The sequence below is a fragment of the Candidatus Chloroploca asiatica genome, assembly GCF_002532075.1.
GTDB lineage: Bacteria > Chloroflexota > Chloroflexia > Chloroflexales > Chloroflexaceae > Chloroploca > Chloroploca asiatica.
On the sequence record NZ_LYXE01000015.1, the window covers coordinates 1 to 57,671 of the forward strand.

At 58.6% G+C, this 57,671-nt stretch carries 53 protein-coding genes (1 of these 53 running past the window's edge); 28 read left to right on the forward strand and 25 right to left on the reverse strand.

Going from position 1 to position 57,671, the window contains the following annotated elements; translation table 11 throughout:
- From A9Q02_RS01040 to A9Q02_RS01075, 8 genes are all read left to right on the forward strand, one after another.
- Positions 1-77, forward strand: a 77-nt coding sequence (locus tag A9Q02_RS01040; protein WP_141508654.1) for an EF-Tu C-terminal domain-related protein, incomplete at its 5' end; no start/stop codon positions are given.
- A 92-nt stretch (positions 78-169) separates the two neighbouring features.
- The gene (secE, locus tag A9Q02_RS01045) at positions 170-394 is read left to right on the forward strand and encodes a preprotein translocase subunit SecE (RefSeq protein WP_097650488.1); all 225 of its coding nucleotides are present in this window, start codon (positions 170-172) and stop codon (positions 392-394) included.
- 34 nt (positions 395-428) lie between these two features.
- The gene (gene nusG, locus A9Q02_RS01050) at positions 429-1,001 is read left to right on the forward strand and encodes a transcription termination/antitermination protein NusG (RefSeq protein ID WP_097650489.1); all 573 of its coding nucleotides are present in this window, start codon (positions 429-431) and stop codon (positions 999-1,001) included.
- A 122-nt stretch (positions 1,002-1,123) separates the two neighbouring features.
- Positions 1,124-1,549: a 50S ribosomal protein L11 gene (gene rplK, locus A9Q02_RS01055; protein ID WP_097650490.1), complete on the forward strand. Its 426-nt coding sequence runs from the start codon at positions 1,124-1,126 to the stop codon at positions 1,547-1,549.
- Positions 1,550-1,619: 70 nt separating this feature from the next.
- Complete coding sequence (gene rplA / locus A9Q02_RS01060; RefSeq protein ID WP_097650491.1) at positions 1,620-2,336, forward strand: 50S ribosomal protein L1; 717 nt, start codon at positions 1,620-1,622, stop codon at positions 2,334-2,336.
- A 210-nt stretch (positions 2,337-2,546) separates the two neighbouring features.
- Entirely contained in the window at positions 2,547-3,077 is a 531-nt protein-coding gene (rplJ, locus tag A9Q02_RS01065) for a 50S ribosomal protein L10 (RefSeq protein WP_097650492.1), read from the forward strand.
- Positions 3,078-3,146: 69 nt separating this feature from the next.
- Positions 3,147-3,548 carry a 50S ribosomal protein L7/L12 gene (gene rplL / locus A9Q02_RS01070; protein WP_097650493.1) on the forward strand — a complete coding sequence of 134 codons (402 nt, stop codon included), beginning with the start codon at positions 3,147-3,149 and terminating at the stop codon, positions 3,546-3,548.
- 149 nt (positions 3,549-3,697) lie between these two features.
- Entirely contained in the window at positions 3,698-4,963 is a 1,266-nt protein-coding gene (locus tag A9Q02_RS01075) for a glycosyltransferase family 4 protein (protein ID WP_097650608.1), read from the forward strand.
- Positions 4,964-5,072: 109 nt separating this feature from the next.
- Here the strand turns inward: A9Q02_RS01075 and A9Q02_RS01080 are convergent, their stop codons facing one another.
- From A9Q02_RS01080 to A9Q02_RS01100, 5 genes are all read right to left on the reverse strand, one after another.
- The gene (locus A9Q02_RS01080) at positions 5,073-5,573 is read right to left on the reverse strand and encodes a CvpA family protein (RefSeq protein ID WP_097650498.1); all 501 of its coding nucleotides are present in this window, start codon (positions 5,571-5,573) and stop codon (positions 5,073-5,075) included.
- A 738-nt stretch (positions 5,574-6,311) separates the two neighbouring features.
- On the reverse strand, positions 6,312-8,264 hold the full coding sequence (locus tag A9Q02_RS01085) for a DUF4838 domain-containing protein (protein WP_097650507.1): 1,953 nt from the start codon (positions 8,262-8,264) through the stop codon (positions 6,312-6,314).
- A 38-nt stretch (positions 8,265-8,302) separates the two neighbouring features.
- On the reverse strand, positions 8,303-9,208 hold the full coding sequence (locus A9Q02_RS01090) for a DMT family transporter (protein WP_097650526.1): 906 nt from the start codon (positions 9,206-9,208) through the stop codon (positions 8,303-8,305).
- A gap of 130 nt (positions 9,209-9,338) precedes the next feature.
- Entirely contained in the window at positions 9,339-9,554 is a 216-nt protein-coding gene (locus tag A9Q02_RS01095) for a hypothetical protein (protein ID WP_097650527.1), read from the reverse strand.
- Positions 9,555-9,799: 245 nt separating this feature from the next.
- Positions 9,800-11,131 carry a hypothetical protein gene (locus A9Q02_RS01100; protein ID WP_097650528.1) on the reverse strand — a complete coding sequence of 444 codons (1,332 nt, stop codon included), beginning with the start codon at positions 11,129-11,131 and terminating at the stop codon, positions 9,800-9,802.
- A 176-nt stretch (positions 11,132-11,307) separates the two neighbouring features.
- Between A9Q02_RS01100 and A9Q02_RS01105 the strand changes: the two genes are divergently transcribed.
- The 5 genes from A9Q02_RS01105 (at position 11,308) to A9Q02_RS01125 (ending at position 15,708) form a co-directional block, all read left to right on the forward strand.
- On the forward strand, positions 11,308-12,447 hold the full coding sequence (locus A9Q02_RS01105) for a 5-(carboxyamino)imidazole ribonucleotide synthase (protein WP_245860171.1): 1,140 nt from the start codon (positions 11,308-11,310) through the stop codon (positions 12,445-12,447).
- Positions 12,447-12,935 carry a 5-(carboxyamino)imidazole ribonucleotide mutase gene (gene purE, locus A9Q02_RS01110; protein ID WP_097650529.1) on the forward strand — a complete coding sequence of 163 codons (489 nt, stop codon included), beginning with the start codon at positions 12,447-12,449 and terminating at the stop codon, positions 12,933-12,935. Before A9Q02_RS01105 ends, purE begins: the two co-directional genes overlap by 1 nt.
- A gap of 26 nt (positions 12,936-12,961) precedes the next feature.
- Positions 12,962-13,981, forward strand: coding sequence for a dTDP-glucose 4,6-dehydratase (gene rfbB, locus A9Q02_RS01115; protein ID WP_097650530.1), 1,020 nt, complete (start codon positions 12,962-12,964; stop codon positions 13,979-13,981).
- Between the two features lie 225 nt (positions 13,982-14,206).
- On the forward strand, positions 14,207-15,133 hold the full coding sequence (locus A9Q02_RS01120; protein WP_097650531.1) for an AfsR/SARP family transcriptional regulator: 927 nt from the start codon (positions 14,207-14,209) through the stop codon (positions 15,131-15,133).
- Between the two features lie 122 nt (positions 15,134-15,255).
- Positions 15,256-15,708 carry an acyl-CoA thioesterase gene (locus A9Q02_RS01125; RefSeq protein WP_216361423.1) on the forward strand — a complete coding sequence of 151 codons (453 nt, stop codon included), beginning with the start codon at positions 15,256-15,258 and terminating at the stop codon, positions 15,706-15,708.
- A gap of 46 nt (positions 15,709-15,754) precedes the next feature.
- Here A9Q02_RS01125 and crcB (A9Q02_RS01130) read toward each other — a convergent pair whose 3' ends face one another.
- Genes crcB (A9Q02_RS01130) through A9Q02_RS01140 form a run of 3 tightly spaced genes read right to left on the reverse strand, consistent with a single transcriptional unit; the run spans position 15,755 to position 17,878 of the window.
- Positions 15,755-16,126: a fluoride efflux transporter CrcB gene (gene crcB / locus A9Q02_RS01130; RefSeq protein ID WP_097650533.1), complete on the reverse strand. Its 372-nt coding sequence runs from the start codon at positions 16,124-16,126 to the stop codon at positions 15,755-15,757.
- Positions 16,123-16,572, reverse strand: a complete 450-nt coding sequence (crcB, locus tag A9Q02_RS01135; RefSeq protein ID WP_172450472.1) for a fluoride efflux transporter CrcB — start codon at positions 16,570-16,572, stop codon at positions 16,123-16,125. Before crcB (A9Q02_RS01135) ends, crcB (A9Q02_RS01130) begins: the two co-directional genes overlap by 4 nt.
- A 10-nt stretch (positions 16,573-16,582) precedes the next feature.
- Positions 16,583-17,878, reverse strand: coding sequence for a DUF190 domain-containing protein (locus A9Q02_RS01140; RefSeq protein ID WP_097650535.1), 1,296 nt, complete (start codon positions 17,876-17,878; stop codon positions 16,583-16,585).
- A gap of 144 nt (positions 17,879-18,022) precedes the next feature.
- On the opposite strand from A9Q02_RS01140, the gene A9Q02_RS01145 reads away from it, so the two are divergent.
- The gene (locus A9Q02_RS01145) at positions 18,023-18,538 is read left to right on the forward strand and encodes a gamma carbonic anhydrase family protein (RefSeq protein WP_097650536.1); all 516 of its coding nucleotides are present in this window, start codon (positions 18,023-18,025) and stop codon (positions 18,536-18,538) included.
- A gap of 29 nt (positions 18,539-18,567) precedes the next feature.
- On the opposite strand, the gene A9Q02_RS01150 is transcribed toward A9Q02_RS01145, so the two are convergent.
- The 12 genes from A9Q02_RS01150 to A9Q02_RS01205 all read right to left on the reverse strand — a co-directional run bounded on the left by A9Q02_RS01150 (position 18,568) and on the right by A9Q02_RS01205 (position 34,815).
- Positions 18,568-19,104, reverse strand: coding sequence for an OsmC family protein (locus A9Q02_RS01150; protein WP_097650537.1), 537 nt, complete (start codon positions 19,102-19,104; stop codon positions 18,568-18,570).
- Positions 19,105-19,217: 113 nt separating this feature from the next.
- Positions 19,218-20,420 (reverse strand): tRNA (adenosine(37)-N6)-threonylcarbamoyltransferase complex transferase subunit TsaD, encoded by a 1,203-nt coding sequence (gene tsaD, locus A9Q02_RS01155; RefSeq protein WP_097650538.1) that lies wholly within the window; start codon positions 20,418-20,420, stop codon positions 19,218-19,220.
- Between the two features lie 65 nt (positions 20,421-20,485).
- Entirely contained in the window at positions 20,486-21,109 is a 624-nt protein-coding gene (locus tag A9Q02_RS01160; RefSeq protein WP_097650539.1) for a histidine phosphatase family protein, read from the reverse strand.
- Between the two features lie 32 nt (positions 21,110-21,141).
- Entirely contained in the window at positions 21,142-22,191 is a 1,050-nt protein-coding gene (locus A9Q02_RS01165) for a [LysW]-lysine hydrolase (protein ID WP_097650540.1), read from the reverse strand.
- Positions 22,192-22,372: 181 nt separating this feature from the next.
- Positions 22,373-24,364 (reverse strand): diguanylate cyclase, encoded by a 1,992-nt coding sequence (locus A9Q02_RS01170; protein ID WP_097650541.1) that lies wholly within the window; start codon positions 24,362-24,364, stop codon positions 22,373-22,375.
- 320 nt (positions 24,365-24,684) lie between these two features.
- Entirely contained in the window at positions 24,685-25,839 is a 1,155-nt protein-coding gene (locus A9Q02_RS01175; protein ID WP_097650542.1) for a VWA domain-containing protein, read from the reverse strand.
- 104 nt (positions 25,840-25,943) lie between these two features.
- A complete protein-coding gene (locus tag A9Q02_RS01180) occupies positions 25,944-28,196 on the reverse strand; it encodes a DUF5682 family protein (protein WP_097650543.1) in 2,253 nt (750 codons plus the stop codon).
- Positions 28,197-28,202: 6 nt separating this feature from the next.
- Positions 28,203-29,282, reverse strand: coding sequence for an ATP-binding protein (locus A9Q02_RS01185; protein WP_097650544.1), 1,080 nt, complete (start codon positions 29,280-29,282; stop codon positions 28,203-28,205).
- A gap of 150 nt (positions 29,283-29,432) precedes the next feature.
- Positions 29,433-30,989: a DUF5691 domain-containing protein gene (locus A9Q02_RS01190; RefSeq protein WP_141508642.1), complete on the reverse strand. Its 1,557-nt coding sequence runs from the start codon at positions 30,987-30,989 to the stop codon at positions 29,433-29,435.
- A gap of 62 nt (positions 30,990-31,051) precedes the next feature.
- The gene (locus A9Q02_RS01195) at positions 31,052-32,368 is read right to left on the reverse strand and encodes an SWIM zinc finger family protein (RefSeq protein WP_172450475.1); all 1,317 of its coding nucleotides are present in this window, start codon (positions 32,366-32,368) and stop codon (positions 31,052-31,054) included.
- A 187-nt stretch (positions 32,369-32,555) separates the two neighbouring features.
- Positions 32,556-33,593, reverse strand: a complete 1,038-nt coding sequence (locus A9Q02_RS01200) for a sigma-70 family RNA polymerase sigma factor (RefSeq protein WP_097650547.1) — start codon at positions 33,591-33,593, stop codon at positions 32,556-32,558.
- A 289-nt stretch (positions 33,594-33,882) separates the two neighbouring features.
- Positions 33,883-34,815, reverse strand: coding sequence for a pseudouridine-5'-phosphate glycosidase (locus A9Q02_RS01205; protein ID WP_172450498.1), 933 nt, complete (start codon positions 34,813-34,815; stop codon positions 33,883-33,885).
- 501 nt (positions 34,816-35,316) lie between these two features.
- Here A9Q02_RS01205 and A9Q02_RS01210 point away from each other — a divergent pair.
- From A9Q02_RS01210 to A9Q02_RS01220, 3 genes are all read left to right on the forward strand, one after another.
- A complete protein-coding gene (locus A9Q02_RS01210; protein WP_097650549.1) occupies positions 35,317-36,858 on the forward strand; it encodes a hypothetical protein in 1,542 nt (513 codons plus the stop codon).
- 260 nt (positions 36,859-37,118) lie between these two features.
- Entirely contained in the window at positions 37,119-38,381 is a 1,263-nt protein-coding gene (locus A9Q02_RS01215) for an ArgE/DapE family deacylase (protein WP_097650550.1), read from the forward strand.
- A gap of 296 nt (positions 38,382-38,677) precedes the next feature.
- On the forward strand, positions 38,678-40,900 hold the full coding sequence (locus A9Q02_RS01220; protein ID WP_097650551.1) for a 3-hydroxybutyrate oligomer hydrolase family protein: 2,223 nt from the start codon (positions 38,678-38,680) through the stop codon (positions 40,898-40,900).
- Between the two features lie 59 nt (positions 40,901-40,959).
- Here A9Q02_RS01220 and A9Q02_RS01225 read toward each other — a convergent pair whose 3' ends face one another.
- Positions 40,960-41,787, reverse strand: a complete 828-nt coding sequence (locus A9Q02_RS01225) for a DUF92 domain-containing protein (protein WP_097650552.1) — start codon at positions 41,785-41,787, stop codon at positions 40,960-40,962.
- A 133-nt stretch (positions 41,788-41,920) separates the two neighbouring features.
- On the reverse strand, positions 41,921-42,400 hold the full coding sequence (locus A9Q02_RS01230; RefSeq protein ID WP_097650553.1) for an SRPBCC family protein: 480 nt from the start codon (positions 42,398-42,400) through the stop codon (positions 41,921-41,923).
- A 352-nt stretch (positions 42,401-42,752) separates the two neighbouring features.
- Between A9Q02_RS01230 and A9Q02_RS01240 the strand changes: the two genes are divergently transcribed.
- Genes A9Q02_RS01240 through A9Q02_RS01265 form a run of 6 tightly spaced genes read left to right on the forward strand, consistent with a single transcriptional unit; the run spans position 42,753 to position 48,866 of the window.
- Complete coding sequence (locus tag A9Q02_RS01240; protein WP_245860177.1) at positions 42,753-43,502, forward strand: (Fe-S)-binding protein; 750 nt, start codon at positions 42,753-42,755, stop codon at positions 43,500-43,502.
- 12 nt (positions 43,503-43,514) lie between these two features.
- Positions 43,515-45,689, forward strand: a complete 2,175-nt coding sequence (locus A9Q02_RS01245) for a GAF domain-containing protein (protein ID WP_097650556.1) — start codon at positions 43,515-43,517, stop codon at positions 45,687-45,689.
- Between the two features lie 13 nt (positions 45,690-45,702).
- Entirely contained in the window at positions 45,703-46,695 is a 993-nt protein-coding gene (locus A9Q02_RS01250) for a homoserine kinase (protein WP_097650557.1), read from the forward strand.
- 42 nt (positions 46,696-46,737) lie between these two features.
- On the forward strand, positions 46,738-47,292 hold the full coding sequence (locus A9Q02_RS01255; RefSeq protein WP_097650558.1) for a Uma2 family endonuclease: 555 nt from the start codon (positions 46,738-46,740) through the stop codon (positions 47,290-47,292).
- A 24-nt stretch (positions 47,293-47,316) separates the two neighbouring features.
- Positions 47,317-47,832 (forward strand): hypothetical protein, encoded by a 516-nt coding sequence (locus A9Q02_RS01260; protein ID WP_097650559.1) that lies wholly within the window; start codon positions 47,317-47,319, stop codon positions 47,830-47,832.
- Complete coding sequence (locus A9Q02_RS01265; protein WP_097650560.1) at positions 47,829-48,866, forward strand: CehA/McbA family metallohydrolase; 1,038 nt, start codon at positions 47,829-47,831, stop codon at positions 48,864-48,866. The genes A9Q02_RS01260 and A9Q02_RS01265 overlap by 4 nt, the downstream gene beginning before the upstream one ends.
- A gap of 71 nt (positions 48,867-48,937) precedes the next feature.
- On the opposite strand, the gene A9Q02_RS01270 is transcribed toward A9Q02_RS01265, so the two are convergent.
- The gene (locus tag A9Q02_RS01270; RefSeq protein ID WP_097650561.1) at positions 48,938-49,825 is read right to left on the reverse strand and encodes an NAD(P)-dependent oxidoreductase; all 888 of its coding nucleotides are present in this window, start codon (positions 49,823-49,825) and stop codon (positions 48,938-48,940) included.
- A gap of 336 nt (positions 49,826-50,161) precedes the next feature.
- Here A9Q02_RS01270 and A9Q02_RS01275 point away from each other — a divergent pair, with 336 nt between their 5' ends.
- From A9Q02_RS01275 to A9Q02_RS01290, 4 genes are read left to right on the forward strand one after another with little or no spacing between them, the layout of a single operon-like run.
- Positions 50,162-51,700 carry a B12-binding domain-containing radical SAM protein gene (locus A9Q02_RS01275; RefSeq protein ID WP_097650562.1) on the forward strand — a complete coding sequence of 513 codons (1,539 nt, stop codon included), beginning with the start codon at positions 50,162-50,164 and terminating at the stop codon, positions 51,698-51,700.
- Positions 51,693-52,616 (forward strand): class I SAM-dependent methyltransferase, encoded by a 924-nt coding sequence (locus tag A9Q02_RS01280; RefSeq protein WP_172450478.1) that lies wholly within the window; start codon positions 51,693-51,695, stop codon positions 52,614-52,616. The genes A9Q02_RS01275 and A9Q02_RS01280 overlap by 8 nt, the downstream gene beginning before the upstream one ends.
- Entirely contained in the window at positions 52,588-53,640 is a 1,053-nt protein-coding gene (locus A9Q02_RS01285) for a lipid II:glycine glycyltransferase FemX (RefSeq protein ID WP_172450481.1), read from the forward strand. The genes A9Q02_RS01280 and A9Q02_RS01285 overlap by 29 nt, the downstream gene beginning before the upstream one ends.
- An 8-nt stretch (positions 53,641-53,648) precedes the next feature.
- A complete protein-coding gene (locus A9Q02_RS01290; protein WP_172450484.1) occupies positions 53,649-54,791 on the forward strand; it encodes a glycosyltransferase family 4 protein in 1,143 nt (380 codons plus the stop codon).
- Here A9Q02_RS01290 and A9Q02_RS01295 read toward each other — a convergent pair.
- The gene (locus tag A9Q02_RS01295; protein ID WP_141508646.1) at positions 54,788-55,894 is read right to left on the reverse strand and encodes a DegT/DnrJ/EryC1/StrS family aminotransferase; all 1,107 of its coding nucleotides are present in this window, start codon (positions 55,892-55,894) and stop codon (positions 54,788-54,790) included. The genes A9Q02_RS01290 and A9Q02_RS01295 overlap by 4 nt on opposite strands.
- An 85-nt stretch (positions 55,895-55,979) precedes the next feature.
- Entirely contained in the window at positions 55,980-56,795 is an 816-nt protein-coding gene (locus A9Q02_RS01300; RefSeq protein WP_097650567.1) for an alpha/beta fold hydrolase, read from the reverse strand.
- A gap of 451 nt (positions 56,796-57,246) precedes the next feature.
- Here A9Q02_RS01300 and A9Q02_RS01305 point away from each other — a divergent pair, with 451 nt between their 5' ends.
- Positions 57,247-57,671 carry the 5' end (the start) of a hypothetical protein gene (locus tag A9Q02_RS01305; RefSeq protein WP_097650568.1) on the forward strand. 1,726 nt of this gene lie beyond the right edge of the window, so 425 of the gene's 2,151 nt are visible here — the first part of the coding sequence; it begins with the start codon at positions 57,247-57,249; its stop codon lies off the right edge, out of view.

A 57,671-nucleotide genomic window follows, 5' to 3' on the forward strand; every position in this document is an offset into this window, starting at 1 on the left:
AAGAAGGTCTGCGGTTTGCCATCCGTGAGGGTGGACGTACCGTTGGCTCCGGTGTCGTCACCAAGATCATAGCGTAAGAATCTATTGCAGGTTGCAGCCTGGTGTGCGTAGCTTGATAAGTATGCGTTTTACACCCGGCTGCAATCTTCAATCTGCAATAGGAAACGACATGTCAGTGGTTAAAGATTCAAAGGAACAGCAGGAAAACGTCATTGTGCGCAGGCTGCGTGAAACACGCAGTGAGTTGCGCAAGGTTGTGTGGCCGACACGTGAAGAGACGATTCGGTTGACAATCGTGGTTTTGACGATTTCAACGATTATTGGAGCAATCCTGGCTGTTGGCGACTCGATCTTCTTGTTCCTCTACACCACCCTGGTAAGTCTGGTTTCGTAAGTTTTAGAAGAGCTAACCATTGTGGGAGTCCGGTGTGTCTGAGGAAACTCCACCAAAAACAACCGAAAAAGAGGCCGAAGATCGGCGCTGGTACGTGATTCATACGTACTCGGGGTATGAGAATAAGGTCAAACAGAATCTGGAGCATCGCATCGATTCGATGGAGATGGATCACCAGATTTTTCGTGTGATCGTGCCAACTGAAGAAGAGATTGAGATCAAGAATGGGCAACGCCGGACGGTCAATAAAAAGATCTATCCCGGGTATGTGCTCGTGCAAATGCATTTGACTGATGACTCGTGGTATGTTGTGCGCAATACACCTGGTGTGACTAGTTTTGTCGGTCACGGAAATAAACCAACTCCGCTTGAGGATGATGAGGTCAAGACGATCCTCAAGCAGATGGAGGGTGAAGCACCCAAGGTGCGCGTTAGCTATCAAAAGGGTCAGGCTGTCAAAATTATTGATGGCCCCTTCACCGATTTTGAAGGTGTAGTTGACGCCATTGATCACGAGCGCGGACGCGTGCGAGTTCTGGTCTCGTTCTTTGGACGTGAAGCTCCGGTTGAACTTGACTTTCTCCAGGTTACGCGCCTGGTTGATTGATCGATCTGTCGTTGTGAAGGCCGCTCGACGGGCTTCATTAGATACTGTACACCTCGTCGCCCGCACGTGAGTTGGGACGATGAGGGAGGAGGCAGGCCGCCTCCACACAGAGGAGAGCTACTGTGGCAAAGAAACTGGTTGGTGTCGTCAAATTGCAACTTCCCGCTGGGAAAGCAACACCGGCCCCGCCTGTTGGCCCTGCGTTGGGTCAATATGGCATCAATATTATGGGGTTTGTGAAGGAGTACAACGAGAAGTCGGCTGCACAAGCCGGTAGTATCGTGCCGGTTGAAGTCTCTATCTTTAGTGATCGCTCCTTTACCGCCAAGTTGCTGACCCCACCTGCAGCTGACCTGTTGCGCAAAGCCGCAGGTGCGCAGAAGGGTTCGGGAACCCCAAATCGTACCAGTGTAGGCCAAATTTCACGGGTCCAACTCCGCCAGATTGCCGAACAGAAACTGGCGGATATGAATGCGCTGGATTTGGAAGGTGCCGAGAAGATTCTTGCTGGTACGGCACGCAGTATGGGTATTAAGATTGTTGACTAGGTGCAACGCGCACCAGGCTGTAACGTGGGAGGGCTTGCAAAGCCCGCCTGTACCACCAGGAGTTATTAAGATGGCAAAACAAGGTAAAAAATATCGTGAAGCAGCTGCGCGGGTCGAGCCGGATCGCCTCTATACGCTTGAAGAGGCCTTCGCGCTAGTCAAAGAGACGAGCTACGTCAAGTTTGACCCCTCAGTTGAAGTGCATCTTCGCCTTGGGATTGATCCGCGCCATGCTGACCAGAATATTCGCACTACCGTTGCGCTGCCCCATGGGACTGGCAAGATGGTACGTGTGCTGGTCTTCTGCCAAAATGATGCCGTGCAGGCGGCGCTTGATGCAGGGGCTAATTTTGCGGGCAATGATGAATTGATTGCACGCATTGACAAAGAGAACTTCTTTGATTTCGACGTTGCCATCGCAACCCCAGATATGATGGGCAAGGTTGGTCGCATCGGTCGGAAGCTTGGCCCACGTGGCTTGATGCCCAACCCCAAGAGTGGCACGATCGTGCCTGGCGAGGATCTACCCAAGACGATCCGCGAGGTGCGCGGTGGCCGCGTCGAGTTCCGCAACGATAAGACCGGTATTTTGCACGTGGCAATTGGCAAGTTGAGCTTTACGCCCGAACAGTTGCACGAGAACTTTGTGGCGCTGATGGATGCGGTAAAAGGTGCGAAACCTGCCGGAGCCAAAGGAACCTTTGTGCGAAGTGTGACTCTGACGAGCACGATGGGGCCTGGTGTTCCGGTCAATCCATTGCTGGCGCAGAGTGCCGCACTGAATTAACGACTCATTGTTCATATACCTACCCTAGACAGTCTGGTGGCATTTGTCCTTAATGGCCTGCGGGCCGCCGACCGAGGTAGATCTGAGGCATGATCTGGGCAGCCCAAGGCTGTCGTTCATATGGGCACGGTGTGCTCTTGCCTCTGGTCGCCATGTCTAGGACATTGGCGGCCTTTTTGTTTGTTCTGCGTATGAGAGGGGGTGAATACTGTGCCAACGCAACGCAAGTTTGATCTTGTAGCTGAGTTAAGCGAGAAGATGGAGCGTTCGCAACTGGCGGTTGTGGCCGATTACCGTGGGTTCAATGTCGCTGATTTGTCAGCGCTGCGTGCGAAACTCCGCGAAAACGGTGCCGAATTGGTCGTCGCCAAGAATACCTTGCTCCGCCTAGCTGCCCGCAATACCGGCAAGGAAGGGCTTGAGCCGAACCTTGAGGGGCCAACCGCGGTTGTCTTTGCCTATGACGATGTGGCGAAAGTTGCCAAAGTGCTGCTTGATGCCAGCAAGGTGACTGCACGCCCGTTTAAGGTAAAGGGTGGTCTGCTGGGCTTTAGTCCGCTTCAGGCCGATGGGCTTGATGCGGTGACGAAGTTGCCTTCACGTGAGCAAGCGCTCGCGAGTATTGTCGGTGGCGTCGCGGCACCAGTCTCTGGTGTGGTTGGGGTGCTGAATGCAGCTATCTCTAATATCGCGTATGTCGTGCAGGCCCGCATTGATCAACTGCAGCCAGCAGGTGAGTAAACGTAACTCGTGTTTTGCTGGCAGCTATTGCTAGCGCAACTTTGCAATGGATAAAGGAGTAGATACATCATGTCGAGTGAGAAGATTGCCGCGATTGTCGAGTCGATCGAAACGCTGAATGTGCTTGAGCTGGTTGAGCTCAAGAAGACGATGGAAGAGAAGTGGGGCGTGACGGCTGCTGCGCCGATGATGATGGGCGCAATGCCGATGGCTGCCGCTGCTGGCGGCGATGCCGTCGCCGCCGCTCCGGTGGAAGAGCAGAGTGAGTTCGATGTAATCCTGCAGGAAGTTGGGGCCAATAAGATCCAGGTGATTAAGGTGGTACGTGAGTTGACCAGCCTCGGGCTCAAGGAGGCCAAGGATCTGGTCGAGGCTGCGCCTAAGTCGGTCAAAGAGGCCGTCTCCAAAGAGGAGGCCGAGGCCGCCAAGGCGAAGCTTACCGAGGTTGGCGCAACTGCGGCGATCAAGTAGGTTTGGTGCCGTAGGGCCACGGCAGGTGCCGTGGCCCTACGGCAGGTGCCGACTGAGGAGGCGCGGCCACGGCAGCGTCGACTGAGCATGCGCGGCCACGGCAGCGCCGACTGAGCATGCGCGGCCACGGCAGCGCCGTGGTTCTACTGATGCGAATTCTGCTTCCAACAGATGTGTTTCCACCTGATGGCCGAGGGGGGGCTGCCTGGAGTAGCCACGCCCTGGCGCGTGCGTTGCTGTCCAGGGGCCATGAGGTAACAGCACTGGTGCCTATCCGTGGTCAGCGAGGTGTAGTTCACGCTGATGCGCTTGGGGTACCTGCGGTGCGCGTCGGGTATGCTGCGCCTTCGCTTCCTGTTGTTCAGAACTATTTCCGGCACGAGCGCTTCTGGCCTGTGCTGGCTGAAGCCATTGTCGCCGAGGCGCGCCGTGGGCCGCTACCACAGGTGTTGCATGCCCAGCATGTGCAGACTACGCCCGCCGCCGTGCTCGCGGGCGAACAACTGGGGGTTCCAGTGGTGGTGACGGTGCGCGACCACTGGCCCTGGCACTATTTTGCCACTGGTCTCCACGGTGATCAGGTTCCCTATGGTCGTCCCGGATGGCCCGGGCTTGCCACCGAATTGCCCACACGCCTTGGGCCATTGCGTGGAATTCTAGCCCTGGCGGGGCTTCCCTATATGCTGGCGCATCAGCGACGACGGGCACAGTATCTTGCCCGTGCCGATGCCGTGATCGCGGTAAGTAGTTATATTGCCAAACGCCTGGCCGGAATGGTACAACCTGAACGCTTGCATGTCTTGCCCAATATGCTTGATATGGCGGCAAATGCAACGATTGCAACTGCCCCGCCAGCAACGAAGTGGGAAGGTGACCTGCTGCTCTTTGTGGGCAAGCTCGAAGCCAACAAAGGGGCAGGGTTGCTTCCGGCGATCTTTCGTGAACTGCGCGCACCTGGCATGCCCAACGTACCACCTTTCACGCTCGTTATTGCAGGTGATGGGGCACTGCGTGACCGTCTGACGGCTGAACTAGGTACACTGGGCATCCAGGTACAGATGCTCAACTGGGCCAGCCACGATGAAGTGTTGCGTCTGATGAAACAGAGTACGCTGTTGCTCTTTCCGTCGACCTGGGGCGAACCGCTCAGTCGGGTCTTGTTGGAAGCCTCGGGCATGGGCACGCCGATTCTGGCGATGCCAACTGGCGGTACGCAGGATATCATTCATGACGGCATCACGGGGGCAGTCGCCGCCACACCTCGCATCTTTGCCCAGCGTATGGCCGAGCTTTTGCTTGACCCCGTTGCCCGGAACAGGCTCGGCGAAGGTGCGCGTGCTTTTGCGCGCACCCATTTTGCGTACGAGGCGGTGTTGCCGCGCTACGAGCACCTGTATCATACCGTGTACCATTGAGCATGGCGCACCGAGCCGTAGTGCCGACTTATGGTCTTTCAGTACATAATCCGGTATGCGCGACACGGGCGAGACCTATGAGGTCTGCATCCTGAAACCTTGTCTTACTTCAAAAGCCAACATGGTACGCGAGTGATGGCATGGCAAAGGGTAAGAAGACTTGAAAAAGAGCGCCGATGCGCAAGAGATTTTCAGCCAAGAGCGAGCCTTCGATGGCGTTTGACCAGGTCGGCAGGGGGAAGGCAACCATCGCGACAACGATGATGGCAGCAGCCAGGATCGCCTGGATGAGGCCGAGAACGCCACCAAGCAAGTGATCAAGCCAGCCAAGAAAGAGCAGGCCAACAAACATGCGGAGTACCGAGGCAAGGAGGCTTGCCAGGCTACTGACGAGGAGCAGAACCCCAACAAAGCCGAGGACACCGGCAACGAGCGGGTCGGTGATAAATGAGGAGAGCCAAGCGGCAACCTCGGGGCCGTAGCGCCCGGCCATCGCAATGCCAACAACGAGACCGATAAGCGAGAGAAGCTGCCTGATTAAGCCCCAATAGACTCCAAGCAGAACAAAAACACCACTCCCAAGCAGAATTGCATAATCAAACGTATTCATAGGTAAATCCAATGATTATCTATGCCTTATATCAACGATGATTGAAGATACCCCTTTCCTGCGCCACGACCCTGCGCTGCGCTCGGGGTGACAATCCGACATAGGCAACGGTAACATGGTCTTAGATTGTACTAAACGCCAACTGTGCTCGCATTTGGCACAAGCTAAGACACAATGCTTGGGAACCAGCGGCTTCAAAGGGTTTCGCAATGGCAGCATGCGCTCAAAGGGTTGCACCTGTTCAGGCACGGGCGTTCCCGTGCGGTTCACCGCCGTTTGGGTATGTGCCAACCACTCATGCGCCTTGCGGAGAACGGGAGCACTCCGTCAAACCTGACAGGTGGGCACCGGGACGATCCTCCGCTACCCTCAGGATCCTCCCTGCGGCGCCCACCTGTCAGGTTGCGCCGGACATCGCTCTGCTGCCCCGTGGATCCCTGCTGCCCCTGGGGATCCCTGGGTGCCCGCGTGCGCGGGCATGACAGCGGTGGGCCGCCATTTGGGGGCACCCTTTGAGGTGACGCCATCCTTGGATGCGTGCGTATCCATCACGACGACCGGAGGGCCGAAGCACCGCCCCATGGCCCCGTGCATGGCACCTCCGTAGGGGCGGTGCTTCGGCCTTACGAGGGCATGACGCCAGCGAGTGGCGCCGCAGCACCAGGGCAGTGAGGGGAGGGCAATAGCGGTGGGCCGCCATTTGGTGGACGAGTGCGGGGGCATTGCGGCAAGACCATGTTAGGGCCGGATGATACGGGAGAGCATCAGGGCAAGGTCGCTGGCACGACGAGCACGGAGCCCGAGGCGGTGCCAGGGCTTGAGCAGGTGAAGATCGGCGATATGGTCGAGGTGCAATTGGAAGATCGTGCGGAGCAAGAGATGCCCTGGACGCGCTGCCGGGGGGACATGCTGGTGCGCCCAGGTGCGCAGGGCATCGAGGCTTGCTTGCGCTTCTTGCAGCGTTGTGTGCAGGGTTGCAGGCGCGGCTTTGCGGGCCACGAGCACATAGAGTTGCTGACGGAGACGAAAAAACTGGAGTAACTCGGCCGCCAGTTGCCATTCGGCGGCTTCGGCAGCGAGCGCTGTGTCAGGCAGTGGCGCAAGGCTGGCCCAGGCTTGCTGGCCTTGTTGCACCTGGCTTGCGCTGGCAAGCATTGCTTCAAGGCGTTGCTCGGCGGTGCGCTGCGGCTCGGTGAGCATATCAAGGACATCCATTGGCGGGGCATTGACGGGATCAAGCGATGGGATGAGGTTCAGGCGCATCGCATGGTCGCTTGCGGGGTCGCGGGCAAGCACTGGTTGCCAGGCAGCTTCGAGAGCGTCATAGGCCTCAACAAGATGGGTCGCCAACGCGGGCGACGTGGTACGCGCTATGGCGTAGGTCTCACGGAGGGCGACGGGATCGCTATCGGGGGCCCAGGCAAGCCGGGCGAAGAGGTAGGCATTGAGGGGCGTCCAGGCAAAGGGACGATCACCAGTGAGCAGGGCATGCACCGAACTCACCCCGTTGACACGGTAGGCTTGCAGGTCGGCGGCGATGATCCTGGTGAGCGGGGGCGGGCTTGCTTTAAAAAGAAGTCCATCGAGATAATATTCAAAGACAGCCTGGTGCGCAAAGAGCGGACGATTGCCGGTCAGGTGTGCAGTGACAATCTGATTGACTGGGGCATCAATAGCAGCGGCATAGCTACGCAAGCGCGGCGCGGTGAGCAACTGGACGGCGGGATGGGGCGAGGCAGACGTTGGGGGGGCCTCGGTATCGTGATAGGCCAGATAGCTGACCATAGCCTGGGGTTGATGCGTACGAACTGCTTCGGCCACAGCATTCGTCGCGATCAGGGCCTGATCAGAGGGCGTGAGTCGGGCACAGGCTGGACAGTGGCACCACCCCCCGTCACGCAGATCATCAGGCCAGAGATGGTAGATCTCGGCTTCGGGATACGCGCGGGCGAAAGCCTCGGCAGACTGTTGCACATAGGCAAGCGCCTGGGGGCTAGAGACGCAGAAATTGTAGTCGGGGGTACGACGGGTACCATCATAGCGAAAGAGTTCGGGGGCCTTGCGAAAGAAACGGCGGGGCAAAAGATCGCGCAGATGATGGCCGCCAATTTCGAGGCGCAACGCACGATCTTGGATCAACGGCAACAGTTGACGCCGGCAGGCACGCCAGGTCGCAAGGCGACAGGCACCGAACGCCGGTTCGTGAATTGTGGTATGGATAAAGAGTGTATTGAGGCGATTCCGGGCCGCCCAGATGATCCATGCTTCGGCCTGAGCCAGGAAGAGATCGTGACCAATGATCAGGCTGCGATGAGCAAAAGCGGGGCGATCAGCAACGGCGAGACCGGGGAGACAGACGGTAGAGTGGGAGGGAACGTGGGTACCGTCCAGCTCAGGCGTCAGCCAGCGACAACCGAGGGCCTCGAGCAGATCATAGACCGCGTAGAGCAAGCCACGAGGACCATCGCCACGCAGGCGGAGGCCGTTATCATCGGTGATCCGGACAAAAGCATCGCCCGAGGGGCCATGATCGAGCAAAATACGCGGGCCATGGGGGGCAGATGTGACCGGCAACGGAGGGGCACCAAGCTGCACAAGGAAGGTCTGCAATTCTGTCGCAGCGAGCCGGGCCGTACGATGGTCACTGGTCAATTGAAGTGACCAACTAGCATCGAGGCAGAGATCGAGCATAGTTTCTTCCTAGCGAGCAAGCGAGCGCCAGCGGCACCTCAGCGACGACTGAGCAGCACACCCACCACAATCAAGATAGCACCAAAGCCCTGGAGATAGGTTGGGGTTTCGCCGAGGACAGGCCAGGCGACGAGGGTTGCGACGAGGGGAATGGCGCAGCCATAGATGGCCGTTCGATTACTGCCTGCAACGCGCACACTATTATTCCAGAGCACATAGGCAACCACGATACCAAGCACCATTGAATAGGCAAGGCCAGCCCAGACATTGAGGCTAACTGTTGCCCAATTGGTACGTAGCATATCAGGAAGGGCGGCCAGAACCAAACCGGGCAGACCGGCAACCATTGTCCAGGTTGTAATTGCCAAGGGCGACAAGCTTCCACCAAGGGTACGTACCCCGAGGGTATAGATCGTCCAGGCGATCGCACAGCCAATCAAGAGCAGATCGCCAACGATGCTCTCGCTTCGAAATTGGAGGCCCTGCGCAACAAGGATAAGGGCAACACCACTGATGGCCAGAAAGATCCCGATGACCCCGATGCGGCGCACGCGCTCGATGCCAAGCAGCGCACCAAAGCCCGCGACGAGGGCGGGGGTCGTCGCAATAATCAGCGACGCATTCGCAGCGGTCGTCAACTTGAGGCCATAGGTAAATGCAACCTGATAGATCGTATTACCGGCAATACCGACCCAGGTAAGCTTCCAGAGCAACCCTCTGGGGAGAGACTGGGGGCCTTCGCGGAGGCGCAGGATCAACCAGAGCAGGAGGGCAGCACCAGAAAAGCGCAGGGCCGCAAAAGGGAGGGGAGGGATCTCTTGCAGGACAATTTTCACAACGGTAAAGTTAATGCCCCAGATCAAGACCACCAGCAGCATGGTGAGATCGGTGATGGGGAGACCAAGACGAGTAACGGGCTGTTCAACCCTGGTCGAGACTGCCATAGAGATCCTGGTATGCGTAGACATTGTTCACAAGATTGTTATTATACAACTGATTGCACCTCAGGCAACAACAGCCAGTTACACTAGCTGTTGTTGCCTGAGGTGCAATCAAGCTGAGTCTTAGGTTAGTCTACAAGGAACGACGTTGACCGTTATGTGCGCTGCGATGAGGCGTATAGGCGAGTTCCTGCTCTTCACGCTCATCTAATGACATGCGATCGGTAGTGGGTGTCTGGCTCTCGAGGGTTTCGTAGGCTTCCCAGAGTTCAAGAACCAGGCTATCGGGTAGCTTCCAGCCTCGCCGCAGGTGGCTAAGAATTCGCTCGCGCTGACTGGCGGTGAGCATGGCAATGTACCTCCTCGTGTTCGTCGCAACAACAGGCGACTGGCACGTTATACTTGCATGGTAAAAGCGACTTTGTTTAACGCAGTGCGCTATTTTGTCCCTACAGGAATAGTGTAGCGTAAGGAGTTACAAGGAGTTACAAGGAATTAGCAGGAATTACCAGGAGTTACATTTCACCAAGCAGACCTGCGCTTTGCCAGCAATTGCTGGCAAAGCGCAGGTCTGCTTGGTGAAAACTGCGTTGGTCAGCGGCGAATAACAAAGGGAAGATAGACACGGCTAGAGGGTTCAGCAAGGTTGGAAGTGGCAACGGGGAGGAGGGTAAGCGGAATGGTCGTCGCACGCGCGCCCATTGTATCGCTAAAGAGCACGCGTGTTGCAAGTTTGAAGGTAAGCTGGTTAGAGGCGTGATTATCCTGCATATTTGCGCGGAGGCGGTAGGTTGCACTGACGAGAACCGAGCTATTGGCAGGAAGGGTACCGCCCTGGCCGAGGCTAGCAACTAACTGGTCATCTGAGCGCTCTTGCAACACGCCACTCCCTTGAAGGACCGTGAAATTATCGAAGACAAAGTCATCATCATCATCATCGCGAACACGATCAATGATCAGACGGACATCATCGGCACGGCCCTGGCCTGTATTAGCGACCCTGAACTGAATGGTGACGAAGGTCACGTTGTTAATGACGCTGACAAGGTGACTGATATCGTTATCAGCGAGCTTGATGCTCGCGGGGTTCGGATCAACGATTGGGGGTGTACCTGGATTACCGGGACAATACGGCTCGGCAAAGCTGACGATAAGTTGCGAACCATTGAGCTTGAGGGCATCGCCGAGGATCATACCTATGACATTATTCTTGCTACCCGAGAGTTCAACGGTACCACCTGGCCCATAGATAACACCACGCAGCGTACTCTCGCTGCCAGCCAGTTTGATGACAGAAGCCCCTTGCGCCTGCTTGTTGGCAAAGAAGAGCAACCCATCGGCATAGGCGGTTGCTTGCAACTCGGAGCCACTGACATCGAGACTGCCTTCAGCCACAATGGTGAAGGTACCCCGGATCGCGCTTGCACTCAACTTGGCATCACCAGTGACATAGTAGAGTCCATTGAGCGTAGTTGGATCAGAGACATCCAGGTCACCGTTGATGACCTGATAGCGGCCATCGGCCTGAGCTGCTTGGGCAGCGCTTCCACCGGGGCGATAGGCGCTGATCGCGTAGCTCACAGGTGGCTGGCTAACAGCAACCCGCTGAGGGGTAGGATAACGATTCGCATCGCCACCATCCTGAAAGAGGGTGCCATACTCAACGGCTTCGGTCAACTGATTCTTCGAGCCACTAATACGGAGATCGGCATTGGAACGGGTTTTACCATTAATGCGATTCTCGCTACCCGACATCTCGATGATGTTGTCGCCTCGCTGGTTGCTCGCCCAGAGGGCATAGCCATCGGTACAGCGTGGAGCACTGGCCTGGACAGGCATTGGCGACGGGAAGGCGAGGCTCAGAGCGAACAAGGTCATGAAGGCGACAAGAACCGGACGAAGAAAGTAATTTCGTTGATTACGCATAAGAAGCCTTTAACATTTAAAATCGCAGTGAAGCTTGCAATCAACAGAGCAAGTTGAGGCAGGAAAAATACATCGGGTCTATGGGAGTGCCGACTGCAGTCGGCACTACATGATTGCATTCTTGCAAAGAATTGGGTTCGGTGCTGAACTTGCACCGAGAAGCATGTACCGCTATCATGGCCGGCATGATGCGCATTGGAATTTTTGGGGGCGGGCAACTCGCCCGGATGCTAACACAAGCAGCGATTACGCTGGGGCTCGAGACGGTCATTTTCGAGCGCTTCGCAGACAGCCCGGCCGGGCGACTGACGCGGCGTGAGGTTGTGGGGGCGTGGGATGATACCGAGGCGTTGACTCGCTTTGCCGAGCAGTGCGATCTGGTGACGCTGGAAAACGAGTTTGTTGATGCGACAATTCTTGCGACGCTGGAAGACCGGGGTTTACCGGTTTTTCCCACCGCGGCGACCGTTGCGGTGGTGCAAGACAAACTGACGCAGAAAGAGCGGATTGCGGCAGCAGGGCTCAGTGTCCCTGCTTTTCAGGGGGTAGCATCACCCGACGAGGTGTTGCAGGCCGGCCAGATCCTAGGCTGGCCAATGGTCTTGAAGGCGCGGCGAAATGGCTATGATGGTTATGGCAACGCAACCCTGCGCACTGCCGAGGAGGTCGGGCCAGCGTGGGAACGGCTGAGCAAGGGCGGGAACGCCTTGCTTGTGGAGGCGTGGGTGCCGTTTGTGCGGGAACTAGCCGTGATGGTGGTGCGTGGGCGTACGGGGGAAACAAAGGCGTACCCGGTTGTCGAGACAGTGCAGCGTGATCATATCTGCCATGTGGTGCGTGTGCCTGCACCGCTTAGCCCAGCCGAAGCGAATAGAGCGACGGAACTGGCCGTGAATGCGGTACGGGCGGTTGATGGAATAGGCATTTTTGGCGTCGAACTCTTTGCGTTACCTGACGGACGCATGCAGTACAATGAGATGGCACCACGACCACACAATTCGGGGCATTATACGATCGAGGCTTGTGTCTGTTCGCAGTTTGAGAATCATATACGTGCAGTCCTTGGGTGGCCGCTGGGCGAGGTGCGCCTCCGTGAGCCAGCGGCAGTGATGATCAACCTGCTTGGTCAGCGTAATGGAGTAGTTAAACCTGAAGCACTGGAAGGAGCGCTGGCGATCCCGGGGGCGCATGTGCATCTGTATGGCAAACGCGAAGTACGGATCGGGCGCAAGATGGGCCACGTCACGGCGTATGGGGCAACGCTAGCTGAAGCAGAGGCCCGTGCACGTCAGGCCACAGATCTGGTGGCAATCTAATGACAAACCTGGTTGGCATTGTAATGGGAAGCGATAGCGACCTGCCGACGATGCAGGCCGCGATTGACGTCTGTGCCGAATTTGGGATAGCGACCGAAGTGCGCATCCTTTCGGCCCACCGAACACCTCGGGACATGCTTGAGTATGGCGTGACCGCACACGAGCGCGGCTTACGCGTGATTATTGCGGGTGCGGGTGGGGCAGCGCATCTACCAGGCATGCTTGCAGCCTGCACGGCCCTACCTGTGATTGGTGTACCTGTGCAAACGAAAGCACTCAGCGGGCTCGACTCGCTGCTCTCGATTGTGCAAATGCCAGCCGGTGTACCAGTAGCGACGGTTGCCATTGGTGGTGGACAGAATGCAGGCTTGCTGGCCGTACAAATACTTGCAACAAGCGATCCAGCTTTGATGACACGGATGAGCACCTACAAAGAAGCGCTCGCCGCAACGTCCCGTGCAAAGAATGAGCGTCTGGAGCAAGGGTAGGGTTCACTCTTTCTAAAGAAGGGCTTATGCGTAACTTACTTGTGACCGGAGGGGCAGGCTTTATCGGGTCTAATTTTGTTCACTATATGCTAGAAAAGTATAGTGACTATCGAATCATTGTTTTTGATAAACTTACGTATGCCGGACGGCTGGAGAACCTGGCACGCGCTGAAGCATTTGGCTCACGGTACGCTTTTGTACAGGGTGATATTTGCGATCTGGCAGCGGTGCGTCAGGTGGTGCAGCAGTATGCGATCGACACGATCATCAATTTTGCAGCTGAGACCCATGTTGATCGGTCGATCATGACCCCGGATGCCGTCATTGCCACAAATGTGAATGGGACGTGGGCGCTGCTGGAAGTAGCGCGTGAGCAGCAACTTGAGCGGTTTCACCAGATCAGTACCGACGAAGTCTACGGAACCATCGCGGTACCACAACGGTCGAAAGAGGGTGATCCGCTCGAACCACGGAGCCCATATTCGGCGAGCAAGGCCGGGGCCGAGCATCTGGTGTATGCCTATTTTGTAACCTACGGCTTGGCGGTCACGACGACACGAGGCTCGAACAACATCGGCCCGTTCCACTACCCCGAGAAGGCAGTGCCGCTCTTTACGACCAATGCGCTTGACAACCTGCCGCTGCCGATTTATGGCGACGGCCTGCAGGTACGCGACTATCAATATGTGTTTGATCATTGCGAAGGCATTGATTTGGTGCTGCACAAAGGTGAACTGGGCGAATTCTACAATGTTGGCACCGAAGTCGAGACGCCGAACATCGAGATGGCCCACAAGATCCTCGATCTGCTGGGCAAACCACACAGCTTGATTACCCACGTGACCGACCGGGCAGGGCATGATCGGCGTTACGCGCTCGATTGCAGCAAACTGCGTGCCCTGGGCTGGCAATCGCGCCACACCTTTGATCAGGCCCTTGAATTGACCGTACGCTGGTATGTGGAGAACGAAGCCTGGTGGCGACCGATCAAATCAGGGGAATACCTGGAATACTATCGGAAGCAGTATGATGAGCGCCAGGGCTAGAGTTATGTTTGCCTACCCCTGCCAGCGTGGCTGGCAGGGGTAAGCAAAATGTAAGGGCATCAAGAGTTTAACCAGTTTGTAATTGACTTTCTTTTGTATCAACTGCTATACTGATCCCGTCGCACCCCCTCAATCTACTTCTGGCTCCTACGAAGGGTGACATCCACTTCGCTTCCTGATGCGGCAAAAGGCATTTCCAGCTTCTAGCCTCAGTGAGGAGGTGGCATGAGCAACATTGCTGTGCAGCTCTTTGGCCGTCTGCATGTGCGTTACGACAACATTGAAGTAACGGGGCTGGATGTGCGCAAGGTACAGGAATTGCTCTGTTACCTACTAATCCATCGCCGACGGCCCCATGCACGCGAAGGGTTAGCGAGTATCCTCTGGAGCAATACGAGCACCGCGCAATCGCGGGCGAATCTGCGACGCACGCTCTGGCAATTGCAACATCTGCCAGCCGAGCCCATCGCTGCCGAGCTTTTGGCGATCGAGGCTGACTGGATTCAGATCAAACCGCATCTTCCGCTCTGGCTGGATGTCGCTGAGATCGAGGCTGTCTTTGAGCAGACGAAGGGGCAGCCTGGTGAACAGTTGAGTCATGCGCATGCAAGCGCTGCCGCGCAGGCCGTGGATCTCTATCGAGGGGATCTCTTTGACGGCTGTTACCAGGATTGGTGCCTGGTCGAGCGTGAGCGTCTGCAACAGATGTATCTAGCGCTGCTCGATAAACTGATGGGTTACTGTGAGTACCACGGTGAATACGAGCGGGGGTTGGCCTATGGCGCAGCTTTTCAGCAGTACGACAACGTGAATGAGCAGTGCTATCGGCGGATGATGCGCCTGTACTGGCGTGCCGGTGATCGGAGCGGCGCGTTGCGACAGTACGAGCGGTGCGCCACGATGCTTGCGGAAGAGTTCGAGACGACCCCAGGCCCCCTGATGCAGGCTCTGGTTGAGCGTCTGAAAACCAACCAACCCATTGATGAATTAGCACGCGCAACCGATCACGCCCATGCTGGAGAGGAAATCAGTCTCAGTGAACTCGCGCTGCACCTACGGCAGCTCCAGGTGTCCGTGGATCGTCATGGGCAGGCGGTACGTCAGGCGTTGCACATGGTTGAGCAGGCCTTGCGACGCGGGGGATCGTCGTAAGCGCCATCTTTACGATGACCATGCCTCGCGCTCAAGGTCAGAGGTTGCTCAGGATGGCCGTCGTGTATAATACAGGCTGTGCCGCTCATTGTTTTTGCAGTCAGAAGAGAAGGAGCCGTTTGATGCGCGGTCTGTTTACACAGACGTTGATCGCCCCCGAGCAAGCAATTGATGTCAATGGTCATGTCAATAATCTAGAATATTTGCGCTGGATGCAAGAGATTGCCACGGCCCACTCGGCTGCGCAGGGGTGGGATCTGGCGCGTTATCAGCAGACCCGTACCAGTTGGGTGATCCGTTCCCATGCGATCGAGTATCTGCGTCCGGCCTTTGCGGGCGAGACCATGCTGCTTGGCACCTGGATCGCAGGCTTTGGTGAGCAGATGTCGCCGCGGAAATACCTCTTTCTACGCGCCGACGATCGTAAAATCCTCGCCCGCGCCGAAACGCTCTGGGTCTATGTTGATGCAACGATCGGGCGGCCTTGTCTTATTCCTGAAACATTTCGTGAGGCGTTTACCGTAATTGCCGATGAAGCAGAAGCGCTGCAAAGAATGGCCAAGCTAGCACTCTGAGTGCTCGCTGAACCGGCAAAGCAGGTTCACCGAGCACCTGTACGCTTCACGCCCCCCCCAAAAAGATGCCAAACCAGGCACAGGCGAAACCGAGGATGGGTTGGCCGCAGAGGTTGAGCATCGCGCTGCGCTGGTTGCCCTGGCGCCAGAGCTGAACCGTCTCGAAGATAAAAGACGAAAAGGTGGTATAGGTGGCACAGAAACCAACCCCAGCAAGAGCCTGAAGCGAACTGATCGGCCAGTCGGGATGGGTGGCAATGAGCCCGGCAAGGATACCGAGCAACAGGCTCCCGCTAAGGTTGACAACAAAGGTGCCCACAGGAAAAGTACTGCCATAGCGGGCTTGCATCGCACGTACCAGATGGTAGCGGCTCAATGCACCAGCGATTGCGCCAAGGCCGAGCAAGAGATAACTCATGGTCGCACCCTCGCGATCACGAGACGACGGATCAGACGGGTCAAGGCAATCCCTGCAAGCACGGCCACGATGCCACCGACGAGCGAGCCAAGTTGATAGGCGGCGGCAATGGGCAACGCCCCCGCCTGGATCAGCCGTACCAACTCGACGCTGACCGAAGAGAAGGTGGTCAGGCCACCGAGAAACCCAACGGTCACCAGCACTTGGATCTGCCGGCGCACACTGATCAATTCCAAAAAGAGCGTCTGGGCCGCACCGATAAAGAAACAGCCAATCAGATTGACGAGTAGGGTTCCCAGAGGCAACCCGGCAGGATGCATTGGCGCAACCAGAGTGGTAAGGGTAAAACGGGTGCTGGCCCCAAGCACCGCACCGAGCGCAATGGCAAGTTCAGTGGACGGCAAGAAGACCTCTGCCGAACGAAGCCAATTAAAAAAGGATTTCATGCGCGCATCACTACTCGGCTTCGTGCTGGCCTTGCTCAAGCGCCCGCAGCACATCGGCGCGCCCGATGATGCCAACGACGTGGCCTTGCTGGTCAATCACTGGTAGACGCTTGATCTTGTAGCTAATCATCAACTGGATGGCCTCGGTGGTTAGCGTATCGGTGGTCACGGTAATCACCGGACTCGTCATCACATCGGCGGCCGTTCGGCCTTTGAGATCGAGTTCAAGCCCTTCGGGGCGATTGCCGCCACTCAACAGCGTCGCCAGGCGTTGCAGCGCACTACCCGGGACAGGTCGCGTTGCGCGACGCAGAACATCCCCATCGGTGATGATGCCAATAACCTGTTTGTCATAGTTTACGACCACAATACGGCGCTTGCGCGTAGCGAGCAACTGGTCAAGCGTTTCGGCAAGTGAGGTTATCTCGCGCACCACAGGAATCGGGGCAATCGAAAGGCTCCCTACGGTTGAAAGCTCGCCATTAGAGCGGCGCAACTGCTGTTCGGGGCGCTGACGGAGTCCTTCGGTGACCGTCTTGAGCAGATCATAACGACTGACCATGCCAACAAGTTTGCCCGCCGCATTTACCACCGGAATGCGCTTCATATTATGTTTCGCCATCACCTCAGCGGCATGCGCGAGCGAGGTCGTCATGGTGAGAATGACCGGGTCGAGCGTCATCACATCGGCGGCGCGTTGGGGCTGTTGAGCAAGAGCAGCAACCTGAGCGGCACGTTCATCAAGGGGAAAGAGCTTCTGGAGGCGTAAGGGCAACGTCGTACCTCCGCGGGTCAACAGATCGCCATCGGTAATGATCCCGATCACGCGCAGATCATCATCGACAACGGGCAGGGCGCGCAAGGCGCGATCAATCAAGAGGCTCACGATCTCACTGACTGGCGCATTGGGGCCAACCCGAGCGACATCACGACTCATCACATCAGCAACAGTGAGGTGGCGTGGAAAGGGGCCACCCTCGCGATAGCTATGCTGGATCACCTGGATCGGGCTGACCGCGATCAGTCCCTCAGTCACCAGTTCGCGCAGGGTTGGCAGCACCAACTCGACGCGATCAGTTCGATCAATAAACGTAATGATGACCGGAAGTTGGCCAGGCGCATCCACAATAAGATCGGAGCGCATCATGCCATTGACCCCATACCCACCAATGCCACGAAGCACGGTGGCCCCCGGGCATCCCGCCGCACGGAGGGCATCAAGAACCCACTGCGTCAGTGACTGCCCATGCCGACTATCGCCCTCGCCGATATAGATCCAGACCTGCTGCGTTGTCGCGGTATCCATATGTGACTCCACCTTGATCGCCAGGCGTTCGTCGCTCGCCTGAACCTGCCGTATAGTTGCCAGGATACCATAGATTTGGGGGCTTGAAGCACACGGCAAGAGTATTGTACAATCGAACCTATCTATATCTATGCAAAGGCACGTATGAACGAGCAACAACCAGTCTTACACGACGAGTTTGACATTCACCCAACTGCCTATATCTTTCCCAACACCTTCCTTGCGGGAACCATTACCATCGGGGCTGAGAGTAGTGTCTGGCCAATGAGCGTACTGCGCGCCGATACGGTGCCGATCACCATCGGGGCCTACTCGAATGTCCAGGATGGCTGCATCATTCACGGCGACCCGGGCTTTCCGGCCATCATTGGTGATTGGGTGACGCTCGGGCATGGCGCGATTGTGCATGGTGCAGAGATCGAGGACGAAGTCTTGATTGGCATCGGAGCGGTGGTTTTGAATGGGGCGCGCATCGGGCGCGGCTCGATGATCGGAGCACGAGCACTTGTGACGGAGGGCATGGAAGTTCCGCCCGGCTCGTTAGTGCTCGGCATTCCCGGGCGCATCCGCCCCCTCAGCCCCGAACAGGCGGCGCGCATCCGTACACCTGCCGAGCACTACGTGGCCCGCAAAGAGTTGTATCGGCGTCGGATGACGTGAGGCCGCGAGGCGAACAACCTTTTGCCTGATTATGGTACAACAACTTCGGTACGACCAGTCACTGGGGTCGGGTTGGTCAGCGCACGCAAGATTGGGCAGAGTTCGGCGATATCGCGTTCGAGCGTCGCCACCTCTTCGGGGGAGAGCGTACCAGTGACCCGTAGCAGGTAGGCGAGGTCGGTTGGGGCAACCGGGACATTGTCGGTCACTGCAAGCGTACCCCGGTAGTCGAGTTGGCCGGTGACCTCGATCTCAAGCTGTTCGAGATGCAGCCCACGGTCAGCAGCGATCACCAGAGCCGAATGGGCGAGGCAACTCGCCAGGGCGCCGAGGAGCAATTCGGGGGCGGTTGGCCCAAGCCCGTGGCCACCAAGTATCGCACCGGCGTCGGTCATGACGATGTGTTCGCGCATCTGGATCGGGCGGGCACCCGTGCCTGCGGCGACCTTGACTGTGGCCCGCAGGGGGGCCGGGGCCGCGTCGGGACTGCGCAGTTGTTCGCGATAGGCTTCGACCAGATCACGTTTACGTTCAAGATACTCGGGCAAGTTCCACGTCGGAGGCATGCTACGTCTTCCTTTCTTGGGCAAGGTCTCAGGCTGCTTTACCGTTCAGAGGCGTGCATCGCTTCCTGATGCGCTCGGCCTCTTTCCTATCGTCGAAAGCCTTGTCTTACACTCTACTGGCCAAGGCGAAGCGAGGGCACAACATCGAGATCCCAGCCACTCTGAAGGCCGGCGTGAAAACGGTAAAAAGCGGCGGCGGCGACCATGGCGGCATTGTCGGTACAGAGGGCCAGTGATGGAGCGTGGACGGGCACGCTGGCGCGCCGGGACAACTCTTCGCGCAGGCGTACATTGGCGGCCACTCCTCCGGCGACCAGAATGGCCGTGGCGTTATACCGGGTGGCCGCTTCAACGGTCTTGGTCGTGAGCACATCAACGACCGACTCCTGGAAGGCGTGGGCCATCTGGCCGACAAAACGTGGGTCAAGCGCGGACTTGGGCGCAGGCGCAACCGGGGCAGTTGGCTCGGTGGGCTCACGTGAGCGTTCAAGCGAGCGCTTGCCGCGCAAGATCTGCGGTTGTGGCCGACTGGTTGGTGTGGACGGTGGCGGCTGGCCAGGCGAAGCGGACGACTTTTCGGAAGACGGGCGAAGCAACTGGGCGTCGCGCTCGCGCCGTTCCTGCACACGATGAAGCACGGCTGTTTTCAAGCCGCTAAAGGAGAAGTCAAAGCTATCACGCAACCAGGCACGCGGCAGTGTCATCGCCGAGGTTCCGCCCTGGGCGGCATGCTGAATGGCCGGACCACCAGGGTAGCCCAGGTCGAGCATCCGGGCCACTTTATCGAACGCCTCACCGGCGGCATCGTCACGGGTCTGCCCCAGAAGCTCGTAGTCGCCGTGATCGCGGAGCAGGGCAAGCAACGTATGCCCGCCACTGACGACCAGGGCGACGAGCGGAAATTCAGGTGCGGGCACGTCGGTGCGTGGATCTTCAAGCAGCCAGTTCGCATAGATATGGGCTTCGAGATGATTGACGCCGACAAACGGCAAGCCGCGGTGCCAGGCCATCGCCTTGGCCGCATTGAGCCCGGTCAGCAGCGCCCCACTAAGCCCGGGGCCATAGGTCGCAGCAATCGCGTCGATGCCTTCCCAGCCACCGGGGACAACCTCGAGGGCCCGTTCGACCACAGGCATCAAGCTCAGGATATGTTGACGCGAGGCAACCTCGGGCACAACGCCACCGAAGCGCTGATGCATCGCCATTTGCGAAGCCACAACATTCGAGAGCATACGGCGCCCGCCCTGGACGACGGCAGCCGCAGTCTCATCACACGATGTTTCGAGCGCCAGGATGGTCTTTGGTTCAACAGTCATTAGATCGGCAACTCGCTGCTACAGGCACCACACCGCAGACATACGGGTGGGCCAGCGGGTACGGCTCAGGCCTCGACCGGGGGAAGAGGCGGCACATGATTCACCATACGCAGAATGACCCCGGCGGCATAGGCATCAAGACTCGTCAGGCTGCCCGTATCAATCCGCCAGTGCCAATGACTTCCGGGGGCAAGGCCAAAGCATTCACAGAGCACAAGTTGAATCGGCGTCGCATGGGTCACGACAAGAATCCGTCCACCGGGATGATCGCGGAGCAACGCACGCCATGCAGAAGCAACGCGTGCATAGACCTCAGCGAGACTCTCGCCGCCTTCAGCGCGACCATTGATCCCAGCGCTCCAGCGGGCGCGGGCTTCATCGGGAAACTGTTGCAGCACCTCGCGATAGGTCAAGCCTTCCCAGCGGCCATGGTGCGACTCGGCCCAATTCTGATCGAGGCGCACCGTCACACCACGCCGCCCGGCGAGGATCGCCTGGGCAGTCCGCTGCGTGCGTTCGGCAGGGCTCACCAGGGCGACATCAAACGGAATGCGGCGCAGGCGCAAGGCAACAGCACGACTCTGGCGATGCCCGTAGGCAGTGAGGGGGCTATTGCTCCAACTCTGATAACGGCGCTCGAGATTGAATTGCGTCTGACCGTGACGCACAAACCAGATACTCGTTCGCAAAAACCTGCCTCCGGTCACATTTCATACAGAACCTAGACCTGTTGGGCGAGCACATCGGCGAGCACAAGAATCGCGCGCTGATATTCTTCCAGGTCAAGATGTTCATCGGGCGTATGGTCAAGGCGTGAGTCGCCAGGACCATACGCCACAATTGGACAACGCCAGGCCGGACCAACAACATTCATATCGGCGGTACCGGTTTTGTGCAAGAACCCAGGCTTGCCGCCGTGCTGACGAATCGCCCGCACGAACGACCCGGCGAGCGGGGTTGTACGCGGGCTACGAAAAGCGGGGCAGCCTCCTTCGAAACGCAGCTTGGCCGAGCCAGCCAGCGACGCGACATGGCCAGCAAGCGCATCAGGCTCAACCCCTTCGGGCAAGCGCAACCCAATGGTCGCCTCGCACCAATCAGTCATGCCATCACCACCACTGGCGACGTGGCGCAATGAAGGAAGCAACTGCTCAAAGAGGCGATCGCGTCCAGCATTGACCGTAGCGCAGTAGGCTTCCAGTTCACGCCAGAAAGCAACCATCACCTCAGGGGCCGCAGGCTGCTCGCCGGCGCTATGGGCCGCATCTTGTTCGAGGTGATAGTGAACAAGCAAACGCCCCTTATAGCCGAGGGTCACCCGCTCCCAGCCACTCGGCTCGCCGATAATGCAACTCGCGGGAGCATACTGCTCGCGGGCATAATGGGCCCCGCGTGAACTGGCGGACTCTTCTTCAGTCGCGCCGATCAAGACGAGGCGACAACGCAAGCGTCCGGTCAACTCGAGGTGGCGTGCGGCCTGGACAAAGGTTGCAAACGGGCCTTTGGCATCAACAGCACCGCGCCCATAGAGACAGCCATCCTGGATGCGCACCGGGATCATCCCGGGCACCGTATCAATATGCCCAAGCAACACCACGAGCGGACCGGTTGTCCCGAGCTGCCCAACGGCATTGCCAGCGGCATCAACAAACGCATACCAGCCAAACTCACGCATCCGGGCCGTCAAGAACGCGGCAGCTTCACCCTCTTGCCCCGAGAGCGACGGAATCCGCAGCAACGTTTCAAGAAACTCAACAGCATTCATCTGCATACAACGTCTCGCCTATCGGCACGATCTCTCTGTGGCTTGCATTATACCGCAGGTAGGGGAGGAATAACGAGATCAGCGCTCACAGGTCTGCTAGACCTGTGAGCGCTGGCCCGTGTTGCGCATACCGGATTATTTCCTGAAAAACCATGAGCCTGGCGACGTACTTGGCGGGCAGCGATGCTCAAACATCTGGAAACGCAGCCATCCGCCAGCAATTGCGACCGGCTTCTTTGGCCTGATAGAGCGCGTCATCGGCGAGGTCAACCTGCTGGTCAAACGAGACAAAATCGGGATGAAACAACGCAATGCCAAGACTGGCTGTCACGGAAATGACAGCGTCTTCAAAGACAAAGGGCGAGGAACTGACCGTCTGTAAGAGCCGTTCGGCAAGTTGAGGGATATCTTTTTGATCAGGAATCATCATGAGCACAATAAATTCTTCGCCGCCATAGCGGGCCAGGATGTCACCAGGACGAAGATTGGCACGAATGCGACGGGCAAATTCACAAATGACGAGATCGCCAACCGCGTGCCCATAGGTATCATTGACAAGCTTGAAATAATCGAGGTCAAGCATAAAAATCGCCCCGCCAGGATCACCAGCTTTGGCCCGCAGAAAAAGCCTGTTCCCATGCTCAAAAAAATAGCGCCGATTATAGACCCCTGTAAGGGCGTCGGTTGTCGCAAGGCGTTCCAGCTCGGCCTGAATTTTATGCCGCTCGGTGATATCACGGATCGAGACAATATGCACCATCTCGCCATCCCATTCAATGAAACGGGCGGTGATTTCAACAGGGAAGACCGTGCCATCGCGGCGGCGATGCCAGCGCAAAGGAATGCGGACAATCTCTTTGCTTGGCCTCACATCGGTTGTGCGCTGGTGCGTTGCTTCAGGCTCAGCCGAGAGATCGACATTGCGCATCTGCTTCAACTCATCTTGCGAAAAACCGTAGAGCACCGCCGCCGCACCATTTGCCTCAAGGATCTTGCCATCAGAACTACGCACCACAAAATTGGCGTCGGACTCAAATTCAAAGAGATCACGATACTTTTCGCTGGCACGCACCAGGGCAATCGTGCCAACATTGATGCGCTCTTCCATCTGCTTGATCAGATAGTTCCTTTCGTGATCAAGCCGGTTGATCTCGCCCGCTAAAGATCCGATTTCATTATTCAAATGAACTGTAATTTCGGTGTTTATTTGACCCAAATTCCACTGTTGCATACCTGCCAGCAAAGCCCTCAGTGAACGAATGATGATCATAGCAAAGAGCAACGGCAAAGCCACGATCAGACCAAGGTTGACCAGCACCGTGGCAATGGTCATCGGCCAGAGTTGATCATGCAGGAAGAAACGAATATTCAGATCGTCAGGGTTTTGCAGATATTGTTCAACATTATTTGGCGCAACAAACCATGCCCACAGGGTTAGGATTGACATGATGATTACCAGCAAACTTGCTGACAACGTCACCGTGAGTGAGGTAGGCTCGCGAAAGATGGTAAGGCTGGCGATCACCGCAAAGAGCAGGCAGAGCATCAAGGCATACGTGACCAGGACGTAGTAGACAGGCAAGGCAAGCAGATCCCACGCAAAGGCCAGGCGCAACCCAACGACCAGGGCAAGAAGAGCCAGCACGAGAACCTGGAGCCGCTCGGCAGGCGTATAGACCTGGCCCTGCCGCATTTGCATCAGCCGCAACAACACCCAGAGCAGGCCGACAAGCGGGATAAGTTCAAGCCACCCCGGGCGCAGAACACCTGCGGATGCTGTGCGCCACAACGCTTGCAGCGCCAGAGCACCTTCCAACCCCAGATAGATGAGACTCGCCACAGCTACGATTGAGCGTTCCCGCTGCAACGGGGGTGATCGATCATCAGCCGCCGTGGTGACAAACTGGATCCAGAGGGCAACGAGGAGGGCCACCACCACCGGTTGCAGCGCGACGGCAATGAAGCGTGGCGAGGCCAGGAAAGAAACCTCAACGAAGGCCAGGCCAGCAAAAAGGGCGGTGCTGAGACAAAACCCAGTGACATAGAGCAACTGGCTATTCAGTGCACGGAGTTGGGTACGGAACAGACGAAAGATCAGATACGCCGAGGCCAGGATCGCTAATATAAACAGGCTAAGACAGCCCGACGAAGCCGGAGTGAGCGCGAGGGAGGCGGTCATGATTTATGCAAAACCTTGAGCGAAAAGATAATCAAAGTCGATTCGATTTGAATTACCTTTTATGTAAATACAAAAGCTAGTATAACACAGTTCACACGTGTACCGATACAAAGACGTCCAGCGTCTACGCCCATCTGCGTCACTCTGCGGTGAACAAAGCAAGCTTTTGGCGTTGACAGACTACTCCGTTATTCTTTGAACGCAGTTTTCCGGTCTTTTCCGAGCCTGGGTGTGCGCCGCATGGTAGCGCGGGCTTCCAGCCCGCACCCAGGAAAGTAGCGCGGGCTTCCAGCCCGCACGTAGGCTGGAAGCCCGCGCCACTATGCCTCACCCCGCGCCGCAACAAAGCCTTGCGCTGCTGCCCATTGCCCGAGGTCGCGGCGATTGATGGCCGTAGCCATGAGATCTGGGAAGAGATCGGGCGTACAGGCAAAGACTGGAACGCCCAGGGCGGCCAGGGCCGAAGCGTTGCGCTGGTCGTATGCTGGTGCGCCCTGGTCGCTGAGCGCCAGCAGGGCGATCAGTTGAACACCCGAGGTTGTCAGGTTCGCAGCACGCTGCAGCATTTCGTTCACGTTGCCACCTTCATAGAGATCGCTGATCAGCACAATGATTGTCTCTTGCGGGCGCTGCACCAGGCTCTGACAATAGGCGAGTGCCTGGTTGATGTCGGTGCCGCCCCCGAGTTGCACGCCAAAGAGGAGTTCGACCGGGTCGTTGAGATCAGTCGTGAGGTCAACGACCACCGTATCAAAGACGACCATGTGCGTTGCGACGGCGGGCAGCGAGGCGAGCACAGCCCCAAAGACGCTGCTGTAGACAACTGATGGTCCCATCGAGCCGCTCTGGTCAACACAAAGGATGATATCGCGAAGTGAGCCACGCTTGCGACCGTAGCCAATCAGTTGTGCGGGGATGATCGTGCGATAGGCTGGTTGGTAGTGGCGCAGGTTGCGGCGAAGCGTGCGTCCCCAGTCAATCTCGTTGTGGCGTGGGCGGAAATTCCGCGTTGCGCGACTGAGGCTGCCGACAATTGCCTGGCGCGTCGGGGCTTCGAGCTTGCGCGAGAGTTCTTCGACGACCTTGCGCACCACCTGTCGTGCTGTCTCAATGACCCGGTTCGGCATGACGCTGCGCAGGCTGATCAGCGTACTCACCAGATGGACATCGGGGGTGACACTATTGAGCAGTTCGGGTTCGAGCAGCATCTGCTGCAAATTGAGCCGCTCGATGGCGTCGCGTTGCATCACCTGGACAACCGGCGAGGGGAAATAGGTACGAATATCGCCGAGCCAGCGTGCCACCGAGGGCGACGAACCACTCAGACTCGCGCTGCGCTCACGGTCATACAACGTCTCCATGGCGCGATCCATTGCCAGGTCGTTGCCCTGCAAGGTGTAGCCAAGGCTCGCATTGGCACTCTCGCCGAGGATCAAGCGCCAGCGTCGTTGGCGTTCAGTTTCTGTTATAGGCATTTTTGCTCCCCAAACCTGCCAGGAGTGCGCTTGCAGCGATCTTTGGTAGAACCGAGACATGCGCCAGCGCACTCCTGGCAGGTCTCATTGCGACCCCAATCTTCCTACCTCCTCGTTACAATCAGTTGAATCCGTGCTAACGCTGCTTCGGCGCGAGCGACATCAAAGCGCAGATGCTCTTCACGTGGGCGTGCGCCAGGTGCCTGTTTGACCCGCTCGCCAAGGAGGTGCCGTTCGTGCCGTGTGAAGGTGGCAAAGGTGCGCCGTAAGAGCGGGACGATGGTCTGGAAAGTTTCGTCGTTGAGTGTGCCAAGCCAGGTGTCGATGAGGTGCCAGAGTTGCTCGTCATGCACGATGAACATGCCACTACCCTGGAGCAAGCCCTCGATCCAGGCGGCAGCCGCCGTGGGTGGCTGGGACGGCGAAAGGGCCTGGCTCAAGAGACGCGCTGCTGCGTCGTTGCTCAGGCGTTCGACGTCGAGCAGCAGACGGCACGACTGACCGGCGATCAGGCCATGCATATGCGGTGCTTGCACGAGGTGGGCCAGAGCCGTAAGCCATTGCTCGCGTTGCGCAGGCTGTCCAAGCAGACCAATGGCCGCGTTGGTTGCGGCAATGCGCCGACTCATTGTGGCGGCGGCTTCGTCGTTGACGTTGGTGCAGACGTTGCTTAAGCCGATGCAGATCCGCGTGACCATGCCGTCAACAACGATGGCAATGAGACTCGTGTCAAGCTCGCGGACGCTGCCGTACCGCAGGCTGTTGACGAGGCTGCTGCGTGTCTGCCGATCTTCGCTCGTGAGCGCATCCATCAATGCTCCGGCATCGTTTGTATGCGTGGCCCGCTGTTGGAGCAGATCCATGAGCGGGGAGATTGCGTCAGGAAGATCGGCGAAAAGGGCTTGATTCACAATCGCAACCAGATCGCCTAGCACATCACTCTTGCGGGCGCGGTCGAGCGTGCGTGCCGTGGCTGCCCCGCGTACCGTTGTGCCCCAGATAGCGGCTTCGATCAGGGCGACGTCAAAGGCGGGTTGCCACTGCAGCCACCAGGTCTCGCGGAAGGTTCCGGTGCCCGTCACGTCGCCCGGTTCACCCCAGGCCAGGCCGAGCAAGCTCAACTGGCGCACCAGGGCGCTCTGTTCGCGATGATTGGCTTTGCGCAGATCGAGTTCGAGCAGGCGTCGCTCGGCCGTTGGTTTCATGCGGAGCCGCCGCTGTTGCTGGCGGAGATCCTGCTGCAAGGGGACAAGCGGGGTTTCGTCGGGGATGCTACCGATGCGTTCACCGACGATCAGTTGCTGGTGAATGAGGCGCATCGGGGCGTCGTTGCCGGTGCAGAAGACCGCCCGCGCTGCTTCTTCAAGCTCACTCAACCCTGGCACAGGGTGTTCGCGCAGCGCCGCCAGCGCTTCGGCGAGGCGCACTGCTTCGATGATATGCGCCGATGAGGCGTCGAGGTCGTGCTGCCGCAACAACCGGGCGACGCGGGTCATCCATTGGATCGTGACCGCCGTTGCATCGTGGGCCGCCTCACCCATGGCCCAGAGATGATCGTACCACCCTGGCGAGGCGATACCGGCACCGTAGCCACTGGCAACCGTGAGTCGTCCGTAGGTCCACGGGGCGAGCGTCGCCGCCGTTTTAATTTTTGGCAGCCCTTTGAGCAGTTGGTCATCAGTACGGGCAGCGTCAAGTGAGACCAGGGCTGGTGCGTGCCATGCCCCACAGACAACCGCGATCCGCTGAAAGCCCTCGCGACGTGCCTGGCGGAGGGTCCGGCGCATCCAAGCTTCGCGATAAGCCTCGTACGGATCGGTTGGCGTCGGCTGATCCTCGCGCAGGGCACTCATGGCCTCAAGGACCGCGCTGAAGATCGCCGCATCATCGCGGCGCTGCTCGACCAACTCTTCCCACCAGCGTTCGCCGTCGCTATAGCCTGCCGCGAGGGCCAGGGCACCGAGAGGATCTTCGGCAGGGTGCAAGATCGGTGAAACACCAGCCTCCCTGTGAGCCTCCCCGGTTTTTTCCAGTGCGAGCTGATGGAACTGCGGCAGATCCATACAGCGCACAGGGATCTGCTGGTGCAGGGCATAGGTAATCGCCTGAAACTCGGGTGAAAAGCGGGCAAACGGATAAAAGACGGCCTGATCGGGACGCTCGGTAGCATAGACGAGCAAGGCGATAGGCGGTTCGAGCGCGGGATGGGCGAGCAGGGGCAAGATCGGGTCGGCCTCGGGCGGCCCTTCGACCAGGACGAGATCGGGGGCAAGTTCCGTCAAGGCCCGGCGCAGACTGCGCGCCGAACCAGGCCCGTGGTGGCGAATACCAAAGATGTGGTGGGTTGCGGGTGCCATAGTGCCTCAGGCAAGTTCACGGCAGGCGCGGTAGAGATCTTTCCAACCTTCGCGTTCTTTGACGACGGTTTCGAGGTATTCAAGCCAGGCGACACGGTCTTGAACCGGGTCTTTGATCACAGCACCAACCAGCACGGCGGCCACATCACCCGCACGCAGAGCCCCATCACCAAAATGGGCCGCGAGCGCCATGCCGCTATTGACCACCGAAATCGCCTCGGCGGTGCTGAGCGTACCGCTCGGTGATTTGAGGCTTGTCCGGCCATCGGCGGTCATCCCGGCGCGTAATTCACGGAAGATCGTCACAATCCGGCGGATCTCTTCGAGGGCTGGCGGTTCGCCGGGCAACTCTAGGGCACGCCCGAGACTCGTCACGCGTTGCTGCACAATCTCAACCTCTTGTTCGAGGCTATCGGGGAGCGGCAGTACGACCGTATTGAAGCGCCGCTTGAGCGCACTCGAAAGCTCGTTGACGCCACGGTCGCGATCGTTGGCAGTCGCGATCAGATTGAAGCCCTTGACAGCCTGCACTTCGCTGCCGAGTTCAGGAATGGGCAAGGTTTTTTCGGAGAGGATCGTAATCAACGAATCCTGCACTTCGGCAGGAATGCGCGTCAACTCTTCGACGCGGGCAATTTTGCCCTCTTGCATTGCCCGCATCAACGGGCTAGCAACGATTGCAGCGGCACTTGGGCCATCGGCGAGCAACCGGGCATAGTTCCACCCATAGCGAATCGACTCCTCGCTGGTGCCGGCGGTACCCTGGACAAGCATGGTCGAATCGCCGCTAATCGCCGCCGCCAAATGCTCTGAAACCCAACTTTTGGCCGTTCCAGGCAACCCGATCAGCAACAGGCCTCGGTCGGTGGCAAGGGTCGCGATGGCCGTCTCGATCACCCGGCGTGCCCCGATATATTTGGGCGTGATCGTCGTCCCGTCGGGCAACTGCCCACCAAGCAAGTAGGTCGCCACGGCCCACGGTGACAGGTGCCAGCGTGGCGGGCGCAGGCGCTGATCGTGGACGGCCAGCGCCTGCAACTCATCCGCATATTGCTGTTCGGCGTGCTCGCGAAGAAGGGTGGTCATACGTGTTTTTCCTTGTTGTGCTGATGCACGAGAGGGATGCTTGGGGTTACGCCCCCACACTCTGTTCTTTCGTGCGGTGTTGACGGCTGTGCCAGGAACACCGCACCAACTGCCTATAGATGGGCAGCCTAACATTCATACTGATGGAGCCTAGAAAACTTCGGCAATGCGGCGCCGCAAGTGTAGGCGGTCGCGAAACGGAGCTATCAGCTGGCGCCAGTAGTTGTGTTCAGCGATCGCTGGAGGAATTATACTGACTGCTTGCGCAGCGAGTTCAGGTGGAACAGCTTCGACAAGCAGATCCAGGGTTTGGCGAAGGTTGCTTTGGTGGTGGAATTCGGTTGGTCGGAGCAGCGCCAGTTCACGGGCAAAATGGGCCAGGATAGCCTGCGCGAGTTGATTGCTCCAGGGTGTAAGGCGAGCTTCCAGCAACTGGCGCGTCAGGCCATGGCGTGAGGCTTTCTGATTGGCCTTGAGCAACGTGAGAACGAGAATTTCGCGCTCGACCGGCGGAATCAGCGGCAAAAGAGGGAAGACATCGACGGCATCAGGGTTGTTCAAGCCATAGGCAACGAGAGCCTGCGCCCATGCCTGATCGCGAAAGGCAAGCGTTGCGGTAATCCAGGCTTTGAGCATCGGCTCACGCCATTCTTTGGGCATCCGTGTTTCGAGCAGAGTACTGGCCGAACGCGACCATGCGTTGCACCAGGCCGATGGTGGCGTTCGGGCGACGATGGCGACGAACCACCAGGTACGCTCGCCAAGCCCAGGCGGCGGTTCGCGACTTATGCCGTCACGCTGCATCGCCTCGTCACACCCCGTAGGCAATTCAATGCTCAGTTTCGCGAGCAACCCGCCGCTATACTGCACCAGCGCCAGGGCCCGCTCGGTCATACGTTGGGCCAGGCGCGAGGTTGGCAAGGTCGCCAGCAGCGCGGCAGCTAACTGGCGCACCCCTCTGCTTCGATCGTCAAGCACCGCTTCGAGGAAGGGCTCATCGGCGATGCTCAACTCGCTACGCAGTGCCTCCACCAAAGCCTGGCGATCATCGGCCTTCTCTTGCGCCCAAGTTGACTCGATGAGCGAACGGGCGAGCGCGGGGCGTTCGGGGCGCACAGCCTTCAGCAGCACCAACCGCTCGCCACAGGTACCCACGTCCCACGCAGCCTGGAGCGCTGTTGCGTCCTGCGCGGCCACGGTTGTCTCACTGACCGACGCAAAAGCCCACCCAGGATGGAAATTCGCGAGCCAACGGCCCCGTTCACCAATCACCTTCATCACGAGAGGTTGGAGATCGGGCGAGGTGCGAGCGCGTTCGAGTAAGGCTGGCAGAAACGGCGGAGGAACCCGCACCTCATGCGCAGCGGCCCTGGCCAACCACTCGCGCACCAGGAACTCGGGCTGACCCTCAAGCACCTGCGACAACAAAGAGGCCGCTTCTCGCCCACAGATCGGCTGGGTCTCGTCGGGTGCAGGCGCAACGGGATCAAGCGCAAGCACAGGCGGCAACGCACCGGCGCGCACATAGAGCGTCGCTGCCGCAGCGACATCAAGGAGGCGCGCCGCCGGTTCACCCTCACCGGGCAATTCGGCAACCAGATCGGCCAGCACACCAACAGGAGGTTGCGGTAACTGCGGACGGCGGACCGTCCCCATCAGCGCCACCGTCGTCAAATCTTTCCAATAATGCAGCGGATCACCCATCATACTCACCCCATCCCCAATGATCTCTCGCGTGCAAGGAGAGTGAAGCGCAGCGCCCACCCTCCTTACACGCAAAAAAATCCCCCCTCGCATTGCACACTCAACGGCAGCAACATCTGCCCATCCCATTCGCCCACGATGGTAAAAGGATGGCCGCCGGTCAAGGCCAACAATTGCCAGATCTGCGTGGAGGTACGCGACAGCGGCAGCGTCTGCTCATCAGCGTCACGCAGATACCAGCGCTCTTCCACGCAGGCAAGACGACAGGGGCCAATGCTCAACAGATGACGTTCAAGCCACGGCTGCTGTGCCAGCGCCGCCGCATAGCTTCCAATGGCCGCATTGATTGGACAGCCAGGCAACGGGCCGGGTTCAGACGTCAATTCCTCGCGCGTTCGTACGAGCGCACGCTGCGGTACCGAACCGGGATAAAAGACAAGCTCGCCGGCAAAAAAACTCCCCGGCACCAGGCTCTGGTCAAGGGGGGTGTAGGCCGTGCTAAAGCTAAGCACCAGCGCCGAACGCTGGCCCGTCATCCCCCAGAGCCAGGTACGTTGCACGCGCAGGCGCTCTTCATCTTCAATGCGCCGCCCGAGCACCAGCCACTGATCGAAGACACCCTGACCTGCCAAGAGGAGTTCCGCCTGGCTCTGCGTAAAGCCAATGGTTGTGCGCACATCGGCCTGGAGGTCGAGGGGCAAATCATCCAGGTGCGCATAGGCACGCGCAAGCAGGTACAACAGACTCAACTGATCAAGCAGATGGCCTTCCCAGCCGTCGCCAGATCCCGGCAGCAGAGCCGCCTCACGCAAGCGTCGGGCCACCCCGGGGGCCTGTGCATCAACCATCCGGCTAGCAAACGGCGCAAAGACACCCAACGCCCCCTCTTGTAAGCCAGCGAGGCCGGTTCTGACGCGATCCTCAAGCCAGCGTTCAAGCTCGATCATCCCCGCTGCCACACGCTGTTCACGCGCTGTCGGGGTACGCGAAGGTGACGGGTCAAGCTCGGCGGGCGGGGCGACAGGCGCAGCCTCGGCGGATGCCTGGCGGCGCTCGGCGGCACGGGCACGCTGCGCGAGCCACTCAGCCACCCAGTCGGGCGACTCGGCAACGGGCACATGATCAGCCTGATTTGCCAACAGCAACATCAGGGCAAGGGTATGTTTGCAAGGGAGCTTGCGGCTCGGACACGAGCAACGGAAGGCCAGGGTCTCAAGGTCAACCTGGACGCGATACAGACTGGCCCCACTGCCCTGACACTCGCCCCACAGGGCGCGGCTATGCGTGCCGAGTGTTGGCCAGAGCTTTGGCACCGCCAACTTCCTGGCCGCCGTCAACGCCGCCACATCAGGGGCCATGGCTGCAATCTGATCGTCGTGCAAGGAAGCAAGCCTCCGGCTGGGGGGTTCGGGTGCGCCCCGTCGCCCGGTAGGGGGCGAAGCACCCGCCCGCGAGCACGGTGTACCTTCGGCATGCGGCAGAGGTAAGGGGCGAAGCACCCGCCCGCGAGCACGGTGTACCTTCGGCATGCGACAGGGGCGGGTGCTTCGCGCCTACGACTATCGCCCTCTACTCCAGATAGTCACGCAAATGCTGTCCAACATCAGGACTCCGGAGACGACGGAGCGCCTCGGCCTCAATCTGACGTGCGCGTTCACGGGTCATCCCCAAAGCGCGGCCAACCTCTTCGAGGGTGCGGCGGCGACCATCGAGCAGACCGTAACGGAGATCAATAATGCGGCGTTCGCGGTCATTGAGATGGTTGAGGGCTGCCGAAAGATCGCGGCGCAGGAGTTGCGACGAAGCAAAATCAGTTGGCGAGGGCACATCATCATCAGTCAAAAAATCGCCGAGCGTATGATCGCCCTCATCACCAACGGGCGTTTCAAGCGAAACCGGGCGGCGGGCGGCCTCAAGCACACGCTGGATACGCTCAAGCGGCTGTCCAAGGGCCAGCGCAATCTCTTCGGCAGTTGGCTGACGCTCAAGCGATTGCGCCAAGCGCTCGGTCGTACGTTTCACCTGACCAACCGACTCACTCATATGCACCGGCAAACGGATCGTACGACCCTGTTCCGCAATAGCCCGGGTCACAGCCTGGCGGATCCACCAGGTCGCATAGGTACTGAAGCGATTGCCCTTGCGGTAATCAAACTTCTCTACGGCCCGCATCAACCCGATATTACCCTCTTGGATCAGATCGAGCAACGAAAGACCGCGTCCCACATACTTCTTGGCAATACTCACCACGAGGCGCAGATTCGCCTGGATCAAATGACGCCGGGCATCATTGCCACACTGAATATCACGTTCGAGGAGGCAACGAAACTGGAAATCAGGCTCACCGCCAGCCTCCAGATGAGTCTCGGCTGCATTGCCACGCTCAATCCGTTCGGCAAGTTCAACCTCTTCGCGTGCCGTCAATAGCGACACACGCCCAATCTCCTGGAGATAGTGTTGCACGGCATCGAGCGAAGGCTCGCCAACACGCCCTCCATTCACCGCAGGAGATGGCTCATCAATATCATTCAACGCCTCGGTCTCATGCTCCTGCTCCAACGTCTGCGGTTCGGCTAACTCCCAGATCGGGGTTGTTCGCTTGAGCATTGATCCGCGCTCCTAGCTAGGTTCTCAGGGTATGGCAGAGGTGCCATGCATAACAGAAAAGCAACATCTGCCTATCCAAGCTTCAGGCCCAACAGATCGAACCAGTCTCCGGTAATAGCGCCACATCGAACTATTCCAGGGGCCAGAAGTCGTTTTGCGTTGCACGTAACAGTGCGGGGTCAACCGCGTGTGGGTGAATTGATTTGGGGTTCAAAGCAACTATCTACGATGTTGAGTATAGTTGCGATACCATAACTTGTCAAGGGGGGTTTCACCATTTCTGGTGGAATTATCTTGCGAAAAGAGGAGGAAGGTCGGCATAAGCCGTTGCGACGAGACCGGCGACGCGGGCATTCTGGGTAAGCAGCGCCACATTCGTCGCAATGCTTTCACCCTCGGTCTCGGCAGCCATCGCCCGCAACAAAAACGGTGTCACCTCAGGACCGCGGACACCGGCAACGTCAGCGGCAGCGAGGGCGCGTGCCACAGCTTCTTCGACCGTATGGCGAGGCAACGCGGTTGCTGCGGATGGAGGCACGCAGAGCAGCATGCCACCAGGCGCGGCCATCGTCGCCATCGTCCGCTGGGTATGCCAGAGTGCGGCAACCTCGGCGGCATCATTGGCACAAGCATTCAGGCGCAGACCGCTGCTGACACTATAGAAGGCCGGAAATTCATTGGTTGCCAAGCCAACCACCGGCACACCCAGAGTTTCAAGATATTCAAGGGTTGCCGGCAGATCAAGGATCGCTTTGGCCCCGGCGCACACCACAAGGACGGGCGTACGGGCCAATTCGATCAAATCAGCCGACACATCCCACGACAGACTCGCCTGGCGATGCACCCCGCCGATCCCGCCGGTCGCAAAGATAGCAATGCCAGCCGCCGCAGCGAGCGCCATTGTTGCAGCGACGGTCGTGGCCCCATCGGCGCGTTGCATCGCTGCCAGCGCCAGATCGCGTCGCGTCAACTTGCGGATCTGCTCGCCGCCAGTCGCAAAACGCTCTAGTTCCTCAACGTTGAGCCCGACCGTCGGCACGCCACGAACCACCCCGATCGTCGCGGGTACCGCGCCAGTTGTCCGCACCTCAGCCTCGAGCGCCTGCGCCACCTCAAGATTCTGCGGATACGGCAACCCATGACTGATCAGCGTACTCTCGAGCGCCACGATCGCCCGACCCTCTTCGAGCGCCTCACTCACTTCATCAGCAACTCGTAACAGCATAATGGCTCCCACCTTAGATATTTGACGCAAAGGCGCAAAGGTTTTTGCATAGGTGAGCGTAACCCTTCGCGTCTTAGCGTCTTCGCGTGAGCTTATTTGAAAAGTATTGCGTTAAGACCACATCTGGACGCCAAGCGTGCGACGGATGGCTGTGCGAGCCTGGATACGCGGGCGTCCCAGGGCGATTGCATCTTCCGTGTATGCACCCCCACCAGGGCACCCGCAAGGGGTGCCCGGTGTACGGGCACCCCTTGCGGGTGCCCTGGTGAGCCGTGGGCCGCCGTGTGCGCCGCTAGTTGCATGCACATGCTGCCACATAGAGCGTATGTTTATATCCGGTTTCGTAAAATGCAATCGCCCTAGCGGGCATCTCGCCCGCTGTTGCTGTGGCGAGGTATTGGGGCTAGTATAACATGAGGCGTCGTATGGCTTGCAAAACGGTGTATCATGGTAATGTTGCTTGCAAAACAGTCGTTTCATAATAAAGGATTGCAAGATATGATGGTGCCTCTTGTTTCACGCATACGCACAGGCGGTGCGTTGCTGTTGTTGTTGACGCTGATGCTCGCGCTCGTGGTGCCGTTACAGGCACAGACCACTGTGCCGACGGTAGCGCCTGGTGAGCGCATTCATTTTTATGCCGATGGCTTTAATCCGGGTGAACGGGTTGATTTCTGGGTGACTGGCCCTGATGGAAGAAGCCGCCCACGGTTCCCGGCAGTTTTTGCCGATGATGATGGAGCCGTACTCTGGTCATGGGATGTCCCTGCCGATGCGCCTGGCGGGCGCTGGACCGCTGTGGCGCGTGGGATTCGTTCGAATCGCCAGGTGCCCACCGATTTCATTGTGGTTGCACCGGAAGCGCCAACTCAGGTTGCTTCTGTTACGCCCGAGGCAGGTGCCCCAGGGACAACGTTCCGCTTTACGGTGACGGGCCTCACCCCCGGGGATCGTTTTGCGCCCTGGGTACGCGGCCCCGATGGCCGCGACCGCAATATTGGCCCCGATAGCGAGTCACTGCGCGTCGAGGTTGATCGCGAGGGCCGCCTTGCCTGGACGTGGACAGCCCCCGAGGGCACGCTCCCTGGAGCATGGCGTTCGCTGGCCCGCGCTGAACGCGGTGGAACTGTGCTCGAGGTGCCCTTTGCCGTGACCGGCCAGGCCCCACCAGCGCCGGTGCGCCAGGTACAACCAGTGATCGGAGCACCAGGAACACGCTTTGAGGTGACGGTGGGCGGCCTGACCCCCGGTGAAGTGGCGGGCAGTTGGCTCAATACGCCCACAGGGGCGCGGATTGACGGCACGCCCTATATGATCGTGGCACGTGATGGCACGGTTCAGTGGACATGGACGGCGCCTGCGAATGCGCAAGCTGGGCGCTGGCAGGCGATTACCCGTGGTGCCGATAGCCGCATCGAGGTTGTGCTTGATCTGACGATCACCGGCGCAAATCCTGAGCCAGCACCGCGCCCTGATGGTGACGGCAGTGTCACTCCAGCGAGTGGCAAACCTTTCGATACCTTTACCTTCACCGCACGGGGCTTCAATCCCAACGAACAGATCGCCTACTGGCCCACCGATGCAGCCGGAGCCTCGGTGCCCGTCCTCGAAAAACTGCGCGCCGACCGCGACGGCCAGGTGACCTGGACATGGCAGGCCCCTCGGTTGGTCACGACGGGCACCTGGATCATGACGGCCCGCGGCATGACAAGTCGGCGCGAAGTGCAGATCCCCTTTACCATCGAAGCCCCGTATGAGCCCTTTGCCACCGTCACCCCCGAGGTTGGCCCGCCAGGAACCACCTTCGCGTTCAAAGCGGTCGGCTTCAACGTCCACGAACGCCTCGACACCTGGGTTGAACGGCCCGATGGCGTCGTTCTGCACGGCACCCGTGACGTCAAGGCGATCGGCGATAACAGCGCGAGTTGGGAGTGGCGTGCGCCCGATGACGCCCCCGAGGGAACCTATGTCATGGTTGCGATTGGACGTGAAACTGACCTGACTTTCAGGATTGAATTTCGGGTACGGGCCGATCCGTAAGAGGCTGTCTGAAAAGGATGTCAGCATCGTTCGCCACCACGTGGTGTGCCCTTGGAGTAGGGGCACCCCTGGCGGGTGCCGCCGGGCCGGTAGGGGCAAGGGCACCCGCCGGGCAAGGGCACCCGCCAGGCAAGGGCCACCCGCCGGGCAAGGGCACCCGCCGGGCAAGGGCACCCGCCGGGCAAGGGCACCCGCCGGGCAAGGGCACCCACCAGGGTGCCGCCTGGTTCAACGAGCCTTCAAGAAAAGAAAGTGTAAGAATGAACGCAGATGAACGAGCGATCGTCGAAGCGATTGATCAACAAGGCTTGCTTGCGGCCCTGAGCGAGTTGGTGGCGATCCCGAGCCTGGGGGGAACTCCAGAGGAGCAAGCGGCGCAAGAGGCGGTCGCCGTGTTGATGCGGCGTTGCGGCCTCGAAGTCGAACAGTGGAACCTCGATCTGCCGACGCTCTATGCGCATCCGGCGTGTAGCTGGGAGTTGCCTCGCGAACGAGGGCTCGGGGTTGTTGGCAGCCTTGGGAGTCCAGGCGCAGGGCGCGATCTGATCTTCAATGGGCATGTTGATGTCGTGCCCGCAGGCGACCTGGCAAACTGGACGTATCCACCCTGGCAAACCACGCTCACCAACGGGCGGATCTATGGGCGGGGCACCACCGATATGAAGGGCGGGCTCTGCTGTGCCATCTTTGCCGCCAAGGCGCTCCGCGATGCAGGCGTTGCCTTGCAGGGTCGCCTGGTGATCCAGAGCGTCATCGGCGAAGAGGATGGAGGACTGGGAACCCTGGGCGCCATCCTCCACGGCCCTCAAGCGGATGGAGCGATCGTGATAGAGCCGACCGAATTAAAGATTGCGCCACTACAAGCCGGTGCGCACAATTTCCGGTTGACCGTCTATGGTCAGGCAGCCCACGGCTGTGTCCGTGAAGAGGGCGTCAGCGCCATCGAGAAGTTTTTTCCGCTGCACCAGGCGATCCTGCATCTCGAACGCGAACGCAACCAACGCTTCCGCCATCCGCTCTATGCCCGTTACACCACCCCGTACCCCATCTGCATTGGGACTGTCCACGCAGGCACATGGGCCTCCTCGGAAGCTGAGAGCCTGGTGGCCGAAGGGCGCTACGGTATTGCCATCGGCGAAGATCCGCTGGTCGCTCGGCGCGAACTCGAAGCAACCATCGCCGCAGTGGTCGCCGCTGATCCGTGGTTACGCGAGCATCCGCCGCGGCTCGAGTGGTGGGGCGGCACCTTTGACCCCGCCGCAACACCGCAGGATCACCCGCTGGTGCAGACCATCGCCGCCAGTTACACCGATGCCACCGGCAACCCGACGCGCTTCGAAGGGATGACCTACGGGGCCGACATGCGGCTGCTCGCCAACACTGCTGGCATCCCGACGGTGCTCTTTGGCCCCGGCGACGTACGCACCGCCCACCGCCCCGATGAATATGTCACGCTCGACGACCTCCTCAGTTGCACCCGCACCCTCGCGCTCACTGCCCTGCGTTTCATTGGCAACGCCTGAGCAACCCTTCGCTTGCCAATCGGAAAAAGCACCGCGTACATTGGCAACGCCGGAGCAGTTCTCTTGCCAATCGGAAAAAGCACCGCGTACATTGGCAACGCCTGAGCAGTTCTCTTGCCAATCGGAACAGGCTCCGCGTACATTGGCAACGCCGGAGCAACCCTTCGCTTGCCAATCGGAAAAGGCACCGCGTATGCGGTGCCTTTTCCGATTGGCAAAAATCTTCTCCATGGCATAGAATTTCTCTGGCTACTAAGCCATGCCTTGGATCAGAGTCCTGAAGAAGAGAGAGGTCGATGAAGACACACCCTCCGAGCACTCATTGCTCAACGCGACGCCGTGGTCTGTTCGCTCTGTCGGGTCTGCTCGTACTTGTCGTTGCCCTCGTGGGGTTCGGGGTTGCCGCCCCGGTACGTGCCGTCAATCCATCACAGGTCGGTTCCGAAAATGTGTTGCCCGCCTTTATGCGAGGCGCGATCATCCGTGCCACATATGACGGTGACACCGATGATCTGCTGACAGCCGGGCTCGGTCAGGCCGGCTTGCAGGGTGCCGCACCCGTTGCGGCTGATCCGCTCAATCCGACCGCTGCCGAGTTACGTCGGTTGGCGATCTACACCAACTACCGGGCGATTGTTGATGTCACCCCCGGTTCGGGCTATGGCACCCTCTATGGGCCTGCCGTTGGCACCGGGGCCACCGCAAGTGGCAAGATTGCCGGTAAAGAGTATCTGGCCTATGCCGATGATGGCACTGGTGCCCAGAATGTCACGATGATGGTGCAGATCCCAACAACCTTTGATCCCCAGAATGCCTGTCTCGTGACGGCACCTTCGTCGGGTTCGCGTGGTGTCTATGGGGCCATTGGCGGGGTCGGCGAATGGGCCTTGAAGCGCGGATGTGCCGTCGCCTATACCGATAAAGGCACTGGCATGGGCTACCACGATCTGACCGCTGGCACCGTCAATTTGCTCACGGGCGAGCGGAGCACCGTGGCAGATGCGGGGCTGAATGCCAATTTTGTTGCCACGTTCGACCAGGACTGGGCCACAGCCAACCCCAACCGGATCGCCGTCAAGCATGCTCACTCGCAGCAAAACCCCGAAGCTGACTGGGGCCTGCACGTCCTGCAATCGATTGAGTTTGCCTTTTACATCCTCAATCTGCCCGAGAATTACGGCACCGATGACGGTGGCACCAACCGGCGTGCCCTCGTAACCGACAATACGCTCGTCATTGCGGCTGGCGTCTCGAATGGCGGCGGGGCGTCGCTGCGCGCCGCTGAACTAGACACCGAAGGTTGGATCGACGGGGTTGCCGTCTCTGAGCCGAATGTCAACCCAACGCAACGGCGCGATTTGCGCATCGAAGCGGGCGATGAACTCTGGGCATTGCCAAATCACAGCCGGGGCTTGCTCGACTACTACACCTTCTTGAACATCTATGCGCCGTGTGCGGTGCGCGACGCATCACTGGCAACAGCTCCGTTCAACCTTGTCCCAGCAGCACTTGGTGATGCGCGCTGTGCAAGCCTCGCGACCCAGGGTCTCGTGAACGGGACAACGGTCGAAGAGCAGGCCGCCGATGCACTGACCCGCATTCGTGCCTATGGCATGGTCGAAGAGCAACTGGTGCTCTTGCCTTCCCACCATGCTTTCACCGTCTTCGAGAGCATTGCGTTGCTCTACACCTACAGTTATGGGCAATTCAGCGTCAGCGACAACCTCTGTGGGTTCAGCTACGCCGCCGCCGATGGCACCTTTGCCCCGACGGCAGCCGATGCGACCTTGATGGCGAATATCTTTAGTACCGGCAACGGCATTCCACCGACCGGCGCGATTGCGATCATCAATGATCGCTCGTTGGGCGGGCCATTGGTTAGCCGCGTATCGGTTGGCTCAAATGGTCAAGCCGACCAGAACCTTGAAGGCGCCCTCTGTCTGCGTCGGTTGGCAACAGGGGTGGACGAGAATGGCGAAACGCTGACCGGAGACGAATTGGCACAGAGTGAACGTGTGCGTGCGGGAGCCACCGCAGTGCGGGCGAGTGGCAATCTTCAGGGCAAACCAACGGTGATTGTCCACGGGCGCGCCGACTCGGTGATCCCGGTGAATTATGCCGGACGCGCCTACTTTGGGCTCAATCAACTGGTTGAAGGCGAGGCGAGCAAGCTGCACTACTACGAAATCTTGAACGCACAGCACTTCGATGCCTTCAACGGGTTTGCCGGCTTCAATACGCGGTACGTCCCGATCCACCACTACGCCCTCGAGGCGCTGGATCTGATCTATGCCCACCTAACGACCGGGGCGGCGCTCCCACCGAGCCAAGTCATCCCTGCCCTCCCACGTGAGCCAGGCGAGGCTGCGGGCACAGCCGTACCGATCACCGAGACGAACGTCCCGCCCGCGCTGGAAGAACCGCTGCGGACTAACCGCATCATCTTCCTCGAGCAAGATAAACTCGTGCGCATCGGCGCAACGATTCGTAGCGTCTATCTCCCGTTGCTGACCCAATAACAAGCCATCATGCCATACGAGGCGGACAGCAAAACTGTCCGCCTCGTACGCCATAACCGCTACCAGGCGCCAAGGGCAAGACCTGTGAGGATCGCCAGCAGGGCACCGGCAATCGAAGAGATCAGGTTCACCATATCGTTGTTGAGCCATTGCCAGCCGCGGAGGAAGGTGGTAGGACGGCCATCGCGGGCCACCCGGCGCTCGGTTTCGCGGCCATCGGGGTAGGCATAGATCGCCTGCACCGTTGCACCCATCAGACTATCAATGAGTGCACCGCCCACGCCACCGACCAACGAAGCAGGGATCACCCACCAGGTGGAAGCAGCAGGCGCACCCTCGATCACCAGCAGCACAAAGAAGATCGTCCCGATCAGCAAAGCGCCGATCGCTGATGCACTGGTGCCAAAGACGGTAACGCCACCTGAGGTGCCAGGGTCAACCGGGCGACCATTGGTAATCAAGCGAGGCTTGTGCGGGCTGAGCACGCCAAGCTCGGTCGCCCAGGTATCAGCCGTGACCGTTGCCATAAAGCCCGCAAACGCAGCGAGCAGCGTCACTGGTTGCCCGGTCAAAGCATAGGCCGCAGCACACAACGCACCAAGCCCACCATTTGCAAAGGTTTGCCAGAGATCACGGCGGCCCCCTTTGGCAAACTTCTCGGCTGCCTTGCGCTCTTTGAGTGACTCTTTATAGTGCGACAGGATCGTACTCGTCACAAAAAAGGCAATCAGGGTTAAGCCCCACGACCAGCCACCAAAGCCAAACGTCAGCGTACCAACGATAATCGCGCCAAGCCAGCCACTCTGCGTAAGAGAGCGACGCCAGTAGGCGAGCCCGCCAATCCCGACACTGAGAACCAGACCAAGGCCCAGCTGTGCTATGTCCATAACGTCTGCACTGCTCAATCCAGCCGCACAAGAGGGGTTTAAACCAAGCGACACATCAGACCTGCTTTGTGCGCGGCACACAAAACGGGGTGTCACCTAAGTGACACCCCGCGATTATACCAGACCTCAGCCATCAGGCTGCAACAGCCTGCATGTTGAGTTCGGTCTCATGCATTTGCTTTTTAATCGATTTGAGCGCGGCATCAAGCTCGGCAATCAGCATATCGGCAACCTGCTGGGTCGGCACAAAAGCCGCCATTGGGCCAAGCATCGGTGCGAGGTTCAAACCCATTGTTGTCTTGATTTCAGTGCCATTGATGGCCGGCACAAGCTCCCACCGTGTTTCGACAGGTACGGGCGTGCGCACATTAAAAACAATCTCTTGGTTATCGGTCCACGTCAGATCGCCCTCACAGCGGATCGTCCCAAAAATGCCACCGAGGCTCATATAGGTTACCAGACGAGCTTTGCGTGCAACCTCATCACGGCTGAGCAATTCAACCTTTTGCACCCGGGGAAGAATCATCGTGATGCTGTTGGGGTCAGAGAGGGCGGCAAAAATCGCCTCGGGGGTCGTATTCTCAATGTGGGCCCGGCGATGTACCTTGATCATTATCTGTGTCCTCTCTTCTCGTGCGCGTCTGCCGTATGTCTGTGCATTTGCACAACTAGCGTAAATTTTTTGTCCACCCTTTGCACAACTAGAGTATACAACCTTTTGCACACCTTGTCAATGGTTTTGCGAGGCAAAGCTATGCAATCTATCCAAGCGGTCATCATGGGCACCGCGGCTTCCGTAACCATTCGCACTTGGGTAACAGGCAAGCCTGAGAGCGAAAGCGGGGCGGCCTTGCTCTCAAGAGAAGGACGAACACGTACCGGCTTCCGTGCCTCATGGCAAATATCCGTGAAATGGTATAATGGCGAGGGCGATCCCCTTTACAGCGCGGTTAAGGAGACCAGACGTGACAAGCGCAAACAACCACCGGCGGGCAACCCTTTTTGTAACCTGCATTGTTGATCAAGTCTATCCTTCGATTGGTCAAGCAACGGTAGCGCTCTTAGAGCAACAGGGGGTTGAGGTTCATGTCCCGCCCCGGCTCACCTGTTGCGGTCAGATGGCCTTCAATGCAGGGTTTCGCGATGAAGCCTATGCAATTGCCGGGCGTACCATCGAAGTGTTACGGGGCCAGGGCGACGTTGTGTTACCGTCAGGTTCCTGTACCGCCATGATCCGTCACCTCTACCCCGAGTTATTTGACCATAGCCCCTATGCCGAGCCAGCCCGCGAACTGGCCGGTCGCACCTACGAACTAACTGAATACCTCGTTGATGTGCTCGGCATTACCGACGTAGGCGCACACTTTGCGGGGCGCATCGCGTATCATCATGCCTGTCATGGCCTGCGTTTTATTGGGGTCAAGGCACAAGCTGAAGCCTTGCTGAGCGGGGTTCGCGAGGCTGAACTGATGCCGCTCGCTGGTTGCCAGGAATGCTGCGGCTTTGGAGGGCTCTTTGCGATCAAACAGGCCGCTATCTCTGAGGCGATGCTCGAGCGAAAACTCGCGGCAATCGCAGCCAGTGATGCCGAACTGGTGGTCACTGGCGATGCTTCGTGCATGACCCAGATTGCCGGCGGTCTTTCCCGTGCTGGAAGTTCGATCCGTACACGCCATCTTGCCGAAGTCCTAGCAAATATGGTCGATGTGCGCTGAGGAGTCACGTGTATGAGCGAGACAAGCAGCGCCAGACCAGGTGATGGCGATCTGCGCACAACAGCGCTGCTACAGCTTACAGCAGCCATTGAGACGGCAACAACGCTTGATGAGTTACTGATGCTCGGCCTCAATGAGTTCACTCACTTGCTTGAGATAAGTGATGGTGGCGTCATCTTGCTTGATGAGGCTGGTACGACGGCGGGCCTAGTCAGTACGATTCCGCTGCGCACGAGTCTGCCCCCTGCCTTTCTGATCACCGAGACGACGTTTCTTTGGCGGGTGGTTGCCAATCGCGAGGCTATGCAGGTTGACGATGTGGCGCTCGCGATGGGGGCCGCTGATGCTGCCGCCGCAACACGCCAGATTCTGCCGCTGCTCAACGCTGAACAGATCCGTTCACTTCTCTTTTTACCTCTGGTAGCTCAGGATCGGGTCATTGGCGTGCTGGTCTTTGGTAACCGTACGGTGCCACGTCAGTTTGATGAACACGAAGTTGCCCAGGCACGCCTGATGGCAGGGCAATTTGCCGCAGCCATTACGTCGTTCCGGATCGCCGAAGAAGCCCTCCGGCGTACCGCAGAACTCGCGACCCTCAATGAGATTGCCAATACTGTCACCTCTTCGCTCAATTCCCGCGAGATCTACCATCTGGTAATGGAGAAGATCAATACTTATTTCTGTGTTGATGCTGGCTCGCTCTTGATGCTTGATGAAGAGAGCAATGACCTCGTGTTTGTGATGACCCTGGAAGCCGGTGAAGAAAAACTCTTTGGCGTTCGGGTACCGTATGGTCACGGCATTGTCTGGAGCGTCGCCTCGAGCCAGCATTATGCCGTGGTCAACGACGCGCAGGCTGATCCGCGCTTTTTCCGTGAGGTGAGTGATGCCCTCGGGTATACCGTGCAGACAATTCTCTGTGTGCCAATGGTGGTCAAGGGGCGAACGATCGGGGTCATCGAGTTGTTGAATAAGCTTGAGGGCCCTTTTACCGAGGAAGAGGCGAACCGCCTGACGCGCATGGCAGCAACCATTGGGATTGCGCTAGAAAATGCGCGCCTCTTTCAAACGGTGACGACGGTGCGCGATCGCTTCGAGGCGATTCTGAATTCGACGAACGATGGTATTTTGATGGTGGATATGCGTGGGATTATTATGACGGCCAATCCCAGGGCGGCGCAACTGCTCGATAGACACCGCAACCAGTTGATCAACCATACGCTCGATCAGGTGCTACACGATCTGCGCAGCCGTGCCGTCAGTGTCAGTCTCTCGTCACGCCTACCCCACGAGGCCACCTCTGAAGGGCTCGAATTTGAACTGCCCGCCCTTCAGGGGCGCTTCCTTCGCCATTATATGTTGCCAGTACGTGAAACGAACGGTACCGAGATTGGGCAATTGGCCCTCTTTCAAGATATATCGCAAGAACGCGCCCTCGATCAACTGCGCGAAGATTATGTCGGCATGCTTGTCCATGATTTGCGCGCTCCCTTGACAGCGATCATTAATGGTATCCTCATGGTGCAACGTGGCCTCGGTGGACCAACGACCGAGCAGCAACAAGAGTTGCTGTCGATTGCGCACGAGGGAAGCCAGACAATGCTGGCGATGATCAATACGCTGCTTGATATTTCGCGGATGGAACAGGGGCATATGAATCTGAATCGTGAGCCCCTCTCGCCCTATGCCGTCATTGACCAGGCCCTCGATCGTCTGCGGGTCTCGGCACAGAGCCAGAATATCCAGTTGAAGCAGGATTTCCGCGCTGGCCTACCCTTGATCGAGGCCGACCGCGAGAAACTTGTCCGTATCTTGCAGAATCTGCTTGATAATGCAATCAAATTTTCACCGTCAGGGGGCGAAGTTATCCTTGGGGCTGGCGTTATGCCAACGGCAAGCCGCGAAGATCAGGGAATCCTGCCGCTCGATGTTCGTATGCCCGATCTGGAAACTGGTGAACACCTAATCTTCTGGGTACGCGATCAGGGTCCAGGGATTGCCGCCCAGTACCACGCCCGTATCTTTGATAAATTTGGTCAGGCCCACCATGGGCAACGCATGCGCGGATCAGGCCTCGGGCTGACCTTCTGTAAATTGGCCGTTGAAGCCCACGGAGGCCAGATCTGGCTCCATAGTAGCGAAGGCCATGGAAGTACTTTTGCCCTGGCTCTGCCGGTCAGTGCATGACAGGACGTAGGTTATGCTCACACAATTTGATGTCGAGCGTGCTTTGCAACACTATGACCTCGGGGAGGTTCGTAGCGTCCGCCCGGCGAGCCACGGGGCGGTCAATGAGACGGCGTTCGTCGAGACGAGCATGGGGCGCTATGTGGTGCGCCGTAATCAGCGCAAGCAAGGGTTAAGCGCTGTTGATCTGCGCCATCGGTTGATGGCCTGGCTGCGTGCGCGCGGCTTTCCTGCCCCACGACTTATTCCAGCACGCAATGGCGAGCAAGCCATTGATTTTGACGGGCGCTTCTTTGAAGTCCAGACCTTTATCGAAGGTGACGAGTTTAACCGCGATCGCCCGGCTCACCTCGCTGGCACTGGGTCGATCCTGGCCCACTATCACAATGCCGTTGATGGCTTCCCTGATCCGCCCCTATCACAAGGCCCACGCTATAGCACCTCATCGCTGTCAGGGCTGATCGAGCGCATTATGCAGCGCGATATAATGGGCGATTTGACTGTCCAACTCAACTGGTATGATCGACGGGCCGCCGATCTCAAACGCGCACTCAGCGAGCAAAGCTATGAAGCGCTGCCGCACGTGCTGATTCACGGTGATGTCCATCGCGATAACCTGATCTTTCGTGGTGATACCGTCGCCGCCCTGATTGATTTCGATCAGGTGACGCTTGATGCGCGCCTCGTTGATCTCGCCGATGCCCTCGTTGATTTTGCCGTCGGGATGCCCCCCAAAGATTGGTATCCCTGGGGTGTCTATGCTGGCCCCCTTGATGCCGAGCGCGCAGCCCAGTTGCTCAATGGGTATGACCAGATTGCGCCCCTCTCATCCTATGAGCGCAAAGCGTTGCCACTTATGATTGAGGTGATCTGGCTTCAAGGTAATCTGCGTCGTGTCCTGACGACCCACGATGCTGATCCCGATTATCATTGTGAGGTGCTGGGCCAAGGGCAACGCCTCGCCGAATGGCTGCACGAACACCTCGAGGCGATGAACCTCGGCTAGGAGCCTACCCTGGCAACGAAACGCAAGCCAAAGGAGCACGCGATGCTTGTTGCTCGCCGTCAATTTACCGTCCAGGATTACCATCGGATGCGCGATGTTGGTATTTTTGCGGAAGATGATCGCGTTGAATTACTTGATGGAGAGGTCGTGCTTATGAGTCCGAGCGGACCCCTGCACGCTGCCATTGTCCGTCGTCTGAATACTCTCTTGAGTCAGGCGGCAGGCCATCAGTTCATGCTGAGTGTTCAAGATCCTATTCAGTTATCAGATTTGAGTGAACCACAACCGGATCTTGCGCTTCTGCACTATCGTGCTGATTATTATGCAGCCTCACATCCACAACCCGCTGAGATTGAACTGCTGATCGAAGTGTCAGATACCTCGCTTGACTATGATCGCGAACAGAAACTGCCACGGTATGCCGCGTCAGGCATCCGTGAAGTATGGCTTGTTGATCTCACGCATCAGCAGATTGAACAGTATATCGATCCTGCCAATGGATCCTATCGAACCAAACAGACCTGGATCCACGGTCAGACGTTGACGAGTCCGCATCTTGCGATGCTGAGCGTCCGCGTTGATGCTATTCTTGGATAACGATGTCAGCAAGGAGACAAAGTAATGACGGAACGAGCAGAGTATACTGATGAGGAATGGGCTACAGTTCTCGCGGCACCGGTGGCGGTGATTTCAGCAATTATTGGCGCGAGTCTCGGTGGGCCGGTGGGCATTATGAAAGAGGTCGCCGCGGCGGTGAAGAGTTTTGAGCAGGCCGCCGAAACGAAGCGCGATAATCCGTTGATTGTTGCCGTGCTCTTGAGCCTCAAAGAGCGTTTTGAGGCGTTTGGCGGCGGGCTTGATGATCCGGCACTCCAGCAGATGAATATTCTTGAACTGGGCCAGGATGTGGATCGTGCCGTGGAAGCTTGCCGCGTCGCCCGCGAGTTGCTTGAACAAAAGGCTCCCCCCGACCTGTCAGCCGAGTTGCGCACCTGGTTGCTTGAAATTGGGGTCAACGTTGCTCACGCTGCCGTTGAAGGTGGCTTTTTTGGTATGGGGGGTGAGCGCGTGAATCAGGCCGAACGCGATATGCTCGTGCGCCTCGCCGAGGCCCTGGATGTACCGTCACCACTATGATCTTTAGTTATCCTGGTGCGCTCCATATTCATTCAATCCACTCCGACGGCACCGGTACCCTCCCTGAGATCGTCGCCGCTGCCTGGGATGCCGGTCTGCGCTGGATCATTGTCACCGACCACGATACGCTTGCCGGGCGCTCGTATGCCGGTTGGCACGATGGCGTGCTCGTGATTGTTGACCACGAGATTACGCCTGACCGCAATCATTTTCTCGCCCTGGGGGTTGACCAGGTCATCAGCCATCAATTGCCGCCCCAAGAGTTCATTGACCAGACCTATGCGAGCGGTGGGTTTGGCATTATTGCGCATCCCGATGAACAGGTCGTCAATCGCTTCAAAGATTGTTATCGCTGGGACGATTGGACGATTGATGGCCCACGCGAGCGGGCACGGCAGACGGTCGGGCTCGAGTTGTGGAATCTGATGAGCGATTGGGGGGAACACCTTACGCCGCGCAACCAGTTCCTCCATTTTTGCGTGCCCAGCCTCGGCCTCAGCGGTCCTTCGCCCGCCACGCTCGCATGGTGGGATCGGCTCAATATGACCGGACGGCGTACATTTGGCGTCGGTGGAGTTGATGCCCACGCTTTTCGCCGGAAGATCGGCTGGTATGAGATCGAAATCTTCCCGTATCGGTGGCTCTTCCAGACCCTAACCAACTATCTGCAACTCAGCGAGCCGTTGAGCACCGACGCCACCGAGGCGACCCAACAGGTCTATGCCGCCCTGCGCCAGGGCCAGAGTTATTTCATCAACCGGCGTGAAGCTGATCTGCCCGCGTTGCATTTTGTGGCCCGGCGCAATGGTCACTCGTATCGTAGCGGCGATACCGCCTCGCTCGCCCAGGGGCCGCTGCACATCGAGGTGGACGTTCAGCGCAATGCCGACCTCCGCCTCATTGCCAACGGCCACATGATCGCCCACGGGGTACGCCAACTACGCCACACGATCACGTCCCCCGGCGTCTATCGCCTCGAAGCCTATATCGGTAGCAAAAGCTGGCTCTTTGCCAATCCGATCTATGTCCAATAAAGGTCGGTCATGACCCTAAAAACTTTGCGCCTTTGCGTCAAAAAAAACGCCTTCTTTGACCTGTATTGCCCCTACAAACCACCAACTTCGACGCCGGCAAGACGCTCAAGCGCCTTGATCAACGCATGATTGCCCTCTTCACCCAGACCGTCGGCTTGCAGGGTGCGGTAGAGTTGAAAGATCATGCCTGTGCCAAGCATCGGCACCCCGATTTGATCAGCCGCCTGGAGCACAAGGCGCAGATCTTTTTGCTGCAAATCAATCGTGAACCCAGGGCGCCAATCACGCTTGATGCACTGCGGCCCGCGATTCGTGAGCGTCCAACTCCCTGCCGCCCCACCCGACACGGCAGCAAGCGTACGCTCGAGATCGACGCCACTCGCCTGGGCAAAGACGAGAGCCTCGCTCACGGAGAGCATCGTCCCGACCACCAGAATCTGATTGACGAGCTTGACCGTCTGACCATCGCCGACGCGCCCAACATGGGTAATCGTCTTGCCCATCGCCTCAAAATAGGGGCGGGCACGTTCAACATCCTCGGTGGCACCGCCAACCATGATGCTCAGCGTGCCCTTTGCGGCGCCCTCGCTGCCCCCGCTGACCGGTGCATCGAGGAACGCAATGCCTCGCGCCGCAAGCGCCTCGGCACAGACCCGCGCACCCTGCGGGCTGATCGTGCTCATATCAATCACCAGGCTCCCAGGTTGCGCCGAGGTTAACACATCGCCAAGCAAAAGGGCGTGGACATCGGGCGTATCACTGACACACGAAATAATCACCTGGCACTGGGCCGCCAGTTCCGCCGGGCTCGCCGCCAAGTTCGCGCCCTGTGCCACCAGCTCATCTGCACGCCCGCTCGTCCGATTCCAGACCGTGAGATCAAACCCTGCCTTCAGCAGATTAGCGGCCATCCCGCGCCCCATAATGCCCAACCCGATAAAGCCGACTCGCTCTGTCATCTTCTTGCCCCTCTATAATCTCGTCTTTGTCGCGATAGCAGCCCGCGATCATTTGTGAAGACCTGGGTGCTTGCTCGCGGTGTAGCCGTGAGCAAGCACCCAGACGCTTGGACAAACCCGTTAGGGTTGCGATAGCACGATCTTATCCCAGATAGCGACGATCTGCAAAAGCTGGTCAGGTATCCAACCTCGCCATAGCAAAATGCAATACAACTCATTCGAAGTTGCGCTTTCTTTACTATATTAACAAGTTTTATTCGTTACTATAGGTGAAGGTTGGCATACCCTCAAAGAGGGTAAAAATCGGACATAAAACATCGCTAAGGATAACCCTTCATGCACATCGTTTTGATCAGTCCCTACAGTGGCATTGAGGCAACTGGGTTGCGTGTTCTATCGTCATGTCTCAAAGCGGCAGGGGCTACAACCAACATGATCTTTCTCCCCAATCTGGAAGAGGCTATGGCCGGCGACCATTTCCACGTGCGCAATGTTGAGCCCGTGTTGGTACACCAGATGACGACGATTTGCGCCAGCGCGGATCTCATTGCCATGAGTGTGATGACGCCGAGTTTTCATATCGCACGCGGTTTGACCGAGGCCATCAAAGCGAACCTGTCTATCCCGGTGATCTGGGGCGGTATTCATCCGACCGTACGTCCCGATGAATGCCTCCAGTACGCCGATCTGGTCTGTGTCGGCGAAGGTGAACAAGCGCTCGTTGAACTCATGCATGCCCTCGCCGCAGGAGGCTCGTATACCTCCATTCACAACCTGGGCTACCTCGACGAGGATGGGCAGCTCGTGCTCAATCCACTCAATCCACTTCTCACCGATCTTGATGCGCTACCCTTTCCCGATTATGCCTTTGAAGACCATTATCTACTGCACGAAGGGCGGTTGACGCGCGCAACAGAACAACTGATGCACTACTATTTGACCGACCTGGGAAGTTGGGCTTCAGGCCCCGTGTATGGCGTGTTGACAATGCGCGGATGTCCATATCATTGTACCTATTGTGCGAATAATGCCCTCATGGAGATCTATGATCATTGGAGCCACCTGCGACGGCGGAGTCCCGGCAGCGTGATCGCCGAGATCCAGGCGGTGCGCGAGCGTCTCCCTCAGATTGAAGCAATCATTCTACGCGATGACACCTTTCTTGCCAACACAACCGACTATATCGCCGAATTCAGCCGCCTCTATCGCGAAGAGGTCGGGTTGCCTTTTCGTGCCTATACGACCGCGCAAACCGCCGATCCGGTCAAGTTGCAGCACCTCGCCGAGGCAGGGTTGCGTTATGTCATTATGGGCATCCAGAGCGGCTCACGACGCATCCAGAAACTCTACGAGCGCAAGGCGACCAATGAACGGGTCTTGCAAGCAGCCAGGGTACTCCACCAGTTTGCAGCCTGGGCACCGCGACCAACCTATGATGTCATCACCGATAATCCCTACGAAACGCTGGAAGATCGTTGGGTGACGCTGCAACTCATCCACCAACTTCCCCCTCCTTACCGCCTTTCCCTCTACGCGCTGACCTTTTACCCAGGCACCGACCTCTATCACCGGGCGATCGCCGACGGTTACATCACCCCTGATGACCAGCGTAGTTATGCCTACAATTTCCAGATCATCGCGTCAACCTACTATAACTTTGCTCTCTTTTGCCACAGCCTCAATCTGCCGCGCATCTTCTTGGACGTACTCGCCACGTATGAAGTCTTCCGTATCATGAGTCTCAAACCACTGGATCGACTGGCAGGGCGCTTGCTCGATGGCTTGCTGGCGTTACGGCTCTGGCGCAATACCAGGCTCTATGCTCGCCGCCATGTTGCATGGCTGGAGACCGAAGAGGTTGAAGCCCATGGCTGAGATCGTCGCCTGTTGGCTGTGTGGCGCACGTCAAGCCAACCGGTGGCAGACCACCCACGACTATATGGTTCCTTCGGCAGAAGAGTACACCTATGTGCGCTGCAAGCAGTGTGGTCTGGTTTATCTCAATCCGCGCCCAACCTGGGCAGAGCGTGACGCCCATTACACCACGAGCTACCGCGGGTATCATCGACTTGCCACTGAACCCGCACCGGATCAGCGCCAGTCGATGGCGTACGGCCTGCGCAAGCGTTGGCGCATCCTGACACGCCATAGTACCGGAGGGTGCCTGCTTGATGTCGGTTGCGGGGGCGGCGATTTCCTCCACTGGATGCGCCAACAACCAGCCTGGCAGGGCTATGGGCTCGAGCGGGTGACAACGATGGCCTACGCCGCCCGCGCTACCTATGGGCTGAACATCGTGCTTGGCGATCTGCTTGAGGCTGGCTTTGCGCCAGCTACCTTTGATGCGATCACGCTCTGGACGGTGCTCGAACATCTTGCCGATCCCGCTGCCGGCCTGGCCGCATGTGCGCGCCTGTTGCGTCCTGGTGGCATTTTGATTGTGCGGACAGTCAACGACAACAGTCTCGGACGCAGGCTCTTTGGTGGCTGCTGGGTAGGTTACGATGCACCACGTATCACGGTCGTCTTTACACCCCACACCCTGCGGATGATGCTCGCGCAAAGCGGCTTTACGGTCATCGAGATGGGTTGCTGGTTTCACGATTTCTATCCCTTTCTCTGGAGTTGGCGCAATCTTTGTGCTGCGCGTGGCTTCCCTGCTCACGTATGCGAAGCCAGCCATGCGCTGCTGCGTTCGTGGCCGGTTCGCCTGGCGAGTTTGCCCTTCTTTGCCCTGCAAACAGCCCTGGGAGGAAATAGCTTTGTCACTGCGATCGCCCGCAAAGCATGAGTCGGCGCTCACGATCCGACCAGTTGCTCGCGCAACCTGGAACCAGTTCGTCGCGGAGCATCCGGACGCACTGCTCTTTCATACCAGTGCGTGGCTTGATCTGCTTGCCGGGGTCTATGGGCATACCTGGCATCCCCTCGGCATCTGGGCCAACGGCGAACTGATCGGCGTGGTTCCAATCCAAACACGCCGCCTCGGGCCATTTGTGCTGGCCGGGTCACCGCTTATGCAGACGATTGCCAGTACCCCGTTTCTCGGGCCACTGGGCAGGCCAGGGCAAGCAGCAACCATCGTCGCGACACTGGAGCCATGGTTCCGCCAACAGCGCATTGCCCACAGCGAGTTGGCCTTTCCCCAGATGATCGAAGCGACCGCTGCGCTCAAGCACCTCGGTTACCAGAGCGAAGTCTGTGAAACGATTGTTGTGCCCCTGGCTGGCCGCAGCCACACTGAGGTCTGGCAGAGTCTGTCGCCCGCGTGCCGACGAGCTGTCCGCAAAGCCGAAGCAAACGGCATCGAGATTGTCGAAGCCGAGAGCGACGCCTTCCTGCAACCGTACAACCAGATGTGTCACGAGGTCTATCGCCATGCGGGAAGGCCGCCCCATCTTGACCAGGCTTTCTACGCAGCGCTATGGCAAGCGTTGCACGCCCGTGGCAACCTGAATGTACTGCTCGCCTATCACCAGGGCAACCCCATCGCTGGCGGCATCTTTGTCACTGACCAGACCACCATCTGGTATCTGAGTGGCGCTTCGTTTGACCAGGGCCAGCCCCTGCGCCCCAACAACTTGCTCCACTGGCACCTGATCAGATGGGCGCTTGCGCAGGGCTATCAGCATTACGATATGGGCGGTGCAGTCGTACCTGGCATCACCCGCTTCAAGCTGAGCTTCGGAGGGCAACGTCACCGGTACACCCGCCTCTACCGCGCCCACACACCAGTTGCCCGCCTCGGGCGCACCCTCTATCAGCAAGCCATCCCATGGTGGCGACGCTTTCTGTACACACGCCAGAAGGGGTAAACCGAGCCATGCACATCTGTCTTGTGAGCCTTGACTACTGGCCCCACCGCAGTTCGGGCCTGACGATCTATGCCGAGGATCTTGCGCGAGGCCTGAACGAACGGGGCCACACAGTCAGTGTGATCGCAGCCCACCGAAGCGGCACGCCCCGTGTCGCAACAATCAACGGTGTCACCGTCTACCGGGTTGCGCTCGGCGTCACCGACTGGATCGGGTATAGCCTCCGAGCAGCCAGAGTAGTCACACAACTACGACGTACCAAAGAATTTGACATCGTCCATTTTCTCGATGTTCACTTTGCCTATGCCTACGATGGGCCATATGTTGCCTCGCTCTGGCAATCATTTCGCCAGCGACTGCACGCGGATGGCGGACATCCGTACGCCAGCAGCCGACGCAACTATCTGATCCGACGCACCTACTATGCTATGGCCCGGCGCGTGATGGAACCAATCAGCCTGCGGCGAGCTCGGTGCCTGCTCGCCGCATGTACCTCGGCTGCCCAGGAATTCATCGAACACTATGGTGTTGCGCCAACCCGGATCAGACACGTTGTGCAGGGTACAAACCTGGAAGCGCTGCGTCCCGTCCCAACCAACACCCTCCGCGAGCGCCTTGGCTTGAACGGCAAACGCATCATTCTTTTTGTTGGCTTTGCGACGGCCCGCAAAGGTCTCGAACATCTGGCGGTTGCGTTACGCCAACTTCCACCCGATGTCGTCTGGCTGATCGTCGGGCAATGGGAAGCAGGCTATCGCGCCAGAGTGATGAGCGCACTTGGCGACGCCTGCGGGCGGGTCATTGAAATTGGCCCAATTGCCGACGACGAACGCGCCGCCTACTACTCGCTCGCCGATGTCTATGTCTCGCCATCGTTGCTCGAAGGTTTCGGGCTCACCCCTATTGAAGCCCAGGCGTGCGGCACACCAGCCATTGTCACCGACGCCTCCTCGGGCTATGAAGAAGTTGGGGCCTACGGACTTGTCGTACCAGCGCGCAACCCTGACGCCATGGCCGCAGCGCTTCGTCGGTTGCTCAACGACCCAGCATTGCGCCAGCGCCTCGGCAGCCAGGCCCGCACCCGCGTGCTTGCCAACTTCAGCTACCAAGCCATGGCCGCCCAGACCGAAGCCGTCTACCGCGCAAGCTAAAGGCACATGCGCAGTGCATCTTCCAACGCAGCGCATACCTCATCCTGCTCATCATCGCGCATCCCAAGATAGAGCGGCAGACTCAACACATGGGCAGCCATATGTTCGGCGACAGGAAAACAAGAACCCAAAGCAAGCGCCTGATAGCATGGTTGCCAATGCACCGGCAGCGGCCAACTCACCCGCGTCTCGATCCCCCGGGAGGCGAGGGCCGCCTGGACGTTATCACGGTTTGGCACCAGCACCGAATAGAGAAACCAGGTCGAGGTTGCACTGGGCAAGAGGCAGGGCAACTGAATCGGCAGATGCGCCAGGCACGCCTGATAGCGGGCCGCCAGGCGTGCCCGCTCAGCCAGGCGTGCCTCGAGTTGCGGAATTTGCGCTAGACCAATCGCAGCGTGCAGATCACTCAGACGGTAATTGTTGCCAATCGCAAGATGGCAATACTTCTGCTGCGGATCTTCGCCCTGATTGCGAAGCAGCCGGACACGCTCGGCCAGGGCTTGATCATCCGTAAAGATCATGCCACCTTCAATTGAGGTCAGGATCTTGACCATGTGAAAGCTGGTGATCGCCACCTTGCCGTACGCAACCGTCGGACGCTGCTTGAAACATGCCCCAAGCGACTCGGCCGCATCAACGACAAGCGCAAGACCACGCGCCTCGGCCAGCGCGGTAAGTGCCTCGTGATGAGCCGGAGCACCACCATAATCAAGCGCCAGCAGCGCCCGCGTCGCGGGGGTAATGCGTCGCACGACCTCAGCAGGATCAAGCGTCCAGGTCACCGGATCAACATCAGCGAGCACCAGTCGCGCCCCCTGATAGCTGACTGCATTGGGTGCAGCGATATAGGCCATCGCCGGCACAATCACCTCATCGCCAGGGCCAATCCCGAGGGCGGCCAGGGCAAGATCGAGGGCAGCCGTACCCGACGACACCGCAACAGCATAACGGCGACCAGCCAGCGCGGCAAGTTGCTGCTCAAACGCAGCAACCCGTGGTCCCATCGTTAGCCAGTTGGAATGAAGTGCCGCTACCGCCGAAGCAATTTCGGCCTCGCCAAACGCCGGACGTGCCCACGGGATACGTACAGGTGTAGCCATACTATTCGTAAAATCGGTCGTGGTATTATTAACATAATACACTAAGATGAGTATAGCTATTATACAGTATTCTTCAGGTATGCTTCTAGGCTTTCAACCAGCGTAACAAGATCGGCATCGTCACCGCATAATCGTCCCCGCGCAACATATTGTGGCTCGTGCCCGGTACCACCACGATCTGCGCCTGACGACCCTCGAGGCTTTGTTGCGCTATGGTGAGTTGTTCGGGCGAAACAACAGTCAACGTAGGATCAGCGACCAACATCAGCAGCGGCACATGAACCTGCGCAAAGCGATCAAGCAGATCCCATGCCGCCGGTGGGCAAAAAAGACCCTCGACCTGCACAACACGGCACTGCTCAAGGGCAATTGCTTTCCAATACACATCCTCATCACACCAGGTTGGATTATTGGCCCGCACGGTGACAAGTCCCTGCTCTACCGAGCCACCAACACCCGCCGTATAGGTAGGCATCCGCTCGCTGGCCCACACGGGATCAAGCCCCAACAAGGGATCAACCAGGACAACCCGCTTCAGTAGTCGGCCATAGACCGGGTGACTGGCAAGCGCCAGCGCGGTCGCCCCTCCCCACGAATGCCCAAACAGAGTCACCTCAGTGAGCCCAAGCTGCTGCATTGCCTCGCCAATCAGCCGCGCAATCGCCTCAATTGCATGATCACGGCTCACTTCGCTGACGCCGTGGCCGGGCATATCAAACGAGATCGGGTGCAAACCAGCCTCACGCAACGCACCGGCAACCTGCCAGAGGGTCGCCGCACTACTCGTAATGCCGTGCAACAACACGGCTGGCGATCCCGTGCCACCCCAATCAAGGTAACTGAGCCGCGTCGCCTCGACCGTAATCATCCGGTGAACCGCATCGGAAGGAAACGAATGCATACAACTCCCTCATCTAGAGCCAGGAAATTGATCAATTATAGCCTGATTAGTCTGAGAACTTAGTAGTCTGGGAACTCCATTTCCCGGTCGCGCCGCCGACCACGAAGGCTGATAACGAAGAAACGAATATGGGCGGCTCCATGCGCTCTTCGTTCATTCGTGGCCCCCATTCGTGGACGGCTGAGGACGCCAGAAAACTTACTTCACACACTACAAAGTTTGCTGATACTTCGCACCTTGGGAACGCAGGCTAGTGGTGCCGAGAGAATCGTTGACAGACTATTCAATCACAGATGGCAATGACGATGTACAATGTGGATATGGACATTGCGCCGCTTCAGGGTAAACTGGCTCGTCAGTACCAGTCACCTGCCGCGCCGTCTCAAGCAAGTGCAAAACCTCGGGCAGATGCTTTGCCCAAGATGATGGGAGGACGACAACTGTCGGAGCTATGTTTGTACGAGTGATCTTTGTTGCCTGGGTGATCCTGGCCCTGACTGGTTGTGCTCTTGCACCAGGGTTGCCAGCACCCTACGATCTTGATGAGCCTTTTTTGAGTGCCTGGCGCCGAGCAGGTGGTGAAACGCTTGGCCCCCCTCAGACTCCACCGCTCTGGATTGACGAATACCAGGTGCAACTCTTTGCCAACCACCGTATCACCGCCGTTGATCCCCGTCGTGCGGTGGTCGAGGCGCTGGAAGAAGGATGGAGCACAGGCTACCCCACCTTGCTGCGCGACGCCCCGGCGTCTGCCCAGCGTGCCTCGGTGTTGCTCAGCGAGGGAGCCGAGAGTCTCGCCGGGCCGCTTGCCCCACTCAAGGTGACGGTTCGGGCACCTGGCTATAACGGGCCTGCGACGTTGTACCTCTTTGATGC

Coding starts and splice junctions, on each gene's coding strand:
- secE (WP_097650488.1), top strand. CDS start 170: ATGTCAGTGGTTAAAGATTCAAAGGAACAGCAGGAAAACGTCATTGTG.
- rplA (WP_097650491.1), top strand. CDS start 1,620: ATGGCAAAACAAGGTAAAAAATATCGTGAAGCAGCTGCGCGGGTCGAG.
- rplL (WP_097650493.1), top strand. CDS start 3,147: ATGTCGAGTGAGAAGATTGCCGCGATTGTCGAGTCGATCGAAACGCTG.
- A9Q02_RS01075 (WP_097650608.1), top strand. CDS start 3,698: ATGCGAATTCTGCTTCCAACAGATGTGTTTCCACCTGATGGCCGAGGG.
- A9Q02_RS01080 (WP_097650498.1), bottom strand. CDS start 5,573: ATGAATACGTTTGATTATGCAATTCTGCTTGGGAGTGGTGTTTTTGTT.
- A9Q02_RS01085 (WP_097650507.1), bottom strand. CDS start 8,264: ATGCTCGATCTCTGCCTCGATGCTAGTTGGTCACTTCAATTGACCAGT.
- A9Q02_RS01090 (WP_097650526.1), bottom strand. CDS start 9,208: ATGGCAGTCTCGACCAGGGTTGAACAGCCCGTTACTCGTCTTGGTCTC.
- A9Q02_RS01095 (WP_097650527.1), bottom strand. CDS start 9,554: ATGCTCACCGCCAGTCAGCGCGAGCGAATTCTTAGCCACCTGCGGCGA.
- A9Q02_RS01100 (WP_097650528.1), bottom strand. CDS start 11,131: ATGCGTAATCAACGAAATTACTTTCTTCGTCCGGTTCTTGTCGCCTTC.
- A9Q02_RS01105 (WP_245860171.1), top strand. CDS start 11,308: ATGGCCGGCATGATGCGCATTGGAATTTTTGGGGGCGGGCAACTCGCC.
- purE (WP_097650529.1), top strand. CDS start 12,447: ATGACAAACCTGGTTGGCATTGTAATGGGAAGCGATAGCGACCTGCCG.
- rfbB (WP_097650530.1), top strand. CDS start 12,962: ATGCGTAACTTACTTGTGACCGGAGGGGCAGGCTTTATCGGGTCTAAT.
- A9Q02_RS01120 (WP_097650531.1), top strand. CDS start 14,207: ATGAGCAACATTGCTGTGCAGCTCTTTGGCCGTCTGCATGTGCGTTAC.
- A9Q02_RS01125 (WP_216361423.1), top strand. CDS start 15,256: ATGCGCGGTCTGTTTACACAGACGTTGATCGCCCCCGAGCAAGCAATT.
- crcB (WP_097650533.1), bottom strand. CDS start 16,126: ATGAGTTATCTCTTGCTCGGCCTTGGCGCAATCGCTGGTGCATTGAGC.
- crcB (WP_172450472.1), bottom strand. CDS start 16,572: ATGAAATCCTTTTTTAATTGGCTTCGTTCGGCAGAGGTCTTCTTGCCG.
- A9Q02_RS01140 (WP_097650535.1), bottom strand. CDS start 17,878: ATGGATACCGCGACAACGCAGCAGGTCTGGATCTATATCGGCGAGGGC.
- A9Q02_RS01145 (WP_097650536.1), top strand. CDS start 18,023: ATGAACGAGCAACAACCAGTCTTACACGACGAGTTTGACATTCACCCA.
- A9Q02_RS01150 (WP_097650537.1), bottom strand. CDS start 19,104: ATGCCTCCGACGTGGAACTTGCCCGAGTATCTTGAACGTAAACGTGAT.
- tsaD (WP_097650538.1), bottom strand. CDS start 20,420: ATGACTGTTGAACCAAAGACCATCCTGGCGCTCGAAACATCGTGTGAT.
- A9Q02_RS01165 (WP_097650540.1), bottom strand. CDS start 22,191: ATGCAGATGAATGCTGTTGAGTTTCTTGAAACGTTGCTGCGGATTCCG.
- A9Q02_RS01170 (WP_097650541.1), bottom strand. CDS start 24,364: ATGACCGCCTCCCTCGCGCTCACTCCGGCTTCGTCGGGCTGTCTTAGC.
- A9Q02_RS01175 (WP_097650542.1), bottom strand. CDS start 25,839: ATGCCTATAACAGAAACTGAACGCCAACGACGCTGGCGCTTGATCCTC.
- A9Q02_RS01180 (WP_097650543.1), bottom strand. CDS start 28,196: ATGGCACCCGCAACCCACCACATCTTTGGTATTCGCCACCACGGGCCT.
- A9Q02_RS01185 (WP_097650544.1), bottom strand. CDS start 29,282: ATGACCACCCTTCTTCGCGAGCACGCCGAACAGCAATATGCGGATGAG.
- A9Q02_RS01190 (WP_141508642.1), bottom strand. CDS start 30,989: ATGATGGGTGATCCGCTGCATTATTGGAAAGATTTGACGACGGTGGCG.
- A9Q02_RS01200 (WP_097650547.1), bottom strand. CDS start 33,593: ATGCTCAAGCGAACAACCCCGATCTGGGAGTTAGCCGAACCGCAGACG.
- A9Q02_RS01210 (WP_097650549.1), top strand. CDS start 35,317: ATGATGGTGCCTCTTGTTTCACGCATACGCACAGGCGGTGCGTTGCTG.
- A9Q02_RS01215 (WP_097650550.1), top strand. CDS start 37,119: ATGAACGCAGATGAACGAGCGATCGTCGAAGCGATTGATCAACAAGGC.
- A9Q02_RS01220 (WP_097650551.1), top strand. CDS start 38,678: ATGAAGACACACCCTCCGAGCACTCATTGCTCAACGCGACGCCGTGGT.
- A9Q02_RS01225 (WP_097650552.1), bottom strand. CDS start 41,787: ATGGACATAGCACAGCTGGGCCTTGGTCTGGTTCTCAGTGTCGGGATT.
- A9Q02_RS01230 (WP_097650553.1), bottom strand. CDS start 42,400: ATGATCAAGGTACATCGCCGGGCCCACATTGAGAATACGACCCCCGAG.
- A9Q02_RS01245 (WP_097650556.1), top strand. CDS start 43,515: ATGAGCGAGACAAGCAGCGCCAGACCAGGTGATGGCGATCTGCGCACA.
- A9Q02_RS01250 (WP_097650557.1), top strand. CDS start 45,703: ATGCTCACACAATTTGATGTCGAGCGTGCTTTGCAACACTATGACCTC.
- A9Q02_RS01255 (WP_097650558.1), top strand. CDS start 46,738: ATGCTTGTTGCTCGCCGTCAATTTACCGTCCAGGATTACCATCGGATG.
- A9Q02_RS01260 (WP_097650559.1), top strand. CDS start 47,317: ATGACGGAACGAGCAGAGTATACTGATGAGGAATGGGCTACAGTTCTC.
- A9Q02_RS01265 (WP_097650560.1), top strand. CDS start 47,829: ATGATCTTTAGTTATCCTGGTGCGCTCCATATTCATTCAATCCACTCC.
- A9Q02_RS01270 (WP_097650561.1), bottom strand. CDS start 49,825: ATGACAGAGCGAGTCGGCTTTATCGGGTTGGGCATTATGGGGCGCGGG.
- A9Q02_RS01275 (WP_097650562.1), top strand. CDS start 50,162: ATGCACATCGTTTTGATCAGTCCCTACAGTGGCATTGAGGCAACTGGG.
- A9Q02_RS01280 (WP_172450478.1), top strand. CDS start 51,693: ATGGCTGAGATCGTCGCCTGTTGGCTGTGTGGCGCACGTCAAGCCAAC.
- A9Q02_RS01290 (WP_172450484.1), top strand. CDS start 53,649: ATGCACATCTGTCTTGTGAGCCTTGACTACTGGCCCCACCGCAGTTCG.
- A9Q02_RS01295 (WP_141508646.1), bottom strand. CDS start 55,894: ATGGCTACACCTGTACGTATCCCGTGGGCACGTCCGGCGTTTGGCGAG.
- A9Q02_RS01300 (WP_097650567.1), bottom strand. CDS start 56,795: ATGCATTCGTTTCCTTCCGATGCGGTTCACCGGATGATTACGGTCGAG.